The 55,962-nt window shown below is 70.9% G+C and carries 54 protein-coding genes and 2 pseudogenes; 37 read left to right on the top strand and 19 right to left on the bottom strand.

The genetic code is table 11. The features are described 5' to 3' along the window. Positions 1–1,051: 1,051 nt before the first annotated feature. Both ASF20_RS01590 and ASF20_RS01585 read left to right on the top strand, forming a co-directional pair. A complete protein-coding gene (locus tag ASF20_RS01590; protein WP_056270124.1) occupies positions 1,052–1,786 on the top strand; it encodes a Crp/Fnr family transcriptional regulator in 735 nt (244 codons plus the stop codon). 263 nt (positions 1,787–2,049) lie between these two features. After that, a complete protein-coding gene (locus ASF20_RS01585) occupies positions 2,050–2,289 on the top strand; it encodes a hypothetical protein (protein WP_056215557.1) in 240 nt (79 codons plus the stop codon). Positions 2,290–2,392: 103 nt separating this feature from the next. Here ASF20_RS01585 and ASF20_RS01580 read toward each other — a convergent pair whose 3' ends face one another. The 7 genes from ASF20_RS01580 to ASF20_RS01550 form a co-directional block, all read right to left on the bottom strand. Continuing rightward, entirely contained in the window at positions 2,393–3,391 is a 999-nt protein-coding gene (locus tag ASF20_RS01580; RefSeq protein ID WP_082501118.1) for a GDP-mannose 4,6-dehydratase, read from the bottom strand. Positions 3,392–3,519: 128 nt separating this feature from the next. Beyond that, a complete protein-coding gene (locus ASF20_RS01575) occupies positions 3,520–4,491 on the bottom strand; it encodes an endo alpha-1,4 polygalactosaminidase (protein WP_056270120.1) in 972 nt (323 codons plus the stop codon). Further along, a complete protein-coding gene (pelG, locus tag ASF20_RS01570; RefSeq protein ID WP_056270118.1) occupies positions 4,484–5,929 on the bottom strand; it encodes an exopolysaccharide Pel transporter PelG in 1,446 nt (481 codons plus the stop codon). The genes ASF20_RS01575 and pelG overlap by 8 nt, the downstream gene beginning before the upstream one ends. Continuing rightward, positions 5,917–7,488 carry a GT4 family glycosyltransferase PelF gene (pelF, locus tag ASF20_RS01565; protein ID WP_056270114.1) on the bottom strand — a complete coding sequence of 524 codons (1,572 nt, stop codon included), beginning with the start codon at positions 7,486–7,488 and terminating at the stop codon, positions 5,917–5,919. The genes pelG and pelF overlap by 13 nt, the downstream gene beginning before the upstream one ends. Beyond that, positions 7,485–8,408 carry a hypothetical protein gene (locus tag ASF20_RS23750; RefSeq protein WP_056270110.1) on the bottom strand — a complete coding sequence of 308 codons (924 nt, stop codon included), beginning with the start codon at positions 8,406–8,408 and terminating at the stop codon, positions 7,485–7,487. Before ASF20_RS23750 ends, pelF begins: the two co-directional genes overlap by 4 nt. Then, complete coding sequence (locus ASF20_RS01555; protein WP_056270109.1) at positions 8,402–9,313, bottom strand: hypothetical protein; 912 nt, start codon at positions 9,311–9,313, stop codon at positions 8,402–8,404. Before ASF20_RS01555 ends, ASF20_RS23750 begins: the two co-directional genes overlap by 7 nt. 426 nt (positions 9,314–9,739) lie before the next feature. Next, positions 9,740–10,519: a response regulator transcription factor gene (locus ASF20_RS01550; RefSeq protein WP_056215579.1), complete on the bottom strand. Its 780-nt coding sequence runs from the start codon at positions 10,517–10,519 to the stop codon at positions 9,740–9,742. Positions 10,520–11,164: 645 nt separating this feature from the next. Between ASF20_RS01550 and ASF20_RS01545 the strand changes: the two genes are divergently transcribed. The 6 genes from ASF20_RS01545 to glmS all read left to right on the top strand — a co-directional run bounded on the left by ASF20_RS01545 (position 11,165) and on the right by glmS (position 18,626). Further along, positions 11,165–12,625, top strand: a complete 1,461-nt coding sequence (locus ASF20_RS01545) for a hypothetical protein (RefSeq protein WP_056270106.1) — start codon at positions 11,165–11,167, stop codon at positions 12,623–12,625. Positions 12,626–12,705: 80 nt separating this feature from the next. Further along, entirely contained in the window at positions 12,706–14,007 is a 1,302-nt protein-coding gene (locus tag ASF20_RS01540; protein WP_056270105.1) for an SLBB domain-containing protein, read from the top strand. A gap of 355 nt (positions 14,008–14,362) precedes the next feature. Continuing rightward, positions 14,363–14,605 (top strand): hypothetical protein, encoded by a 243-nt coding sequence (locus ASF20_RS01535; RefSeq protein ID WP_156647926.1) that lies wholly within the window; start codon positions 14,363–14,365, stop codon positions 14,603–14,605. Positions 14,606–15,054: 449 nt separating this feature from the next. Next, entirely contained in the window at positions 15,055–15,831 is a 777-nt protein-coding gene (locus tag ASF20_RS01530) for a sugar phosphate nucleotidyltransferase (RefSeq protein WP_244472537.1), read from the top strand. A gap of 4 nt (positions 15,832–15,835) precedes the next feature. Next, a complete protein-coding gene (locus tag ASF20_RS01525; protein ID WP_056215598.1) occupies positions 15,836–16,765 on the top strand; it encodes an NAD-dependent epimerase/dehydratase family protein in 930 nt (309 codons plus the stop codon). A gap of 34 nt (positions 16,766–16,799) precedes the next feature. Next, complete coding sequence (gene glmS, locus ASF20_RS01520; RefSeq protein ID WP_056270099.1) at positions 16,800–18,626, top strand: glutamine--fructose-6-phosphate transaminase (isomerizing); 1,827 nt, start codon at positions 16,800–16,802, stop codon at positions 18,624–18,626. A 186-nt stretch (positions 18,627–18,812) separates the two neighbouring features. Here glmS and ASF20_RS01515 read toward each other — a convergent pair whose 3' ends face one another. The 4 genes and pseudogenes from ASF20_RS01515 to ASF20_RS01505 form a co-directional block, all read right to left on the bottom strand. Then, positions 18,813–19,070 (bottom strand): hypothetical protein, encoded by a 258-nt coding sequence (locus ASF20_RS01515; RefSeq protein ID WP_056270096.1) that lies wholly within the window; start codon positions 19,068–19,070, stop codon positions 18,813–18,815. Between the two features lie 35 nt (positions 19,071–19,105). Beyond that, positions 19,106–19,228 (bottom strand): hypothetical protein, encoded by a 123-nt coding sequence (locus tag ASF20_RS25350; protein WP_348271387.1) that lies wholly within the window; start codon positions 19,226–19,228, stop codon positions 19,106–19,108. A gap of 100 nt (positions 19,229–19,328) precedes the next feature. Beyond that, a pseudogene (locus ASF20_RS25345) lies at positions 19,329–19,628 on the bottom strand (GntR family transcriptional regulator); the annotation flags it as partial. 179 nt (positions 19,629–19,807) lie between these two features. After that, positions 19,808–20,056, bottom strand: coding sequence for a hypothetical protein (locus tag ASF20_RS01505; protein WP_056270091.1), 249 nt, complete (start codon positions 20,054–20,056; stop codon positions 19,808–19,810). A gap of 158 nt (positions 20,057–20,214) precedes the next feature. Here ASF20_RS01505 and ASF20_RS01500 point away from each other — a divergent pair, with 158 nt between their 5' ends. Together ASF20_RS01500 and ASF20_RS01495 are read left to right on the top strand one after the other, a co-directional pair. Next, a complete protein-coding gene (locus ASF20_RS01500) occupies positions 20,215–20,427 on the top strand; it encodes a hypothetical protein (protein ID WP_056215615.1) in 213 nt (70 codons plus the stop codon). Positions 20,428–20,584: 157 nt separating this feature from the next. Next, complete coding sequence (locus ASF20_RS01495; RefSeq protein WP_056270087.1) at positions 20,585–22,003, top strand: phosphatase PAP2 family protein; 1,419 nt, start codon at positions 20,585–20,587, stop codon at positions 22,001–22,003. Between the two features lie 46 nt (positions 22,004–22,049). Here the strand turns inward: ASF20_RS01495 and gcvA are convergent, their stop codons facing one another. Beyond that, the gene (gene gcvA / locus ASF20_RS01490; protein ID WP_056270083.1) at positions 22,050–22,934 is read right to left on the bottom strand and encodes a transcriptional regulator GcvA; all 885 of its coding nucleotides are present in this window, start codon (positions 22,932–22,934) and stop codon (positions 22,050–22,052) included. Between the two features lie 94 nt (positions 22,935–23,028). Here gcvA and ASF20_RS01485 point away from each other — a divergent pair, with 94 nt between their 5' ends. After that, a complete protein-coding gene (locus tag ASF20_RS01485) occupies positions 23,029–24,276 on the top strand; it encodes an MFS transporter (protein WP_082501115.1) in 1,248 nt (415 codons plus the stop codon). 47 nt (positions 24,277–24,323) lie between these two features. Here the strand turns inward: ASF20_RS01485 and ASF20_RS01480 are convergent, their stop codons facing one another. Together ASF20_RS01480 and ASF20_RS01475 are read right to left on the bottom strand one after the other, a co-directional pair. Continuing rightward, positions 24,324–24,830, bottom strand: a complete 507-nt coding sequence (locus tag ASF20_RS01480) for an ureidoglycolate lyase (RefSeq protein ID WP_056270079.1) — start codon at positions 24,828–24,830, stop codon at positions 24,324–24,326. Between the two features lie 59 nt (positions 24,831–24,889). Next, positions 24,890–25,099: pseudogene (locus ASF20_RS01475) on the bottom strand ((S)-ureidoglycine aminohydrolase); the annotation flags it as partial. 587 nt (positions 25,100–25,686) lie between these two features. Here ASF20_RS01475 and ASF20_RS01470 point away from each other — a divergent pair. The 6 genes from ASF20_RS01470 (at position 25,687) to ASF20_RS01445 (ending at position 32,364) form a co-directional block, all read left to right on the top strand. After that, entirely contained in the window at positions 25,687–26,367 is a 681-nt protein-coding gene (locus ASF20_RS01470; RefSeq protein ID WP_056270072.1) for an isochorismatase family cysteine hydrolase, read from the top strand. A gap of 86 nt (positions 26,368–26,453) precedes the next feature. Next, positions 26,454–27,467 carry a 2-oxoglutarate and iron-dependent oxygenase domain-containing protein gene (locus ASF20_RS01465; RefSeq protein ID WP_056270069.1) on the top strand — a complete coding sequence of 338 codons (1,014 nt, stop codon included), beginning with the start codon at positions 26,454–26,456 and terminating at the stop codon, positions 27,465–27,467. Positions 27,468–27,641: 174 nt separating this feature from the next. Next, the gene (locus ASF20_RS01460; RefSeq protein ID WP_056215646.1) at positions 27,642–28,727 is read left to right on the top strand and encodes a BMP family ABC transporter substrate-binding protein; all 1,086 of its coding nucleotides are present in this window, start codon (positions 27,642–27,644) and stop codon (positions 28,725–28,727) included. A 62-nt stretch (positions 28,728–28,789) separates the two neighbouring features. Further along, positions 28,790–30,304, top strand: a complete 1,515-nt coding sequence (locus tag ASF20_RS01455) for an ABC transporter ATP-binding protein (RefSeq protein ID WP_244476292.1) — start codon at positions 28,790–28,792, stop codon at positions 30,302–30,304. A 10-nt stretch (positions 30,305–30,314) separates the two neighbouring features. Continuing rightward, a complete protein-coding gene (locus ASF20_RS01450) occupies positions 30,315–31,436 on the top strand; it encodes an ABC transporter permease (protein WP_082501114.1) in 1,122 nt (373 codons plus the stop codon). After that, entirely contained in the window at positions 31,429–32,364 is a 936-nt protein-coding gene (locus tag ASF20_RS01445; RefSeq protein WP_056270062.1) for an ABC transporter permease, read from the top strand. Before ASF20_RS01450 ends, ASF20_RS01445 begins: the two co-directional genes overlap by 8 nt. A gap of 138 nt (positions 32,365–32,502) precedes the next feature. On the opposite strand, the gene ASF20_RS23745 is transcribed toward ASF20_RS01445, so the two are convergent. Both ASF20_RS23745 and ASF20_RS01440 read right to left on the bottom strand, forming a co-directional pair. Further along, entirely contained in the window at positions 32,503–32,658 is a 156-nt protein-coding gene (locus ASF20_RS23745; protein WP_156647925.1) for a hypothetical protein, read from the bottom strand. A gap of 251 nt (positions 32,659–32,909) precedes the next feature. Next, positions 32,910–33,281: a transposase gene (locus ASF20_RS01440; RefSeq protein WP_056270265.1), complete on the bottom strand. Its 372-nt coding sequence runs from the start codon at positions 33,279–33,281 to the stop codon at positions 32,910–32,912. Positions 33,282–33,531: 250 nt separating this feature from the next. On the opposite strand from ASF20_RS01440, the gene ASF20_RS01435 reads away from it, so the two are divergent. The 6 genes from ASF20_RS01435 to ASF20_RS01410 are packed head-to-tail and all read left to right on the top strand — an operon-like array spanning position 33,532 to position 39,914. After that, positions 33,532–34,758, top strand: a complete 1,227-nt coding sequence (locus ASF20_RS01435; RefSeq protein ID WP_056270059.1) for a transporter substrate-binding protein — start codon at positions 33,532–33,534, stop codon at positions 34,756–34,758. Next, positions 34,751–36,391, top strand: coding sequence for an urea ABC transporter permease subunit UrtB (gene urtB, locus ASF20_RS01430; protein WP_056270055.1), 1,641 nt, complete (start codon positions 34,751–34,753; stop codon positions 36,389–36,391). Before ASF20_RS01435 ends, urtB begins: the two co-directional genes overlap by 8 nt. Beyond that, entirely contained in the window at positions 36,388–37,503 is a 1,116-nt protein-coding gene (gene urtC, locus ASF20_RS01425; RefSeq protein ID WP_082501113.1) for an urea ABC transporter permease subunit UrtC, read from the top strand. Before urtB ends, urtC begins: the two co-directional genes overlap by 4 nt. Continuing rightward, positions 37,500–38,210: an ATP-binding cassette domain-containing protein gene (locus tag ASF20_RS01420; protein WP_056270052.1), complete on the top strand. Its 711-nt coding sequence runs from the start codon at positions 37,500–37,502 to the stop codon at positions 38,208–38,210. Before urtC ends, ASF20_RS01420 begins: the two co-directional genes overlap by 4 nt. Continuing rightward, on the top strand, positions 38,207–38,935 hold the full coding sequence (gene urtE / locus ASF20_RS01415; RefSeq protein WP_056270048.1) for an urea ABC transporter ATP-binding subunit UrtE: 729 nt from the start codon (positions 38,207–38,209) through the stop codon (positions 38,933–38,935). The genes ASF20_RS01420 and urtE overlap by 4 nt, the downstream gene beginning before the upstream one ends. A 22-nt stretch (positions 38,936–38,957) precedes the next feature. Beyond that, positions 38,958–39,914, top strand: a complete 957-nt coding sequence (locus ASF20_RS01410; protein ID WP_056270045.1) for an acetamidase/formamidase family protein — start codon at positions 38,958–38,960, stop codon at positions 39,912–39,914. An 87-nt stretch (positions 39,915–40,001) separates the two neighbouring features. Here ASF20_RS01410 and ASF20_RS01405 read toward each other — a convergent pair whose 3' ends face one another. From ASF20_RS01405 to ASF20_RS01395, 3 genes are all read right to left on the bottom strand, one after another. Beyond that, positions 40,002–41,198, bottom strand: a complete 1,197-nt coding sequence (locus ASF20_RS01405; RefSeq protein WP_056270041.1) for an FAD-dependent monooxygenase — start codon at positions 41,196–41,198, stop codon at positions 40,002–40,004. A 413-nt stretch (positions 41,199–41,611) separates the two neighbouring features. Continuing rightward, entirely contained in the window at positions 41,612–42,385 is a 774-nt protein-coding gene (locus tag ASF20_RS01400; RefSeq protein WP_244476297.1) for a trypsin-like peptidase domain-containing protein, read from the bottom strand. 145 nt (positions 42,386–42,530) lie between these two features. Next, positions 42,531–42,830 (bottom strand): hypothetical protein, encoded by a 300-nt coding sequence (locus ASF20_RS01395; protein WP_244476291.1) that lies wholly within the window; start codon positions 42,828–42,830, stop codon positions 42,531–42,533. Positions 42,831–43,213: 383 nt separating this feature from the next. Between ASF20_RS01395 and ASF20_RS01390 the strand changes: the two genes are divergently transcribed. The 14 genes from ASF20_RS01390 (at position 43,214) to ASF20_RS01325 (ending at position 55,742) form a co-directional block, all read left to right on the top strand. After that, a complete protein-coding gene (locus tag ASF20_RS01390) occupies positions 43,214–45,097 on the top strand; it encodes a methanol/ethanol family PQQ-dependent dehydrogenase (RefSeq protein ID WP_056215682.1) in 1,884 nt (627 codons plus the stop codon). Positions 45,098–45,411: 314 nt separating this feature from the next. Then, positions 45,412–46,278: a methanol oxidation system protein MoxJ gene (moxJ, locus tag ASF20_RS01385; RefSeq protein WP_056270035.1), complete on the top strand. Its 867-nt coding sequence runs from the start codon at positions 45,412–45,414 to the stop codon at positions 46,276–46,278. A gap of 164 nt (positions 46,279–46,442) precedes the next feature. Continuing rightward, on the top strand, positions 46,443–47,036 hold the full coding sequence (gene moxG, locus ASF20_RS01380; protein ID WP_056217638.1) for a cytochrome c(L), periplasmic: 594 nt from the start codon (positions 46,443–46,445) through the stop codon (positions 47,034–47,036). A 95-nt stretch (positions 47,037–47,131) separates the two neighbouring features. Continuing rightward, a complete protein-coding gene (locus ASF20_RS01375; protein WP_056270032.1) occupies positions 47,132–47,422 on the top strand; it encodes a methanol dehydrogenase [cytochrome c] subunit in 291 nt (96 codons plus the stop codon). 171 nt (positions 47,423–47,593) lie between these two features. Next, a complete protein-coding gene (locus ASF20_RS01370; RefSeq protein WP_056270259.1) occupies positions 47,594–48,625 on the top strand; it encodes a MoxR family ATPase in 1,032 nt (343 codons plus the stop codon). Then, a complete protein-coding gene (locus ASF20_RS01365; protein WP_056217650.1) occupies positions 48,622–49,476 on the top strand; it encodes a DUF58 domain-containing protein in 855 nt (284 codons plus the stop codon). Before ASF20_RS01370 ends, ASF20_RS01365 begins: the two co-directional genes overlap by 4 nt. A gap of 8 nt (positions 49,477–49,484) precedes the next feature. Next, positions 49,485–50,411, top strand: a complete 927-nt coding sequence (locus tag ASF20_RS01360) for a hypothetical protein (RefSeq protein WP_056217652.1) — start codon at positions 49,485–49,487, stop codon at positions 50,409–50,411. Further along, positions 50,408–51,463 carry a vWA domain-containing protein gene (locus ASF20_RS01355; RefSeq protein WP_056270028.1) on the top strand — a complete coding sequence of 352 codons (1,056 nt, stop codon included), beginning with the start codon at positions 50,408–50,410 and terminating at the stop codon, positions 51,461–51,463. Before ASF20_RS01360 ends, ASF20_RS01355 begins: the two co-directional genes overlap by 4 nt. After that, a complete protein-coding gene (locus ASF20_RS01350) occupies positions 51,460–52,104 on the top strand; it encodes an MxaK protein (protein WP_244476290.1) in 645 nt (214 codons plus the stop codon). Before ASF20_RS01355 ends, ASF20_RS01350 begins: the two co-directional genes overlap by 4 nt. Continuing rightward, on the top strand, positions 52,101–53,090 hold the full coding sequence (locus ASF20_RS01345) for a VWA domain-containing protein (protein WP_056270024.1): 990 nt from the start codon (positions 52,101–52,103) through the stop codon (positions 53,088–53,090). The genes ASF20_RS01350 and ASF20_RS01345 overlap by 4 nt, the downstream gene beginning before the upstream one ends. A gap of 3 nt (positions 53,091–53,093) precedes the next feature. After that, complete coding sequence (locus tag ASF20_RS01340; RefSeq protein ID WP_056217662.1) at positions 53,094–53,627, top strand: SRPBCC family protein; 534 nt, start codon at positions 53,094–53,096, stop codon at positions 53,625–53,627. After that, complete coding sequence (locus ASF20_RS01335; protein WP_056270022.1) at positions 53,624–54,598, top strand: YncE family protein; 975 nt, start codon at positions 53,624–53,626, stop codon at positions 54,596–54,598. Before ASF20_RS01340 ends, ASF20_RS01335 begins: the two co-directional genes overlap by 4 nt. An 83-nt stretch (positions 54,599–54,681) precedes the next feature. Further along, entirely contained in the window at positions 54,682–55,107 is a 426-nt protein-coding gene (locus ASF20_RS01330) for a hypothetical protein (RefSeq protein ID WP_244476289.1), read from the top strand. Further along, positions 55,104–55,742 carry a response regulator transcription factor gene (locus ASF20_RS01325; RefSeq protein WP_056270014.1) on the top strand — a complete coding sequence of 213 codons (639 nt, stop codon included), beginning with the start codon at positions 55,104–55,106 and terminating at the stop codon, positions 55,740–55,742. Before ASF20_RS01330 ends, ASF20_RS01325 begins: the two co-directional genes overlap by 4 nt. The last annotated feature ends 220 nt before the right edge of the window (positions 55,743–55,962 follow it).

Here is a 55,962-nt window from a genome sequence, read left to right as displayed (position 1 = left end):
CCTCGGGCCAGCGGACGGCGCCGGCGACGCCCCAGACGCCCGGGCCGTCGGCGACTACGGGGCCGCGCGAATCCCCCATGCAGACCTCAGCCCCGCCGCGGGCGACCGCGATGAGGAGGCCTGTCGTGGTGCGCAGCACCGGGTCGAGGCGGGTCGTCCTGAGGAAGCCGATGCCCCTGGCGCGACAGCCCCGCCCCGGTGAGGGTCAGCGCCTGGGGCACGGTGGGCCGGCCGAGCCGGAGCGGTTCGCGTCCGGGCACGGGCCGGGAGAGCCGCAGGACGGCGGTGTCGAGGGACAGGGCTGCAGGCGGGAAGACGCGGACGGCAGGTCGTCCGGGAGGGTGTCGCAGCGGGCGAGCGCCGCGACCCGGTCGGTCCGCGTGCTCGGGCGGGCCCCTTCGGACCGGACGACCGCCGAGGCGACGGAATCGTCCCGCACGCCATGGCCGGCGGTGCGGACGAGGTCCGGGGGGTGACCACGCCGGCGCAGCGGTTCGGGCCGATCGCGACCGCGTGGCGGCGGCCGACGCTCGCCCTGCCTTTTCGGGGTCTCCCGCTTCGGCTTCCCGCTCTGCCCCACGACCTCGACACGTCGCTGCCCCTGAACGACGGGCGCTGCCGGACCCCGACGGATCTCGGCCGCCACGACGCGGCCCCTCGCGCCGCCCGCAGTGCCGGAGGTTCCCGCGCCGCCGACGTTCCCGGTGCCACCCTCCGAACGCCCAAGGGGGCGGACAGAGGCCCCGGAGAGGTGAAGGCGCTGCCCGGGTGAGAATGAGCGCGCCATCGCGGGCCCTGCGATGGTTCTCGGCCGCGACACTCTTCCGAAGATCAGAGCTTCGGGTAATGCTTCGGATTCTCTACCCCTTCGCAAGCATCCTGCCCTGAATGATCGCGATATCCGGCGTCAGACCCAGCATGATCCGTCAAAAGCGACTTATTCGATCCTGATGCTGATCGGAGACGATCATACTTTTTGACTATATATTTTCGAGGATCGCTATGATCTAATATCAAATGTCGATCTTCGGTGGCGACTTCAGAGGGGCACGTGTTCGGATCTTTTATCCGCAAGTTCGAACCTCGTTTCAGTCTTTCGGATGCGGACCGGGACGCTCTCGAGCAGGCCAACGTTCACGGCCGCTTCGTCGGTCCCCGGACGGACATCGTCTCGGAGGGCGACGTTCCGGATCACCTCCACATCATTCGCAGCGGACTGGCCTGCCGCTGCAAATTCCTGCCGGACGGGACCCGGGTCATCCTCGCCTTCCTCATTCCGGGGGATGTCTGCGATCTCAACGTGCCGATCATCGGTGCGCTCGACCATTCCATCGCGACGCTCACCCTGTGCGAGGTGGCGCGGGTCCCGCACGACGTTCTGGGCCGGCTCACGGCCAGCTATCCGTCGCTGGATCACGTCCTTCGCTGCGCCGCGCTGGTCGATGAGGCGATCCTGCGCGAGTGGTTGCTCGTCGTGGGGCATCGCCCGGCCGACAGGCGGCTCGCGCATGTCTTCTGCGAACTTCTGGTGCGCTTCCAATCCGTCGGGCTGGCGACCGGGAACGGGTACGAGCTTCCCCTCACGCAGGTCGACCTGAGCGATGCGCTCGGATTGTCGCCCGTTCATGTGAACAGGACGCTCGGGAGCCTGAAGCGCCGGAGGCTGATCGCCCTCGACGGCAAGCGGGTGGCCATCCCCGATGTCGAAGCGCTCAAGGACTTCGCGATGTTCGACCCGGCCTACCTGCACCTCGCGCCCGAGGCGAACGCACCGCGTGTGGCGTAGGCCGTCGGCCCGCGATGCCGCGGCCGTTCGGAGGCATGACGCCACCGCCGGCGCCTGTTTGGAGAGGTCCAGACACCAGCGGTAGCGGCTGTCATCATGGACAGCTTGCCGACCATGATCCGCGGTCTTTCGCTTGCATTGCGATGGATCAATGCCGCCCGGCGGCGTGCTGAACAGGATTCGCGTCCGGTGATCGCGCTCCTTTAAGGCCTTCCCGCACGTACGAGCCGTCGCGGCTCTTCGGGGCCTGTGCGGAGGGATCCATGCCTCGGTACTTCTTCGACATCTACGACGGACACACCGAGCGCGACGATGTCGGCACGGAATTCGCGGGTCCGCGGGAAGCCGTCCTTCATGCCAAGCGCATCCTGCCCGAGATCGCGATCCACGAAGGTTGGGCGGACGGACATTGCCAAGCCTTCACGGTGCTGGTGACGGACGACGAGGGCCATCCGGTGTATTCGGCCGCCCTGTGTTGCATCGGAACCTGGTTGCTTCGCTGATCGCCGGTCCGGGCCCCCCGTCACGCCGGGGAAGCCCCGGCTGCGTCCGGCGCCGGCCCGGGCCGGGTTGGCGAAACGCCGCGCCAGGGACAGGGCGCCCGGGTCAGGTGACGTAACGGTCGGTGGCGTAGAAGCCGGGGTTCGAGCGGACGAAGTCGATCATCCGGCAGAGGCCGTCATCGATCGACATCCGCGGCGCCCAGCCCATGGCGCGGCGCGCCAGACCGTTGTCGGAGATCAGCTTGAGCACTTCGCTCTGCTCCGGCCGCATCCGCTGCGCCTCGGTCACGATCGGCTTGTCGACACCCATCAGTTCGAGGATGCGGTGGGCGAACCAGCCGACCGAGTAGGTCTCGCCCGTGCCGAGATTGATCGTCATCCCCTCGATGCCCGGCTGCGAGCCGGCCGCGAGGAAGCCCGCCACCGTGTCGGAGACGTAGGTCATGTCGCGCTCCGGCGTCAGGGAGCCGAGGCGGATCTCGTCCCGGGCGAAAGCCTGCGAGATGATAGTCGGGATGAAGGCGCGGGCACTTTGGCGCGGCCCGTAGGTGTTGAAGGGCCGCAGGGTCACGACCGGCAGCTCGAACGAGCGGGCATAGCTCTCGGCGAGCTTGTCGGCGGCGATCTTGGAGGCGGAATAGGGAGACTGCCCCTGGAGCGGGTGGGTCTCGTCGATCGGCGTGCGCAGGGCCGTCCCGTAGACCTCCGAGGTGCTCGTATGGACGATCCGCCCGACGGCGCTGCGGCGCCCGGCCTGGAGCACGTTCAGGGTGCCCTCGATGTTGGCGCGGACGTAGCTGCGCGGCGCCTCGTAGGAATAGGGTATCGCGATCAGGGCGCCGAGGTGCAGCACGACGTCCAGGCCCTCGAGGGTCTGGTAGATGAAGTCGCTGTCCTCGATGTTGCCGAAGGCCACCGTCATCGCGGCCCGGACCTCGGGGTCGAGGAAGTCGAGGTTGCCGACCCGGGCGCCGGAATTGTAGCGCACGATCGCCGTGACCTCGGCGCCGGCCCGCACCAGGGCGTCCACGAGGTGGCTGCCGATGAATCCGCCGGCGCCGGTCACCGCGACCCGCTTGCCCTGCCATGCTGTTCCGTCCATCTCATGCTCCCCAACGGCTTTACCGAAACACAGTTTCAAGTAGTTCAGCGCACGGTCAGGATCTGCGCAATCGACACAAACGGATTAGGAAGCTTTCAGCGGGATTTCGGGCGTGGGCCGAAGGATGCTCAGCGCTCAGCACGGGCGTGCGGCTCGCGCAGGACCCGGTCGAGCAGGATCTGCCCGACGTAGGGGCGGTGCCCGAGGGCGCGTTCACGGGTGTAGATCTCGCGAATGGTCGCGCTGTCCTCGGCGTCCCAGTAATCCAGGCTGAGGATCGGCACCGGCGGCTCCGCCTCGGCGAGGGGGCGCAGGGCCTGCCGGTGCGGGTCGAGTTCGCGGGGCTCCGTCCAGCGGTAGCCGTTCGCTGGGGCGTCGTAGGTCGTCAGCAGGCTCTCGGCGACGACCCCGTCGACCTGCCCGATGAGCTCGGGCAGCAGGGCGTAGCCGCGATTCATCAGCAGCATCCGGTCGGGATGGCGCCGGCGGATGGTTCGGACGAGGTCGATGGCGGCCGAGCGCATGCCGGCATAGCGCTCGGGGTCGGTCTGCTCGAGATGGGGCGGGGTGTCGAGGGTGTCGAAGAACAGCCCGGAGAACCCGCGCTCCAGCAGAGCCGGAATCGCGACGTCCAGGATCAGGGCACGCCAGGCGGGCCGGCGCACGTCGCACAGCACGGTGTCGGGCCAGTTCGGGTTCTCGCCGAGGAGGAGATCCGGGTCGTCGAGCTGCGCGAACAAGGGACTCGTGCGCTTGATCTCGCCGAGGCTGAGATAGCCGAGCACCTCGGTTCCGAGGTCCCGCATCGGCGTCAGGGGGCTCTTGAAGCCCGGATCGAGCACGACGAGGTCGAAGCCCTCGAATGCGGCCGGCTCCAGGTCTTCGCCGTAGAACAGCGTCCAGGCCAGATGGGGGTGGCGGAGCCGGTCGCGCGCGCGGGCCGGCCGGTCGAGGAGCAGGCCCGCGGCCCCGAGGCCGGCGAGCAGCCGCAGGACGCTTCGGCGCAAGATATTGGGGCGCAGGATGCTGGGATGCAGGATGCTGGGATGCAGGATGCTTGGACGCCCGACGCTGCGGCGTCCATCGGCGGGATCACGCATCGCTCGACCTTCTGAATCGAAAGTAGCGGCGAACCGGCCGGGCCCGTGCCTCGGCCGGCCGCAGGGACGTGTTGTTGGTGACGAAGGCATGGAAATGCAGCCAGGGCAGCTCGTGGGCGAGGAGCGTCACCGCGAGGAGGAACGTGAGGGCCGAGGCGAACAGGTTGCCGTATCCGAAGAACGGGAATCCGAGGGGCAGGAGGGCGGCGGTGAGCGTTCCGTTCAGGATGCAATACGTCGCCGAGACCGCGAGGGCGTGGCGGCGCAGGTCGAAGTAGAGCAGGAAGATGAAGCAGAAGGAGGCGCTGGTCTGGAACACCATTCCGACCAGGGCCGCCCGCAGGATGCCCATCTGGCTCGCCCGCAGTCCGAGGGGTTCGATCGCCACGTAGGAGACCAGGATGGCGATGAGGGCGACGGCCGCGAGGGCGATGAACAACCCGGACAGCTTGGCCATGACGAAGCGCGACAGGCGTGCCTGCTTTCGCGCGAGGTCGCGACGGCTGACCCCGTGGGCGAGGCTGCCGTAGAAGGCGCGGCTCAGGCGGAAGAAGTTGGTCTCCACGTGGACGAAGAACACCGCCAGGATGGGGATCGACGCGAGCTGCGCCCAGAACATCGGCGTGTCGTAGTTCGGCATAGTCCGGAAGGCGCCGCCCACCGTGGTCACGCCGACGGGCGCGGCGACCCACATGATGAGCTTGTCGACCCAGAGGCCGAGGGCGCAGGTGAGCCCGATCAGCGGCAGGTCCCAGTGCGTGCGCAGGGACCGCGCCAGCGCGGCATCGGGCACGAGCGCCACCCCGTATTCCTGCAGCAGGCGGCGGGCGAGGACGAGGTCGACGACCGTCAGCCCGATGTTGAAGGCCGTGAGGAGCCGGAGCGGCTCGCTGCTCGGGGCGATCGCGATGAGCGCGACCATGACGGCCGCACCGGCGCCGAAGGCCACGGCGACGATGACGTGGCTCCGGATCGCGCCCATGAAGGGGATCAGGAGCCAGGCCGCGCCCATCAGCAGCAGGTTCTGCAGACCGGCCACCGTATCCGGGCCGGGCAGGTCCGCCGCGAACAGGTAGAGCGGGCCGGCGACGACGAGGGCCGCGGCGGCGAAGAGGGCCTGCGCGGCGACGAACGCGTAGGTGACGCTCGTGTCGCGCTTCAGCCAGACCTGGTCCGAGACGAAGCGCGTGCAGACGAAGGCGATCGGGCCGGTGAGAATCGCCGAGATCAGGGCGTTGTAGATGATGACCGAGCGGAAGAGCGGCAGTCCGGGACAGTCGTCGGTGGGACAGGCGGCGAGATCGATGCCGCCGATCGCCAGGACCGTGAAGATCCACGGACCCGCCACCAGCAGGGCCGCGTAGACGTAGGCTCCGGCGGTGCTGGTCAGGGAGCGCCCCTGCGTCATGCGCTCGAGGGCGAAGCCTAGGCCGGCCATGGAATCCTCCCGATCTCCGCCGCCGGACCGTCATCCCGCAGGGATTGAGAGCTTCGGGGGGCTGGTGGATCGAGCGAGGCCGGGTCGAGCGACGCATAAAGCGCCTCGTAGAGCCCGACGACCCGGTCCTGATCGAACACCGTACGGATGCGCGCGCGCAGGCTCCGGCCCATGCGCGCCCGCAGGTCGCCGTCGCGCAGGAGGCGCGCGAGGGCATCGGCCGTCGCCTGCGGGTCGCAGGCGCGCACGACGAATCCGCCCGCCGTGTCGGAGTCGGGCCCGTCCGGTCCTTCGAGAATCTCGCGGCACGAGCCGACATCGGTCGTCACCGCGGGCACGCCGGCGGCTCCCGCCTCCAGGATCGACAGGGGCTGGGCCTCGCTGATGCTGGTGAGGGCGATGACGTCGGTCTGTCCGAAATAGGTCTTCACGTCCTGAACCCGGCCGAGGAACCGGACGGTGTTCTGCAGGCCGAGCTGGCGCACCAGGGCCCGGCACTCGGCCGCGTAGGCGGGATCCTCGTCCTCGGGCCCGATGATGATCGCGTCGACGTCGGGGACCTGACGGCGCAGCAGGCCGGCAGCCTCGATGAAGGTGCGGATGTCCTTGATCGGGACGAGGCGGCCGACCAGGAGGACGGTGGGGCGGCGCGGCTGCGGACCGGGCGGGATGTCGGCGAACTGGTCGAGGCGGATGCCGTTCGGGATCATGCGCAGCTTCGCCTCGGCTGCCCCGTCCTCGATCTGGTAGAGCTGGTTGGTCCGGAACTGCGTCGTGATGAGGTCGGCGACGTCATAGGTGATCCGCGCCATGGCGTTGAAGGCGTTCAGCCAGACCCGTCGCAGCTCGGGAGCCGTGCCGGTGACGTCGAACCCGCCCGCGCCGGACTCGTAGATCCAGTCGGCGACGGAGAGCTCGATCCGGCGCTCGTTGGTGTAGATGCCGTGCTCGGTCACCACGAAGGGCCGCCCCGTCAGGGCCTTGGCCCGGGCCCCGAACAGTCCCGGATAGCCTGTCGAGATGGCGTGATAGATGCGGGCCGGCGGGATCGGCGTGGTGGCGATCGCGATGAGGCTGCGGGCCAGGAAGCGCCAGGTCCAGAAGAAATCGACGAGGGGCGCCCCGGGGAGCATCTCCTCGTAGATCCGTTCGAGCGCGGTCCAGGCCGGGCGCGAATCGAGCAGGGCCCGCTGCCGGAGATCGCACCGGTCGAGCTCCCGGACGCACCGGACCCAGGCCTGCGCGCCCCCATCGGTGAGGACGGCCTGCAGGTCCCGGATCAGCGGCGCGATCGCTTCCCGCCCCCGCAGGAGCGGCAGGCGTCCCGGCGGGCAGGCGTCGATGGGCACGTCGACGATGCGCTCGACGTTCGCCGGAAGGTCGAACTTCCGGGTCCGTTCCTGGTCCGAGGTCGTGAAGGCCACGAGGCTGAAGCGCTTGTCCGGAAAGCTGCGGATGAAGCTGTCGGTCCAGGAGGAGACGCCGCCGAGGAGGTAGGGGTACCCGCCCTCCACGAGCAGGCACACGTCCGATGGGCCGGAGGCGGTCTGCGCGCTCACGGCAGGGCCTCCCGCGGGAGGGGCGGGGTCGGAGCGCCGCTCTCGGCCTCGATGGCGGCCAGCAGCGCCCGGGCGGCCGTGTTCTCCGGTTCGGCCGCCAGGGCCTGGCTCGCGGCGACGCGGGCGGCCGCCATCTCCGTGCGGGCCTGCAGGGGCTCCGTCAGGCCCGACTCGGCGTAGGCGCGGCGCGCCGCCGCGAGGGCGAGCCAGGGGCCGGCCGCGCCCGGGGCCTGGGCGACGGCCACCTCCAGGGCGATGAGGTCCCGGGTGAAGCGGGTCTGGAGCTTGGCGAGGACCGTCGAGGCCAGCACGCGCACGGAGGCGTCGCTATCCTGGAGCGCGGCGCGGATCACATGGGTCAGGCACGGATCGAAGCGCCGCCCCACGATCGCCAGCGCCTCGAACTTGGCTTCCTTCGCGCCGCCATCGAGGATGTCCGCCAGGGGCACCACACTGCTGGCCTTGCCGACCCGGAGACGCCCATCGCGCAGGTCGCTGCTGAGCCGGCCGCAATCCGTTCGCGGGTCGAGATGACCCTCCGTCTCGAGCCAGGTTCCGAAAGCCTCGGCCGGTCGCGGAGGCGCCGCGCCGCGATCGAGGAGGGCGAGGCCGATCGCCAGGAGGGTGCCGAAGGGACCGCCGATGAAGGTCCAGAGGGTGAGGTGCGCCAGCCGCGCCGCCTCGCCCGGTGCCTGAGCGTCCTGCAGGGTGCGCAGGCCGAGGATCAGGCACAGGCCGACATGCCCCGCGAGGACGACGACGGGACCCACGAGGGCATGGAGCAGCGCCGCGGCGAGGGCGAGCTCCCCGAGCGCCGTGGCGAGGGCGACCACGGTCGGGGAACGGGGGACGCGAAGGTGCGCGTCCCAGGCGGTCCGGGGCCGCGCGGCGGCGAGCGGATCCGGAACGTCGATCAGCATCGCTCCGCCCCGGCCACCAGGCTCCCCATGGCCAGCGCCAGGTCCAGCGCGCGCGGCGCGGCTTCGGCGAGGGTCTGGTTGGGCAGCAGGCCCTCGATCAGGAGCAGGCCGCGCGGGCCCGGGGCGCCGTGGGCCGGAAGGGCGACGGCGAGGACCGCGCCGTCCGGCAGTCTCCGGGCATCCGCGGCGCGATCCCGGCGCCAGAGCCGGTCCGGCGCCTGCGCGACGGCTTCGGCCAGCATGCCATCGATGGCCGGTGCGGTGTCCCGGTCGCGCGCTCCGCCCTCCGCGACCGTGGCCAGGGGGGCGAGGCCCCGGGGCGTGGCCGCGTAGACCGTGAGTCGGGAGGCTCCCACGAGCCGGCGGCCCAGCTCCGCCAGGCTCGTCGCCAGGCGGAGGCCATCCTCGGCGTCCAGGCAGGCGAAGGCCTTGCTCACGCTGCCGAGGGTGCGGGTCTCGGCGGCGAATCGGAGTTCGAGGCGACCGATCTCCGCCATGGCGGCGGAGAGGCCCCGGCCGAGGCTGTCGGCCTCGTCGAGGGCGTCGTCCCGCTGCTGGCGCAACTCGGCCGCGTGGAAGATGTGGAGGCTGCGCAACCCGCCGAGGACCAGGGCGCAGGCCAGCCACGCCGTCGGCTCGGCGACGACCTGGCGTGAGTAGGCGTAGTAATCCTGGGTCGCGAGCTGCGAGGGCAGTGCCGAGCTGTACAGCGCCAGGGTCGCCACCAGGGTGGCGAAGACGCCGCCCGCGAGGCCGTACTGCGCCGAGATCAGGATGACCGGGATCCAGAACGGCCGGGGTGTCATCCAGGCATAGCGGCTGCCGTCGAAGACCAGGTGGTCGATCAGGACCAGGAGCAGGACAAGCCCGATGGCCTCCGGGACGTAGCGCCGCCATCCCAGCAACGGGCTGGACCGATCCTGATCCGATGCGCCCCGCTCACCCGCCGCCGCAGTCGTCACCGCATGGCCCCCCCCACAGGCATCCGCGGCAGGCCATCGAAGTCGATCGCCGGCGCACCGCAAGATCCTGAAACATCTTGAAAAGAGCAGGAATTCAGCTGGGAAGAAATATCGCCTGACCTAGCGATCTTGGATTAGCGCAGGACCAATGCTGTCATCCGTCCGTGTTACCCGTCCGGCCGCCCGTCTTCCGCCCGGCCGAGGGCGCGCGCCCGGTCGGCCGGGCGCGGCTCGGATCCGGGCGGCGGACGAAGCCCCGGGTCGGACCACATCCGTCCGATCCCTTGGGGATGGCGGATGCGGGCTTCGCTCGAGCGCCGCGCCGGCTTGCCGATACGGACACCGCTTCGCGATCGAGCGGAGCCCGCATCAGGCGTTGTGCGTCACCGTCAGGGTCTGCGCGGCCTTCGCCTGATCCGCGGAGGGCCGCGCGTGGAACCAGGCGCCGCCGAGATGGGGAGCCCAGGACACCACGCCTTTGGTGTTCACCAGATAGGCGAGCTCGGTCCGGTTCTTGGCCTGGAGCTTCTTCATGATGTTGCGCACATGCACCTTCACCGTGTTGGTGCACATGTTGAGCTCATAGGCGATCACCTTGTTCGGCTTGCCGATCTGCAGGACGCCGAGCACGGCCGCCTCGCGCTCCGTCAGCCGGACCGACCCGCGTCCGCGCGCCTCCGCGGCCGGAGGCGCGGGGGGCGTGCAGACGATCCCGGACGGGACGAAGCAGCCGCCGGCCAGCACCAGGGCGATGGCGCTCTGGGCCACCTTCACGGAACTCGTCATCGGGATGAATCCGCTGAGCCCCCGTCGCATCGCCTCGGTGACCTGATGGTAATCCTCGAGTTCCGACAGAAGGACGATCGGAACGCCGGGACTGACGCTGACGAGGGTATCCAGCTCGCTCTCCATCTGGGCGATGCTGCGATGGGTCGCCGCGATCACGATGACGGAGGCCGGGGGCCGTTCCGTCGCGGCCTTCTGCCAAAGTCCGACGCTGCAGAAGCCCAGGACCTGGGGGGCGTCGGCACTTTTCTGGATCTGGGAGATCAAGCTCTCCCGGAACAGGACCCGGGGGTCGATGATGACGACCGTGGATTGTTCAGCCCTCGCAACGGAAATGCCCGATTCGATTGCGACGAGTGACATAGTCAGCCCTCCCATGCGGTCTTCGGCATGCGCCGACTCCAGCGCCACTCGTGAGATCCGAGATGTGTGCCGCGACGATTTGATTAGCTACATTGGGATTGTGCGGATTACAAGCGATTACTTAACGATCGTTTCAGTATTAATCTTTGATAGAATATCGGTAGTTTTTCGACTTCCGGAATAGGGAATTACCGGTCTCCTTCGGGATCGATCGCGGAAATCCGGCTCCGAATGCTCTGCTGAAACCTTGTGGGCGCTGGCCTCGGCGCGCGCAGGCTCCCCACTGGCGGCTGGGAGCTGTCCTCCGTGCGCCACAGGGGGAGCGGACGGTACGGTTCCCAAGCGGCAACGCTCACGGTCTCCTACGTCTGTTGACCGAGGATCGCCTGCGTCCGTCGAGCAGATCCCGATGAAAAAGGAGGTCATCCTTTAGCGAAAAAGCATTAGTTTCACCGGTTTTGGACGCATTCGCGGTATCATACAGCTTGAAAACCTTAGTTTTGAATTCTTGTGTTTTGTTTTTTACTTGCTCTCATGGCTCGCATCGGAGCTTGGGTGCGGACAACACGTCATGTTGGCCAGTCACGGCACATCGTCGATCGGTCGTCCTCGTGAACCCGGACGCGCGGGTGCGGCGGGGCGGCCATGAGGATCGGCTGGCGCTTCCTCGGTCTCTGGGCCTTTGCCGCCGCCGCGACCGCCTACGCCCTCTCGCCCGGCTCCGAGGAGCAGCTCGCGATGCTGGCGCGGGACGGGCGAACCAGCGAGGCTGCGAGCGAGTTGGCGCGGCTCCTCGCCCTGGGACGCCGGGATCCGGCCTTCCTCGCGGCGGCCGCGCGCGCCCTCGAGTCCACCGGCAACCGGGGGCTCGCGGAGGATCTCCTCGAGCGGTACCTGGTGGAGCGGCCCGGGGACGTGCAGGTCCTGGAATGGCTCGCCAATCTCTACCGGGCGTCCGACGACCGTCCGGCCGCCACCCGTACCCTGGTGACCCTGGTGGCCCTGGCCCCGACCCGGCCGCGCCTGTGGGCGCTCCTCGACCTCTACCGGGCCCAGGAGCGCCTCGACGAGGAGCGCGAATTCCTGAAGGGCATCGTCGACGAGACGCTGCTGCGGCCCGTGGACGTCGAGCGCCTGGGCATTCTCCTGTCCTGGGCCGGGGAGCGCGCGGCGGCGTTGGACGCCCTGCGCCGGGCCGACGCGCTGATGCCGGCCACGCAGGAGATCGGTCGGATCGTCCTGTTCGACCTCCTTCTCGCCGAAGGCCTGCGGGAGGAGGCCGCCGAGCGCGCCGGTCATTGGGTCGCCGATTGGCGCGACAAGCCCTGGCTCGGCGTGCACGTGGTGCGCCGGATGGCGGCGCGGGGGGACCCGGCTTCCGCCGTCGCCCTCGGCGCGCAGGTGATCGCCCTCAGCCCGGCGACGCGCTTCTACCTGGCGCGGGTGGTGGCCGAGGACGGGAGCCGGCGCATCGCCACTATGCTCCTCGAAGACTGGGCGCAGGGCGGTCCACAGCCTTCCTCCGACGCGGTGGCCGGCTACGTGGCGGCCGCCTATGCGGTGGGAGACGTCGCGGCGCTCTGGCGCAAGGCCTCGCGGATCCTCGCCGAACCCGGCTGGTACGAGGCGCAGATCGCGATCGTGGAAGCCCTGGCCCTGCGCTACGGCCTCGATGCGATCGCGCCGCTGCGGCCCCGCCTGCCCTGGGCCGCCCTGCAGCGTCAGCCCCTGTTCGCCGCGCGGCTGGCGCTGCACGAGGGCAACCCGTTCCTGGCCCGCCGCGTCCTCGAATCCGTCGATCCGGAGACCCTGACCGCTCCGGCCCGGATCGAGTGGGTGGCGCTCGTCAGCCTGATCTCCGGCGACGCGGCGGCCCTGGCGGCCCTGGGCGATCTCCTGCGCCGGGACCGGCTCCCGACCGACCTGCTCCCGGTCCAGCTGCGGCTGGCCGAGCGCCTCGGCCATGGCGGAGAGCAGCGCCTCGGCCTCGACGCCCTGCGTCGAAGCGCCCTCGCCCCGGCGACCATCGCGCGGCAGGCGCAGGCCCAGCAGGCGCAGGTTCAATCCACAGCGAAGGCCGGGCTCGACGCCCGGAGTGTGCAGTGAGCGGCGCCCCGACGACACCCCGATCACCGGGGCGAATCCCACGAACACGCCGAATCCCACGAACTCAAGGAGCCGAGGTCATGTCGAGATGCCGAGCCGTCGCCTTCGCGGTGCTCACCCTTCTGGCCGGTCGGGCGGCCCTGGCCGAGGGCGGGCCGGTCCTCCGCGCCGGGGACCGGCTCAAGATCACCTTCTATGAGACCATGGAGATCCCCAATCCGGCGCCCGGCGACAAGGGCCAGTCCGCGGGCGCCGCCGCGGTGATCCAGACCTTCTACCAGCGGGTGGACCTCTCGGGCGAATACGCCGTCGAACAGGGTGGCGCCCTCTCGCTGCCGTTCTTCGGCTTCGTCCCGGCGGCCGGAAAGCCCCTGGAGACGCTCAAGACCGACCTGATGGGCGTCTTCGAGACCGCCTTCGGCCGGCACGGCGGGGTCACGGTCGGCCTCGTGCAGCGTGCGCCCGTCTTCGTCGTGGGGTCCGTCCGCGCGCCGGGTGCCTACCCGTACGCGGGCGGCATGATCGTGCTGCAGGCGGTGGCCCTCGCGGGGGGGCGCGACAAGGATCCCGCCACCCTCTCGGGGGTGGTGGAGACCCTGCGGGAACGGGAGCGGGAGGACGGTGCCCGCACCCGGCTGAAGCGCGCGCTGGCGCGCAAGGCCGCGCTGACCACGGGACGGATGGGCACGGAGGCGCAGGAGCGGCTTCGGACCCTGGCGGGACCCGAGGAGGCGACGGCTCTCCTGGGCGCCGAAGCGAAGGTGCTGCGCCTGGAGGCGAGCCTCCAGGCCAGCGACGAGGGATCGCGCAAGGCCGCGGCGGACGCCTCCGGCACCGAGGTCGACCTCCTGCGCAAGCGCCTGGAGACCTATGGGGCCCAGATCGCGGCCCGCGGCGACCGGTTGCGCACCATGGAGGCGCTGTTCTCCCGGCAGGTGGTCGAGAGCGAGCGCGTCGCCGACGTCCGCCGCGACTTCATCGACATGGAGGGACGCCGGCGCGACTACGAAGTCGGGATCCTGCAGGCGGAGCAGCGCCAGAGGATGGCCCGCGAGGCCCTGGACCAGGGCAATGCCCGGCACCGCCTCGCCGCCGAGCGCGAGATCGCCCTGATCGATGCCGAGATCGTCTCCGCCGAACGCGCCCTGTCGACGGCCTCCGTCGTGGGCGCGACGATGAGTGCGGGCTGGGCACGCGATCCGGTCCTCGCCTATCGCATCGTGCGCAGCGGGGCTGGCGGCGCACAGGTCCTCTCCGTCACGGAGACCGACACCCTCGAGCCCGGCGACGTGCTCAAGGTCGTGATCGATCCGCGCGGAGACGAGCATCCCCGGAACGCCACGGCCGAGGCGACCCCATCCCGGGCCGACGCGGCACCCTAGCCGTCGGATCGAACGCCGGACGGTCGGCCCTGGCCGGCGGCGGATCGCGGATAGGTCGCCGGGCTTGTCGCCCGCGGCCGGCCGTAGGGCGCGAGCGCCGCCGCGCACGCGGCGGGCCAGCATCCGCACCGCGCCGAGCCGCCGGCGGAAGGTCTCGGGCCCGGCCTGCGCGATTCGCCGCTCGTCGCGGCCGTCGAGGGTGCGGCAGGCGTCCGAGAGCGCCGGGAAGCCGAGCGTCCCCGCCGATGAGACGCAGCTGTGGACCTCGAAGCGCAGGCCGTTGCGAGCCTCCTCGGTCTCGGCCTCGTGCAGGAAGCGCGTGTCCAGTTCCTCTGCGAAGGCCAGGAGGAGGCCGGTGGTGCGCGGCGCGCCGATCAGGGCGACGATCTCGTCGTACGACCATCTCGTTTTCGATGCGGCGATCGACGAGGCCGGATTCCGCGACCGCCTGGTCGGCGGGCGGCATCGCCCCCGACCCCGAGCACGGCCATTTGTCGACCATCCGGTCGAGGGCGGCCCGGTTGAACGGCTTGCCGATAGGGTTGTCCATCCCGGCCTCCCGGGACGTCCGGATCTGCTCGGGCAGGACGTTGGCTGACATGGCGATGATCGGCGCCGCCAGGCGTTCAACTTCGTTGGATGCGATCGGCGACCTGCGCGTGCGCTCGCCTAGAGCGGAGCCGTGACCGGGCAGGCCACGCATCAACCTCGTCGACGAAATTCGGTCCATGAGACTTTGCGGGAGGGACGTCCCGCCGGCACGTGGGAGCCCGGAGCGATGTCCGGGCTTCACGCTTTGGAGGGGCTCCCCCCAACTGCTCTACACCGTAGCGAAATCGGGTTAGTGCGCGCGTCCCTTGGATGCGGCCGCTAAGCCCACCATGGCGGTTGCTATGGAGTCTTAAAAATCCGTTAATCCCTACTGCGAGGACAATATTCGTCAGCCACAAATTCAATTTCAATCGGAAAATTTAGGAGGGCGCAATGCTTGAGGTCGTTCCGGACCGGGCAGATCATCATCTGAGATCTTCGGAATCCGCGCATGCGTTGCATCTCTACGACGCGGCATCCGAGCGCCTGGCGCCGCAGATCACCTCGACGCCGGCGATCAAGCAGGCGGTGGTGATGGCCGGCGGCAAGGGGACGCGGCTTCATCCCTACTCGGCGCTGTTCCCCAAGCCCCTGATGCCGCTCAACGACATGCCGGTCCTGGAGCTGCTGCTGCGCCAGATGAAATGCGCGGGCATCACCGACGTGATCCTGGCGGTGAACCACCTCAGTCACCTGCTGGAGGCGTTCTTCCGGGACGGCGAGCGTCTGGGCCTCAACATCCGCTACCGGCTGGAGGACCAGCCCCTCGGCACCGCCGGCGCCCTCGGCGCCATGCTGGACGACCTCGACGAGGCCTTCTTCGTCACCAACGGCGACCTTCTCACGACCCTCAACCTCAAGAACATGATGGCGGCCCATCGGGAGGCCGGGGCCGACATCTCGATCGGCGTGTTCGAGCGCGAGGTGAAGATCGATTTCGGCCTGATCGAGATCGACGAGCGCAGCCGCATGACGGCCTATCGCGAGAAGCCGAAGAGCACGCACTTCGTCAGCATGGGCGTCTACGCCCTGTCGCGGGAGGCGGTGCGCCAGCACCTCGTGCCCAACACCTTCCTCGACATGCCCAACCTCATCGCCCAGGTGAAGGCGGCCGGCGGCGACGTGGCCTGCTTCCACGAGGATTGCGTCTGGCTCGACATCGGGCGTCCCGACGACTTCGCCCTCGCCCAGCAGATGTTCGTCTCGGATCGCAGCCTGTTCCTGGCCTCGTGACCCGATGTCGTCGCACCAGCCGGGTGGCGGCATCCTGATCAGCGGCGCGGGGGGCTTCATCGGCCGGGCCCTCGCCACGCATCTCGACGGGCGCGGACTGCCCGTCGCGACGGTCGGCACCCGGCGGGATGTCCGGGCCGAGCACTGGACCGTGGCGCCCGGGCACTGGAGCGTCGCGACCTGGGGGAAGGCCCTCGACCACTTCCGGCCCGCCACGGTGTTCCACCTCGCCGGCGCGACGCAGGGGACGCCCGAGGGGTTGCAGGCGGTCAATCTCGGCCTGGCCCAGGCGCTCTTCGCCGCCCTGCGCCGCACCGGGCTGCGCCCGACCGTCATCCTGGCGGGAAGCGCCGCCGAATACGGCGAGGCCGTGGTCGACGGGGTTCCGGTGCGGGAAGACGCGCCCTGCGCACCGCTCACGGCCTACGGCCGGAGCAAGCTCGCCCAGACCCGGGCCGCCCTCACCTTCGCGGCCGAGACCGGAATCCGCGTGCTCGTGGCGCGGATCTTCAACCCGATCGGGCGGGGATTGCCCGGCCATCTCGCGCTGGGCGACTTTGCCCGCCAGATCGACGCGTTCGGTGCCGGCGGCGGAACCCTCGTCACCGGCGACATCGAGGTCTGCCGTGACATGCTCCTCGTCGAGGATGTCGCCTGGGCCCTCGCCGAGCTCGCCGCCAATCCGGCGGCCTCCGGGGTGGTCAACCTGTGCACCGGCGTCCCCACCCGCATCGGCGACCTCCTGGAGGGCATGATCCTGGCCTCCGGCAAGCCGATCACGATCGCCCATGACCCGGCCCGGCTGCGCCGCGGCGAGCGCCGGGTCATCGTCGGCTCGCCCGACGCCCTGGCCGCCCTCGGCGCGAAGCCGCCGCGGCGCGACCTGCGCCAAGCCGCCGGTACGATGCTGACGGCGCCCCTGCGCGCCGCCTGAGCCTGCCGTCCTTCCAGCCTTCAGGAGTCCACCCATGTGCGGAATCGTCGGAATCGTCGGCCGCGAGGCGGTTGCGGGGCCCGTGGTCGAGGCGCTGCGGCGCCTGGAGTACCGGGGTTATGATTCCGCCGGAATGGCCACCCTGGAGGCGGGCCGGCTGGAGCGGCGCCGGGCCGAGGGCAAGCTCGTCAACCTCCAGCTCAAGCTGATCCAGTCGCCGCTCACCGGCCCCATCGGGATCGGCCACACCCGGTGGGCGACCCACGGGCGGCCCAACGAGACCAACGCCCATCCGCATGCCACCGCGCGCCTGGCGGTGGTCCATAACGGCATCATCGAGAACTTCCGCACGCTCAAGCGGCGGCTGGAGGCCGACGGCGTCGCCTTCGAGACCGAAACCGACACCGAGGTCGTGGCCCAGCTGGTGAGCTGGCACATGGAGCGCGGCCTGGACCCGGTGGAGGCGGTGGCCACCACCCTGCCCCAGCTGCGCGGCGCCTTCGCCCTCGCCTTCCTCTTCGCCGGCGAGACCGACCTGCTGATCGGGGCCCGCCACGGCGCTCCCCTGGCGGTGGGGTTCGGCGCGGGCGAGACCTATCTCGGGTCGGACGCCCTGGCGCTGGCCCCGCTGACCGATTCGATCACCTACCTGGAGGACGGCGACTGGGCCGTGCTGACGCGCCAGGGGGCCGAGATCCGGGATGCCGCGGGGGCGCCGGCCACCCGGGCGCGCCAGACCATCGTGACGCAGAACTACCTGGTCGACCGCGGCAACCACCGCCACTTCATGGCCAAGGAGATCCACGAGCAGCCCGAAGTGGTGGGCCGGACCCTGGCCCATTACATCGACCTCGCGGCGAGCCGCGTCCGGCTTCCCGTGACGCTGCCCTTCGACTTCGCCGACCTGACGCGCCTGTCCATCACCGCCTGCGGCACGGCCTACTATGCCGGCCTCGTGGCCAAGTACTGGTTCGAGAGCCTGGCGCGCCTGCCGGTCGAAATCGACGTCGCCTCCGAGTTCCGCTACCGCGAGGCCCCGCTGAGCCGGGGCGAGGCCGCCCTGGTGATCTCGCAATCGGGCGAGACCGCCGACACCCTCGCCTCCCTGCGCTACGCCCGCGCCCAGGGTCAGCACATCCTGGCGGTCCTCAACGTGCCGACCTCCACCATGGCGCGGGAATCCGATGTGGTGCTGCCGACCTTCGCCGGACCCGAGATCGGGGTCGCCTCCACCAAGGCCTTCACCTGCCAGCTGACGACGCTCCTGTGCCTCGCCATCGCGGCGGGCCGGGCCCGCGGGCATCTCGACGCCGACGCGGAGCGCCGGCTCGTCGACGCGCTGATCGCCATGCCCGGCCTCCTGGCGCAGGCCCTGCGCCAGGAATCCGAGATCCAGGGCCTGGCCCAGGAGATCGCGAAGGCCCGCGACGTGCTCTATCTCGGCCGCGGCACCGCCTATCCGCTCGCCCTCGAAGGGGCCCTGAAACTGAAGGAGATCTCCTACATCCACGCCGAGGGCTACGCGGCGGGCGAGCTCAAGCACGGCCCGATCGCCCTGATCGACGAGGCGATGCCGGTCATCGTGATCGCGCCCCACGACGCGGTGTTCGAGAAGACGGTGTCGAACATGCAGGAGGTCGCCGCGCGCGGGGGACGGATCGTCCTCATCGGCGATGCCACCGGGGCGGCCGCGCACGGCCTGGATACCCTGGCGACGGTGATGATGCCGGAGGTCGAACCGGTGGTGGCTCCGATCCTCTACGCCGTCCCGATCCAGCTCCTGGCCTACCACGCGGCCGTGACCATGGGAAAGGACGTCGACCAGCCCCGCAACCTCGCCAAGTCCGTTACCGTGGAGTGACCGTCACGGGGTCGGCCCCCAGGGAAACGGCCCGTCCCGGGGCTTGCGCCGTTCTGGCATACCAGACCCGCGCCCGGCGAAGTGGTGCCGGCCGGAGGACCCGTTAGGAAGGACGGACGCTTTCCTCCCAGAGGCGAACACCTCCACCCGCCCGGCTCCGGCCGCGGCGGGTTTCTTGTGCGGGCGTCAGGATCTCGGAACCGGTTTGTCGACCTTGGGGTGGCGCGGCTTGACCCTGGCGTAACGGGTTGCGAGGGACCGTGAGCCCGCGGGCTGCAGGCGCATGTCGCCGTAATAGTCGTTTCCGCTCGGGCCGAACGATCCGCCGGTCACCACGCCGGGGGTGTCGGGCGCACCCATCAGGCGATCGAGCGGTCCGGCCGCCACGGCCGCGGCGTGGAGCGAGACGCAGAGGAGCAGGCCGGCGGCCGAGATGTAGCGCATGACCGGACCCTAATCCGCCTCCCCTGCACGGAGCCTTAACGAAGCCCTGGCGGGAAGCCGTAGAGCCGGTGCGGATCGTCGACGAAGTACTTCCGCCGCCGCTCCGGGTCCGGAACCCAGTCCGCCATCAGGTCGAGCAGGTCGCCGATGGCGGGCATCGGGCCCCAGGTCGCCACGTGCGGCCGGTTCGAGCCCCAGTAGGGAGCGATCCGGCGCGGCCTCGTTCAGGGCCCGCGCGAACGGGACCGTGTCGGCGTAGGGCGGCCCCGCCGTGGAGGTGCGGGACGCGCCCTGGAACTTCAGCCAGGCGCCGTCGCGCACGAGGTCGACGAGGGTGCGGAAGCCCGGATCCGCGAGGCCCGCGGAGGTGGGGACATGGCCCATGGAATCGCCCATGGGATCGCCCATGTGATCGATGACCACCGGCACCGGCAGGTCGCGCGCGTCGAGGAGGACCTGCAGGTGCCAGCCCATCTCGCGGGCGAGCTGCTCGTAGGCCTCGACGTCGGCGAGACCGACGCCGCCGCCGACGAGGACGTTGAGGCAAAGCGCCGTCACGCCGGCCTCCTGGAGCGCGGCGAGCGCCCGGTCGGGCAGGCCGAGGGGAATCAAGTCTTGTCCGACCTCCTGTCGATCCGCGAAGGCCTTCTCGATGACGCCCGGCCCGGAGAAGCCCGGCCGGCTCCTCCGGGCCCACCCGCGTTCAGGGCCGCCGCCGCGGCTGGAGGTTCAGGGCTTCAGTTCTGTTGCGGCGGCTGCTGAGCCCCACTCGGCTGCTTGTCTTTCTTGTTCGCCTTGCTGTGCCCGACGGCGCAGCCGGCGGCGGCGCCCATCTTTCCATGCCCGGCCATGTGTCCGGCGACGCCGCCGACGACCGCCCCCTTGATGCAGCCCTTGGCCTCCGCCTGGCCCGCGAGGGCGATGAGACCCAGGGCGAGGCCGGCCGTCCAGGCGAGACTGGTGTTCACGGATGACGCCTTGTTCATGGATGATTCCTCCGATTGCCGTGAGCGTCCAACCGGATGCGGGATCGGCGTGTTCCGGCGGGGAACGGAGACGGGACGGATCGGCGACGGCGCGAAAGGCTGTGGTCCGGGCCGGCCGCGCCCATTGCCGGCAACCGTTCGTCCGCCACATGAGGCGTATGGCCAGCGATCTTGAGCACGAACGGCATCGCCGTCCCGATGAGATTTCCCTGCCGACCCTGAACGAGGCCACCCGGCTCCGTCTCGGCCGTCAGCTGCAAGCCCTCTACGAGCCCGTCATCGACGAGCCCCTCGACCCGCGGCTCGCCGAGCTGATGGTCCAGCTCGACGCGGACCGGGACGCCTCCATCGGCCCCGGTCGATCCGCCTGACCCGTCGACCGCATCCGGCACGGTCCCGACGTCCGGCCGTCACATACAACTTCTATGACCCGATCCGAGCTTCCCGATCCCGTCCGGTCCGGGCCCGGGATTCCCGGGGCCCGGAGCCTCTGGACCGGGAGCGGCACCGGGCACCGGAGACGACACCATGGCGAAGACGCTGAGATCCTGGACGACGGCCCTGTGCCTCCTGTCGCCCCTCCCGGCCGCGGCGCAGTCGTCGCAGACCCTCGCCGCCCTGAAGGGGCTCGCGCCCGTCAGCGCCCTGGGCGCGAGCGAGACGGGACGGGCCGCCCTCGACGCCAACCTGACGGTCACGGGCGCGATTCAGGCCGGGACCGGCGCGGTGCCCTTCCTGTTGCCGCTCCGCGATCAGCGTCAGCTCGCCCTGCGCGATTCCTTCATCACCGACGGAAACGCGACGGAACTCGCCGACGGGCTCGGCAGCAGGCTCGGCGGCGTCTACCAGGCCAAGGCCCGCTACGCCGCCGACGAGACCTTCACCAACGTGGCGCCGTCCGTCGCCGACCTCCTCGGCTACACCAACCACGTCGCCAAGTCCGACTCGAACGCGGGCAAGTACTTCTTCGCGAACGCCACCACCAACGGCAAGGCGCCGGTCTCGGAGGCCGCCGCCGTCCTCCTGACGGAGCGCGGCGGCACGACGGACGTGTTCGGCAAGGCCTATGGCCGACCCGCCGGGACGCCGGGGAGCGATGCCCACGGCGATGCCCGTCCGTTCCAGACCCTGCCGAGCCTGTTCGCCTATCGCGGCACCGACTACTTCGGCCGGCCGTCCCACAGCCTGGACTGGCTGCGCGGCCCGCGCATGAACCTGCTCGACAGCCCTTCGTATCCGAGCGGGCACACCACCTACGGCTACACCGAATCCGTCGTGCTCGCGATCCTGGTGCCGGAGCGCTACCAGCAGATGATCACCCGCGCCGCCGAGTACGGCACCAACCGCATCGTCGTCGGGGCGCATTACGCCATGGATGTGCTGGGCGGACGGGCGGTCGCCCTGCACGCGGTCGCCCATCTCCTGGCCAACGATCCCGCCTATGTGGGCCAGATGCGTCGCAACCCGGCGGTGGTCGCCGAGATGGGCCGCGAGACCCACGCGGCCGTGACGATCCCCGATTATCGGGCGGCTGTCGAAGCCGCCCGCACGGACCTGACCGCCTTCCTGAAAGACGCCTGCGGCGGCACCGTCGCAGCCTGCGCGAGCGCCGATACCGGACGCTTCCGCGAGGCCGCCGCCAACGCGGCCCTCTACGACGCGACCCAGACCTACGGCCTGCCCGTCGTGCATCCGCAGCGGGTGGGCACGACGGACGATGTCGGCCGGCTCGCGCCGGAGGCCGGACACCTGCTCACGGCCGCCTTCCCGGTGCTCAGCCTCGCGGAGGCCAACGCGATCCTGACGGAGACCCAGGGACCGGGCGGCGGGTTCCTGGACGACGGATCGGCCTTCGGCATCTATGCGCGTCTCGATCTCTACGCCGCCGCCGGCAAGGCGGCCGCCCTGGCCGCCGCCAAGCAGGCCCCGTCTCCGGCCCCCCGGTGAGACCGGCGGACGGGGCTCGCCGGGGGACCGGAGACGGCCCCGGGCCTCAAGGGTCGGCCGCGGCGACCAGCCAGGCACAGAACGCGCGGACCGAGGGGTCGTCCGCGCGGGCCTCCGGCACGTAGGTGAAGTAGCTTCGGGCTGGCAGGGAGGGGCCGGCGAAGGGGCAGGTCAGCCGGCCGGCCGCGACGTCGTCGGCAATCAGCCGCTCGGGCCCCATCGCCACGCCGAGGCCGTCGAGGGCCGCCTGGAGCGTGAGGTAGAAATGCTCCAGCGTCACCGAGGCCCGCGGCTCCAGGCCCGGCACTCCGGCGGCCTCCAGCCATTGCGGCCAGACCTGGGGCAGCGTCGCCGCGTGCAGCAGCGTGTGACCCCGGAGCTGTCCCGCCTCCGTGAGCGGCAGGCGCCGCAGCAGGGTGGGACTGCAGACGGGGATGCGGCGCTCGGTGAGGAAGGGGCGCCCGATATGGCCCGTCCGCTGGTCGGGGCCACCCCGGATGGCGACGTCGAAGGGCTCGGCCAGGTTGGCCAGGGGCACGTTTGAGGTGGTCAGGCGCACCTCCACGGCGGGATTGGCGCGCTGGAACCCGGAGAGCCGCGGGATCAGCCAGCGCAGGGTGAAGGTCGCCAGCGCGTTCACGCGGAGCAGGCGTGGCCGTCCGCGCTCCACCTGTCGCGTCGTCGCGAGGGCGATGCGATCCAGGGCGGCGCCGATCTCGGCGAGGTAGCTCGCGCCCGCCTCCGTCAGGACCACGCGGCGGTTGTGCCGCTCGAAGAGGGGCTGGCCGAGCCAGGCTTCGAGCGCCTGGACGTGCCGGCTCACCGCCCCGTGGGTGACGCGCAACTCCTCGGCGGCCCGGGTGAAGCTGGCATGGCGCCCGGCGGCCTCGAAGGCCTTCAGCGCGTTCAGGGGCGGCAGGCGACGCAGCACGGGTCAGGTTTCCTCACGCGAGCGTCAGCATAAGGCGTTTGTCAGCCGCGGACGAGCGGGTGATCCTGCGTCGGCAAACCAGGATCAGTCCCGCATGTCGTCCGCACAGGACCTGAGCGCTCCGTTTCGAACGTCCGTCGTCGGCGCCCCGCCCTGCCCGGGGGCGCGGCGGACGCTGGCGGCCGTCGGCCTCAACCACGCCCTGCACGACGGCTACACGGACCTGATCTACGTGCTCCTGCCGGTCTGGCAGGCGGAGTTCGCCCTCGGCTACGCCGCCCTGGCCCTGCTGCGCAGCCTGTACAACGGTGCCCTCGCCGCCCTGCAGATGCCGTCGGCCCAGCTTGCGGCCCGGTTCGGCGCGCGGCGGGTGCTGGTGCTCGGAACCCTGCTGAGCGCCGGCGGCTATGCCCTGGCCGGCCTCTCGGGGAGCCTGGCCGGCCTCTGCCTGGCCCTGACCCTCGGGGGCATCGGCAGCAGCACCCAGCATCCCCTGGCCTCCGCGGTGATCGCCCGCGCCTACGGCCGCTCGGCCCGCGGTCCGCTCGGCACCTACAACTTCACGGGCGACCTCGGAAAGGCCAGCGTGCCGCCCCTGCTCGGCCTGCTGTTGTCGCTGATGGACTGGCGCTCGGCGCTCTGGCTCATCGCCGCCTTGGGTCTCGCGGTGGCGCTCGGCCTCCTGCGCCTGCTGCCGCGTGATCCCGCGTCACGGGACGGGGGGGCGGCCGGATCGCCGCGGGCCGCTGCGCCCGGCGGGACCGGAGGCGCCGGCTTCGGGCTGCTCGTGGCCATCGGCACCCTCGACAACGCCGCGCGCCCGGCCTTCCTCCTCTACCTGCCCTTCCTGCTTCAGGAGAAGGGCGCCGGCCTGACCCTGGTGGGCTTCGCCCTCTCGGCGGTGTTCATCGGAGGCGCCCTCGGCAAGGCCGTCTGCGGGCGGTTCGGCGAGCGCTTCGGCGTGACCCGGACCGTCATCCTGACCGAGACGGGCACGGCGCTGGCGATCCTGGCCGTGACCGTGCTCCCGCTCTGGCCGGTCCTGGCACTCCTGCCGGTCCTCGGCATCATGCTGAACGGGACCTCTTCCGTGCTCTACGGCACGGTGCCGGAGCTGGCGCCGGGGGGGCAGGTCGAGAGGGCCTTCGCGGTCTTCTACACCTGGACCCTGGGCGGCAGCGCCCTGGCGGCCCCCCTGCTCTACGGGCCGCTGGGCGATGCGGCCGGGCCCCGCGTCGCGATGCTCGCCGCCGCCGCGACGGCGCTGGCCGTCGTACCGCTCATGGTCGTCCTGTCGCCCCGCCTCGCCGCCGGCGCCTCCCCGGCCGCGGAGCCGCGCTGACGGGCGGGCGCGGTCCCGCCTTGTCCGGTCCGGGGGCTCGAGACCGCTCAGGGCGCCGGGGGCGCCTGGATCGTCCAGGGTTGGTCGAACACGTATTCCTCCAGGTTCGTGCCCAGCCCGCCGCGGTCGACCACGAGAAAGTCCTGGGGGGCGCCGACGGGGGTGAGCACCCCGTGCCACGTCCCGATGGCGTAGCAGACGCCCTGCCCCGGCGCCGTGACGAAGGCCCGCGGCCGGCCGGGGCGGCCGCCCTCGTCGGGGCAGACCACCACGAGGAACGGCGCCCCATTCAGGGGCAGGAAGGCCTGTGCGCCCAGCGGATGGCGCTCCACGAGGCTGAAGGCGAGGGGCAGGCCGTAGGGGTCGGCCTCGACGTAGCCGATCACCACGTGCCCGTCCGCGCCCGCCACATGCACCTGTGCGAGGTCGTGGAAGCGGCGGGCCTTGCCGGCATTCATCGGACGCGGCGCGACGGCGTCCTTGTCGATGACCGTGCCGAACGGGGCGAAGGCCTCCGCCGTCAGCGGCGCGGCGACGATGCGACGGTCGCTCATGGGTTTCCCCGGAGGGGTGCGAGGGATGGATGCCGGTCGACGTCCTTGTGGAGGCGGGACTGGGCGAAGGTCTCGGAGAAGCCCGAGAGGGGGCGGGCCAGCATCCAGGCCTGGGTGTGCTCCCGGAAGGGCAGGACGGAGGTGACGATGTCGCTCATCACGCCCCGGGGGATGACGGCGTAGGCCTCGGTGAACACGGCCCGGCCGGTCATCAGCGCGGTCTGGGGCGGCAGGCCGCCGCAGGGCGGGTTGTCGGGCGAGGCGGTCATCCAGAGGGCTCCGTGCCGGGCAGGTGTGACGAACTTCACCGGAGCGCGTCAAGACGCCGGGACGCGGACCACGGGCCGTGGCGTTTCGACGGTTCCGTTTCCCAGGGGATGGGAAGCCCTGCCGAGCGCGCCGCGACGGCGTCGGCCCGGGAGCCCCCTGGCGTCCGGTCACCGGACCGCTGCAGCAAGACGTTGCGGCACGACTTGCCTATTAGTCAATCAGTTTGCCTATTGCCCTAGCAATTCAAATTTTTATATTGCTTAAACTGCCAATAGGATGTCGATATTCGGGTCCAAGAAATAACTCAGCTGATTTGTTCATTGTCTCGTCGTCCGGCCTTGCGCCGCGAAACGCCGAGAAGGGTCCAGATAGAAAAATCGATGCATCCGGCGAGAGGGCAGCCAAAGGCTCACCCCTTCGTCTCCGGTGTTGCTGGGCTTCTGAGCTTGGCGGGGGGCTCTGTGCATGCCCCTTCCTCTCAATGCCCGAACATACGGTCCCGCGTTCAAGGCCGTGTGGATCGCTTGAAAAGTCTGTGTCGGAACACGGCGCCGGTCCTTCGGTGCCGGAGCGGGGAGCGGTACCCATGCGAAGCTACGTCGACGGCGAAATGCGGGATCTCGGAGCGGCTTTCGCTCCGTATTTCGATCCGAAATCCACGGCGATCGTGTCGATCGACCTGCACCGCGGCCATCTCGACGACGATCCCGCCTGCCCCTGTCCGGCACCGCGCGCCCGCGCCATCGTGCCGGCGGTCGATGCGTTTCACGACTCCGCGCGGGCGGCCGGCATCCGGATCATCCACGTCCGGAGCAAGCTGCGTCGGGGCGGAGTCGACGACGTCAACGGCCTCAAGGCGGCCTGGCGCCTCGTCTTCCCCCTGCATGTGGGCGAAATCCCGAACGCCGACGAGCATGCGATCGAGGGGACGCGCTGGAACGCGTTCGTCACCCAGGTGACGGACGACGACCTGATCGTCGAAACCAAGAAGAGGCTCTCGGCCTTCTACCCGACAGACCTCGATTTTCTTCTGCGGAACCTCGGCATCCGCACGGTTGTCTTCGACGGCTGCCTGACCGACTGCTGCGTTCTCAACTCCGCCTTCGATGCGTCGAACCTCGGCTACCACGTCGTGGTGGCCGCCGACCTCGTGGCCGGCACCAGTGCGGCGCTGGAGGACGCGGCCTTGCGCATCGTCGCGACGCATCTCGGCCTCGTCACGGAGGCCGCCGAGATCCTGGCAGCCTGGCGCGCCCGGGCGGCGTGAGGACGCGGTCGGTGGCGCCGGGGCCCGGCTTGGCACGGTCGTTGCCATGGCATGTCGGACCAGGTGGTCAAACTTTGGATGCCGCCATGCCTCTGCTTCAGGTTCCCGTCATCGATCTCAGCCCCTACCGCTCGGGTACGCCGGAGGGCAAAGCCGCCGTCGCCGCCCAGGTCGACCAGGCTTGCCGCGACATCGGCTTCCTCGTCGTCTCCGGCCACGGCATTTCGGAAGCGCTGATCGCGCGCACCCACGCGGTGTCGCGCCAGTTCTTCGACCGGCCGCATGCGGAGAAGCTCGCTGTCGACCGGCCCGCCCCGGATCAGGTCCGGGGCTACAGCGCCGTGGGCGGGGAAGGCCTGTCCTTCAGCCTGGACGAGCCGACACCGCCGGACATCAAGGAGTCGCTGTCCATCGGCCCCGTCGACGTGCCGGCGGGCGACCCCTACTACACCAGCGAAGCGGCCGGTCCGCATTTCGCGCCGAACGTCTGGCCCGCCGAGCCTGCCGATCTGAAGGAGGTCTGGAGCGCGTATTTCCGCGCCGTCGACACGCTCGCCCGTGACCTGATGCGCATCTTCGCGCTGGGACTGAAGCTCGACGAGACCCACTTCGACCCGACCATCGACAAGAACATCTCGATGATGCGCGTGCTGCGCTACCCGGCCCAGACCAGCGCGCCGCTGCCCGGTCAGCTCCGCGCCGGTGCCCATTCCGACTATAGCAGCATGACGATCCTGCGCAAGGAACTCGGTGACAAGAGCCTGCAGGTCAAGAACAAGCTCGGCGCGTGGGTCGACGTGCCGGTCATTCCCGGCACCTTCATCGTCAACATCGGCGACCTGATGCAGCAATGGACCAACGATACCTGGTCCTCGACGGTGCACCGGGTGGTCAATCCCGCGTTCGGATCGGAGGACAACGTCGACCGCCTGTCGATCGTGTTCTTCCACCAGCCGAATTACGACGCCGACGTCGCCTGCCTGCCCACCTGCCAGGACGCCGAGCATCCGGCGAAGTATGCCCCGGTGTCCTCCGGGGATCACCTGCGCGCGAAGTTCGTCAAGCAGACGACCTTCGGCAAGGTCGACAAGGCGGCCTGACGTGCTGCCCGACCGCGACGGGGACCACCCCGTCCCGCGCGACCCCGAAGGCGACGCCTTCCGGATCGACACCGTGCCGTGACCACACCCGCGCGCGCCACGCAGACGGCGGCGCGCGCACGACCTTCCCTGTGCCCGCCGATTGCGGCCGCTCATCCCGGAGAACTCGACGCCATGATCCGACCCTTCCTGAAATCGCTGCTGGCCGTAGGCCTCGCGGCCCTCCCCACCCTGCCGGCCGTGGCCGCGCCCTTCAAGCTGAAGGACGAACCCAAGGTCGCCATGGTGATCTTCGGGCAGAAGAACGACGGCGGCTGGTCGCAGGCCGCCGATGAGGCCCGCGTGAAGATGGAAGCGGCGCTGGACATGAAGATCCCGGCGGTGGACGGGGTGAAGGAGAACGCCACGGCGATCCGGCCCGTGGTCGAGCTCTTCATCAAGCGCGGCTACAACATCATCATCGGCACCGCCTTCGGCTATTCCGACACCTTCAAGGAACTGTCCGAGAAGTATCCCGACGTCGCCTTCCTTAACCTGTCGGGCACCACCAACGGGCCGAACCTCGAATCGGTCTACGGGCGCACCTACGAGAGCCAGTATCTCTGCGGCATGGCCGCGGGCGCCGTGTCAAAGACCGGCAAGCTCGGGTTCGTGGCGGCCAATCCCTTCGGCGTGGTGAACTGGACGATCAACGCCTACGAGCTCGGCGCCCGGAAGATGAACCCCAACGCCACGCTCAACGTGGTCTATACCGGCATCTGGAACGATCCGGTGAAGGAGCGCGCCGCAGCCGAGGCCCTGGTCGATCAGGGCGCCGACGTGCTCGGCCAGCACGTGGACACGCCCGCGACCCAGATCGTCGCGCAGGAGCGCGGGATCTACGGCACCGGCCACCACCGCGACATGCGGGAATTCGCCCCCAAGGCGACGATCTGCTCCTCGGTCTGGACCTGGGACAAGGCCCTGGTGCCCGAGATTCGGAAAATCATGGCCGGCACCTGGGTGCCGGCGCCCAACGGGGCCTTCATGAGCATGGCCAAGGGGGGCACCGACATCGCCTGCTGCGGCGCGGCCGTGCCTCCGGCGGCGGTCAAGGAGATCCTGGCCGAGCGCAAGGCGATCATCGAGGGCAAGCAGATCTATGCCGGCCCCCTCGACGATCGCGACGGCAAGCTGCGGGTGCCGGCCGGACAGGTCCTCAGCGATGCCGACCTCTGGAAGATGGACTGGTTCGTGAAGGGCGTGACCACCCAGAAATGACCGCGCTCCGGCCGGGTCTCGCACCCGGCCGCCCGTCCGCGACCGGCGGACCGATCAACCCCATGGACGGTGCAGCGATGGGCATGGCCCTCGAACTCCTCGGCGTCTCGAAGACCTTCGACGGTTTCCAGGCGCTCGCCAAGGCCGATTTCGCGGTGGAATCCGGCGAGGTTCACGCCCTGCTGGGCGAGAACGGCGCCGGCAAATCCACCCTGATGAACGTGGCGGCGGGGCTCTACCGGCCCGACCAGGGCCGCATCCGCGTGCGGGGCCGCGAGGTCGCGTTGACCGGCCCCGTCGAGGCTCGGCGGCTCGGGATCGGCATGGTCCACCAGCACTACAAGCTCGTCAAAGCCTTCACCGCCGTGGAGAACATCCTGCTGGCGCAGGGGGCCGCCCGCTACGGCGCCGGTCTCGCCGAGGTCGAGGCGGCGATCCGCGCGCAGAGCGAGGCGGTGGGCTTCGCCGTCGATCTCCGGCGGCCGGTCGGCAGCCTGTCGGTGGCCGAGCAGCAGCGCGTGGAGATCCTGAAGGTGCTGGTGGCCGGCGCCGGCATCCTCATCCTCGACGAGCCCACCGCCGTGCTCACCGACCGCGAGGCGGAGGCGCTGCTCACGACCATGCGGGCCCTGGCGCGCCAGGGCGCGGCCGTCGTCCTCGTCACCCACAAGCTCGGCGAGGTGCAGCGCCATGCCGACCGCGTCACCGTGATGCGCGGCGGCCGCATCGTGGCGAGTGCCGATCCGGCGAGCCTCTCGGCGGCCGAGCTCACCACCCTGGTGGTCGGCGCCACGGCGAACCCGGTGCACTGCCCCGCCACCCGGATCGAAGGCCCGGTGCTCGCGGTCGAGGGTCTCGCGGGCACCCGGTCCGACGGGCTGCAGACCCTGTACGGCCTGAACCTCACGATCCGCGCGGGGGAGATCTACGGCCTCGCCGGCGTCGGCGGGAACGGTCAGACCGAGCTCGCCGAGATCCTCATGGGGGTCCGGCGCGCCGGGACCGGTCGCATCGCGCTCGCGGGCGACGACGTCACCGGCGCCGGTCCCAAGCTGCGCCGGGCGCGGGGACTGGCCGCGATCCCGGCGGACCGGCAGGTCTACGGCCTGGCCGGCGACCTCTCGGTCGCCGAGAACTATGCGGTGGGCGGCCTGGCCTCCGGGCGCTTCGGCGGCTGGCTGCGGGTCGATCGCGCCGCGATCCGGGCCGCGACCGAGGCCGCCATCGCGGCCTTCGACATCCGGGGCGCCCGCAGCCCCCGCCAGAAGGCCGGCCTGCTTTCGGGCGGCAATGCGCAGAAGCTCGTCATCGCCCGCGAATTCGCCGGCCGGCCCCGCGTCGTCCTCGCCCACTCTCCGGCGCGCGGCCTCGACGTGCGGGCGACGGCCGACATCCACCGGCGCCTGCGCGAGGCCCGCGACGCGGGCGCGGGCGTGCTCCTGATCAGCGAGGATCTCGACGAGGTGATGCTGATGTCGGATCGGATCGGCGTGATCAGCCGGGGCCGGATCGTTCGCGAGTTCGACGCGCCCGCCGACCGGCAGGCCATCGGCGCCGCCATGGTGCACCATGCCTGAGGCTCGTCCCATGCCCCTCCTGTCCACCGCCCCCCAGCGGCCGGGCCCCAGGCTGCCCGGGCGCGGCCGCATCACGGTCGAGATCCGGCAGCACGTCCCTCGCTGGTATCAAGGCGTGGTCCTGGCCTGCGGCCTCGTCGTCGGGATGGGGCTCGCGACCGCCATCCTGGTCGCCTCCGGCGTCGGCCTCTCGGATCTCCTCCAGGAATTCGTGATCGCGATGGTGACCAGCCGGGGCAGCCTGACGGCGGTGCTGGTCCAGGCGGGCCCCCTCGCCATCGTCGGGCTCGCGGCGGCCGTCGCCTTTCGCGTCCGGTTCTGGAACATCGGCATCGAGGGGCAGATGATCCTGGGCGCCATCGCGGCCACCGCGATCGCGATCCACGACGTCGGGCCGGCCCCCGTGCGGCTCGGCCTCATGATGCTGGCGGCGGCCCTGGCCGGGATGGCCTGGGTCCTGATCCCGGCCGTGCTGAAGATCCGCATCGGACTGAACGAGGTCATCTCGACGCTGCTGCTGAACTACGTCGCGTTCAACGGGCTGCTGCAGCTGCTCTACGGACCCTGGCAGGACCCGGTGAGCAGCTTCCCCAATTCCAAGCAGTACGACCTCGCCGAGCGGCTGGGCAGTCTCGGCTGGGGGGACCTGACCTGGGCCCTGCCGCTGGCGGGCCTCCTCACCCTCCTGTGCTGGTGGCTCCTGAACGTCAGCCGCTTCGGGTTCCTCTCCCGGGTGGCCGAAGCCAATCCGCGCCTCGGCGAAGGCCAGGGCCTGCCGATGACGCGGGTGATGCTGGCCGCCGCCCTGCTCTCGGGGGCGCTGGCGGGCTTGGCCGGCTTCAGCATCTGCGCGGGCGTCGAGTACCGGCTGACCCAGTCGTTCTTCAACGGCTACGGCTTCTCCGGCATCCTCATCGCGTTCCTGGCCCGCAACAATCCCCTCGCCACCTTCGTGACCGCGGTGCTGGTCGGCGTGCTCTACGTGGCTGGGCAGAGCCTGCAGGTGTTCTACGGCATCCCCAGCGCGATGGTGCAGCTCATCCAGGCGGTGATCGTGATCGGCGTCGCCGCCTCCGACTTCTTTTTGCGGCACCGCGTGCGGTGGGTGCCGGGAAGGCGCCCCGATGTTTGATTTCCTCGTCAACTGGCTGGCCAACGTGCCGACCTTCGCGTTGCCCTACGCGCTGGCCGCGCTCGGGCTCATCATCACCGAGAAGGCGGGCGTGCTCTCCCTGGGCGCGGAGGGCTTCCTGCTCATCGGCGCCATGAGCGGCATCGGCGTTCTGCTCGGGGTCGGGGACTACCCCCTCCTCGCGCTCACCGTGGCCGCGCTCGCGGCGGCGGCGCTCTCGCTGGTCTACGCGCTCCTCGTGGTGACGCTGCGGGTCAACCAGGTCATCGGCGGCCTCGCCCTGGTCTTCCTGGCGCAGGGCATGACGGGGGTGATCGCGACGCGCGCGGGCTGGACCAGCCGGCCCGTGGACGGCCTGCACACCGTTCCCCTGGGATCGCTCGCCGACATCCCGGTGCTGGGGCCGATCCTGTTCCAGCACGATCCCCTGGTCTTCGCCACGGTGCCCCTCGTCGCCCTCGTCGCCCACGTCCTCGACCGCACGATGTTCGGGCTGCGGCTGCGGGCCGTCGGCGACGGCCCCGACGCGGCCGATGCCGCCGGCATCCGCGTCGCCCTGACCCGATACGGGGCCATCGCCCTCGGCTCGGCGCTGGTCGGCCTCGCGGGCGGCTATCTCTCGGTGGGCGTCGCCAAGATCTGGGTCGAGGGCATGAGCGGCGGGCGCGGCTGGATCGCCGTCGCCCTCGTCATCTTCGCCCGCTGGCAGCCCTGGCGGGCGCTCGGGGGCGCCCTCCTGTTCGGGGGCATCGAGGCGCTGATCCCCCGCATCGCCGCCATCGGCGTCGCCCTGCCGCAATATCTCGTCCTGATGACGCCCTACCTCGCCACCCTCGCGGTGATGATCTGGATCTGCCTGCGCCAGGACGGCCGCAGCCTGGAGCCGCGGGCCCTCGGCGTCGCCCACCTGCGCGAGGAGCGCCGCTGAGAGGGCTCGCCGCTTCCGACCCGGCCGGCCTTCCGGGACCGAGCCCGGCGCGCGGCGATCGCGGGGTGGCGGCCCCGGGGCGCCGGACAGCCCGATCCGGGACGGTGACGGGTCGACACGGGCCGGTCGTGCGCCGCCTCAGATCGCCACGCCATCGCCGCCGTGCCGCGGCTGATGGGCTGCCGTGATCGTCGTCATCAGCCGGATCAGGGTCTCCCGCTCGTGGCCCGCGAGCGGTTCGAGGGGCGCGTCGTGGGCCTGGCGCGCGGCCTCTTCCATGGGCGAGGAGGCCAACACGATCATCCGGGCGGCGATGGAGGGCGGCCTGCGGGTCGATGTCGGGCATGGCAGCCCCTTCTCCCACCGGGTCTTCGCCGCCCGCCGCCTGTTCTGCCCCCGCCACCGGGCCTGGTTCACCCCGGCCGGGCGGTGCCGTCTCGCCGGGATGGCCCGTGCGGGATCTGCCCACCGATCCCGTCCGCCACGATCGCCGTCCGCATCGGCGCGGCCCGGTAGAGCCGGCCCCGTTTCCCGTCGTTCGGGTGTCAGGTCGCGGTCCTGAGGCCGGCATAGCGTCCGACCGAGGCGTGGCCGCCCCGGAAGCCGGTCGACGGAACGGCCGATCCGAGCATCGGGGTCCCGCGTGGCGGGGGGCCATGGTCCCGCCCGGCCGACGCCGATGCGCGGAGCGCCTGCCGCAGCGCGGTGATCTCGCTCCGCAGGCGCGCGTTCTCGCGCTCGACGTCCCCGAGGCGGGTGACGCCGGCCGGCGACAGGCCGCCGAAGCGTCGGCGCCAGCGGTAGAACGTGCCGACGGAGACGTGCGCGGCCGTGCAGATGGCCGCGATGGCGGTGCCATTCGCGGCCTCCCGCAGGAGGAACGCGATCTCTTGATCGGTATGTCGGGATCGACGCATGCGCATCAGCCAATCGAGTCGGTATCCGAGGAGGCGGTCCAGCAAGAAACGCACCGCCGGCCGAGGGGCGCGGACAGACGTGCCGCGCGGTGCGGCGTGCGAATTTTGACGTTTGATCTGCAGCGGCGCACGCGTCGTGGGCGGAACGCCGTGGTTTTACGCAAGCCGCAGCCGCTCTGCAGCCTATTTGGCCTTCCTCCCCGGGCGCTCAACTCGGACAATCCGCCGGTCACGGAACGAGGCGAGAGCGATGGTCGGATTCACGAGACGCGGCTTCCTGGGAACGGCGGCGACCCTGTCCGCCCCGGCCCTCATCCGCCCGGCCTGGGCCGCCGACACGGTCAAGCTCGGGTGCCTGTTCTCGTCCTCGGGCACCATGGCGAACATCGAGGGCCGCCTGAACCACGTGGTGCGGATGGCCGCCGACGGCCTCAACGCGAAGGGCGGCGTCAACGGGCGTCGCATCGAGGTGGTGACCTCGGACCCCGCCTCCGACTGGCCGCTCTACGCGCAGATCGGCCGACAGATGCTGCAGCAGGAGAAGGTCGCCGCCCTGTTCGGCTGCTGGACCTCGGTCTCCCGCAAGTCCGTGCTGCCGGTGGTCGAGCAGAATGACGGGCTTCTGTTCTATCCGCTCCACTTCGAGGGCGACGAGAACTCGAAGAACGTCGTCTACGTGAACTCGCCCCCGGCGAGCTCGGTGCTGCCGGCGGTCGATTACCTCATGGGTGCGGAGGGCGTCGGGGCCAAGCGGTTCTTCATGGTCGGCTCGGACTACGTCTGGCCGCGGACCATCAACAAGCAGCTCAAGGCCTACTGGACCTCCAAGGGCGTGCCCGAGACCGCGTGGCGCGAGGAATACGTGCCCCTGGGCTTCTCCAACTTCCAGACCCTGGTGAACCAGATCCGCAGCTTCGCCGCCCAGCCCGGCGGCCAGCCCATCGTGGTCCTCACCGTGGTCGGCTCCTCGATTCCCGACTTCCTGCGCGAATTCGCCAATCAGGGCATCCGCGCCACCGACGTGCCGATCCTCGGCCTCGACATGGTGGAGGCGGACCTCGAGGGCCTCGACACAGCGCCCCTCGTCGGCCACCTCAACTGCTGGGCCTATCTCCAGGCCGCCAAGGCCGAGGCGAACACGACGTTCCTGTCCGAGTGGGCGGCCTACGTGAAGGCCAAGGGCGTGCCCTTCAGCGCCGACACGGTCATCGACCCCATGGTCTCGGCCTATGACAGCGTCCAGCTCTGGGCGCTCGCCGCCGCCAAGGCCGGCAGCTTCGACGTCCCGGAGGTGCGCAAGGCGTTCCCCGGCATCCGCTTCGCCGACCCGTCCGGCTACACCCTAACCATGGGCAGCGAGAACAACTACGTCGCCCGGGGCGTCTTCATCGGCTCGGTCAACGAGAAGCAGGGCTTCGACATCCTCTGGCAATCGGCCGATGCCCCCAAGCCCGTGCCGTTCAGCCCGTATGGTTGAGGGTCCGGGACGGTTCGGCCTGGTCGCCCTCCTGCTGTGGACCGCGAGCCTGGTGGCGTCGCCGGCCCTCGCGGCCGGAGCGCCCCTCGATCGGGGCGCCTTCACCACCGCCCTCTGCGGCGACGGCGCGGCACAGGGCACGGCGGTGGAGGGGGTCCTGCACGCCTCGGCGGAGGCGGAGTCCGGCGACGTCGCCTGGGCCGGCACGGTCCTGCGCGCCCTCCTCGACCGGCGTCTGACCTGCCTGGGCGGGTCCGCCCTGCTCCTCGACCGGGCCGGTGCCGCCGACGGCCGCGACGCGGCCACCGGGACGGTGCGCCCGGTCGCGGGCGGCCGCGCGCCGGTGCTCGGCCTGCGCCAGCGCGCCCTCGCGGAGACCGCCTCCGGAGCGGCGTCGCTGCTGACCGGGTCGGGCGTCGCGGCACGCCGGGCCGGCCTCGCCACCCTGGAGCGCCGGATCACCAGCGTGCCGGAAGCCCTCCTCCTGCGCGCGGCCTCCGCCGAGACGGATCCCGGCCTCAAGGTAAGCCTCGCGGCGCTCGCGCAATCCGCCGCCCTGTCCTCCGCCGATCCGGCGCGCCGCCTCGGGGCGATCCGGGCCGTCTCGGAATCGCCCTCGGGCGCCGCCCTCTCCCGCCTGTCCGCCCTCAAGGCCGATCCCGCCTACGGCAGCGATCCCGCCTTTCGCGGCACCCTCGACGCCGCCCTGGCCCGCGTCGCGCGGGCGGTGTCGATCGGGGACGGTCTGGCGGTGCTCTACAACGGCCTGAGCTTCGCCAGCATCCTGTTCATGGCGGCGGCGGGCCTGGCGATCATCTTCGGGCTGATGGGCGTCATCAACCTCGCCCAGGGCGAGTTCATCATGATCGGCGCCTACGCGACCTACGGCGTGCAGGAAGCCTTCCGGCGGCTCGCGCCGCCCGCCTGGCTCGACGCCTACCTCCTCGCCGCGATTCCCATCGCGTTCCTGGCCGCGGCGGGGGTCGGCATCGCCATCGAGGCCCTGATCCTGCGCCACCTCTACCGGCGCCCGCTGATGAGCCTGCTCGCCACCTGGGCGGTGAGTCTGCTCCTCATCAACGGGGTCCGGGTCGCGGTGGGATCGCAGAACCTGCAATTCGCGATGCCGCCCTACGTCAGCGGCGGCGTGCCCCTCTATGCCGACTTCGTGGTCACCTGGAACCGCCTGTTCGCCATCGCCTTCGCGGCCGTCACCCTGGTGCTGACCCTCGTCATCCTGAAGCGGACGCCGCTCGGGCTCGACATCCGCGCGGTGACGCAGAACCGCGACATGGCCGCCTGCCTCGGCATCCGCACCCGGCGGGTCGACCGGCTCGCCTTCGGCTTCGGCTCGGGGCTCGCCGGCCTCGCCGGCGTGGCCCTCTGCCCGATCTACAGCGTGAATCCCGGGATGGGCGCCACCTTCATCGTCGACAGCTTCATGGTGGTGGTGCTCGGCGGCGTCGGCACCGTGGTGGGCACCCTGGTCGCGGCGCTGGGCATCGGGGGCGCCAACGTCCTCATCGAGCCCCTCTACGGGGCCGTGGCCGCCAAGGTCATCGTGCTCGCCGGCATCATCCTGTTCCTGCAGCGCCGCCCCGAGGGCCTGTTCGCCGTGCGGCGTCGGCGATGAGCGGCGCCCTCGACCTGTCGCCCGGCGTGCCGGCGGCCCGACGGCTCGGCCCGAGCCTCGGGGGCGACCCGCTGCTCGCGGGCCTCGTCGGCCTCGTCCTGGCGGCGGCCCTCGCCCTCGTGCTGCTCCAGCCCGCCCCCTACCTCGTCAACCTGGTCGGGCAACTGGCGGCCTTCGCGATCCTCGCCGTCTCCCTCGACCTCGTCTGGGGCTATCTCGGCATCCTCAGCCTCGGGCACGGACTGTTCTTCGCCATCGGCGGCTACGTCTGCGCGATGCACCTCCTGGCCCATGCCTACGCGGTCACGGGCACACCCCCGGACCTGATGCAATTCATGGGTTGGAAGAGCCTGCCGGCCTACTGGACCGGGCTGACCAGCGCGCCCTACGCCCTCGCCCTGGCGCTGGGACTGGCGGCGGCCGTCGCCTTCGTGTTCGGTCTCGCCTCGTTCCGCTCGCGGGTGAACGGCGTCTACTTCTCGATCATCAGCCAGGCCCTGGTCTACGTCGCCATGCTGCTGATGTTTCGCAATGATACCGGTCTGGGCGGCAACAACGGCATGACGGGGTTCTCGCGGCTGTTCGGCTGGCCCATGGGCGCGCCCGGGGTCGTCACCGGTCTCGCCGTCGCGACGCTCCTGTGCCTCGCGGCCGTGCTCGTCGGGGCGCGGGTCCTGGTGGCGAGCCCGCTGGGGCGCCGCATGCTGGCCTGCCGGGACGACGAGGCGCGGCTGCGCACCCTCGGCTACGGCACCACGCGCCTCAAGCTCGGGATCTGGTGCCTCTCGGCCGTCATCGCGGCGCTGGCCGGCCTCCTCTACGTGCCCCAGGTCGGCATCATCAATCCACGGGTGCTCAGCCCCGACCTCTCCATCGAGATCGCGGTCTGGGTCGCCATCGGCGGGCTGGGCCGGCTCGGGGGCGCCGTGATCGGCGCGGTGGCGGTCAACGCCCTCAAGTTCTGGCTCAGCGCGGCGATGCCGGAGGCTTGGCCCTTCATCCTCTCCGGCCTCGTCCTCGTGGTGGTCCTCGGGTTGCCCAACGGCCTCCTCGACCTCGCCGCGCTCCGGCTGACGCCGACCTGGCTCCGGCGCGCGGGATCGCGGCCGTGAGCGCCCTCGTCATCGACAGCCTCACGGTCGTGTTCGGCGCCTTCCGGGCCCTGGACGGCCTCTCCCTCGCGGTCGATCCGGGCGAGGTCCGCGCGGTGATCGGCCCCAACGGGGCCGGCAAGACCACGCTGCTCGATGTGATCACGGGGATCACCCGCCCGCGTTCCGGGCGCATCCGCCTCGGCGACGGGCGCGACCTGACCCGAGCGTCGGAGGCCGAGATCGCCCGGGCGGGGGTGCGCCGCAAGTTCCAGAAGCCCAGCGTCTTCCCGGCCCTGACGGTGCGCGAGAACCTCGCCCTCGGCTGTGGCCCCGATTGTCCGGCGCGGGAGCGGCCGGTCCGTCTGGCGCGGGCCCTGGCGGAGACCGGCCTCGAAGCGCGCGCCGCCGTGCCGGCCGGCGCCCTCGCCCACGGCGAGAAGCAATGGCTCGAGATCGGCATGGTGCTGGCCTCCGAACCCCGGGTCCTCCTCCTCGACGAGCCGGTGGCGGGGCTGTCCGACGACGAGACCGCGCGCACCGCCGACCTCATCGGCGCCCTGCGCCGGCCCGACCGGGCCATCCTGGTGATCGAGCACGACATGGCCTTCGTCGAGGCGGTGGCCGACCGGGTCACGGTGCTGCACGAGGGCCGGACCCTGTTCGAGGGCGCCATGGCGGGGGCCCGCGCCGATGCCCGCGTAATCGAGGTGTTCCTCGGCCGATGACGCCAGCCCTCAACCCATCCCCCGCTCCTCCGGCCGGCCTGACGGTGTCGGGGCTCGACCAGCATTACGGCAGCGCCCAGGTGCTCCGGACCGTCGGATTCCATGTCGCGCCCGGCACCTGCCTTGCCGTGCTCGGCCGCAACGGGGCCGGCAAGACCACCCTGCTGCGCTGCCTCGCCGGCCTGATCCCGGCGACGCGGGGGACGGTCGCCCTCGATGGCGTGGACCTCACGCGGTGGTCCCCCGACCGGCGGGCGCGCTCCGGCCTCGCCCTCGTGCCGCAGGGCCGGGAGATCTTCGCCGACCTCAGCGTCGCGGAGAACCTCCGGGTCGCCGCCCGGGCGCACGGCCTGGATCGGAGCGGCGCCGTCGACGAGGCCGTCGCGCTGTTCCCGGCCCTGCGCGAGCTCTGGCACCGCCCGGGCGGCAACCTCTCCGGCGGCCAGCAGCAGCAGCTCGCCATGGCCCGGGCCCTGGCGACGCGGCCGCGCATCCTGCTCCTCGACGAACCGACCGAGGGCATCCAGCCCTCGATCGTCGCCGCCATCGAGGCCGTGATCGCGGGGCTCCAGGGCCGCATCACCGTCGTCCTGGTGGAGCAGTACCTCGCCTTCGCGATCCGCCTCGCCGACGCCTTCGTGGTTCTCTCCCGCGGCGCCGTGGTGGAGCAGGGCCTGCGCCAGGACCTGAACCACGACGCCGTTTCCCGGCACATCGCCGTCTGACCCCCCCGACCCAGGAGCCCGCATGTCGATGCATCACGAGATTCCCGCGACCCCCGAGAGCATGGTGCTGGGCTACTTCGACGCCACCCTGCCCCCCGTGCTGGAGGTGGCCTCCGGCGATACCGTGACGCTGCACTCGTTCCCGGCCGGCGGACGGGAATCGCTCCATCCCGATCCCGCCCGCGTGCCCGCGGATTACCGGCTCGCCCTCGACACCCTGGCGCAGGGGCCCGGCCCCCACTTCGTCACCGGACCCGTCCACGTGCGCGGTGCCGAGCCCGGCGACGTGCTCCAGGTCGACATCCTGGACCTGAAGGTCCGCATGGACTGGGGCTTCGTGGCGATCCTGCCGCTCCTCGGCACCCTGCCGGACGAGTTCACGGACTACGAGACCATCCACCCCGACATCGACCTCGCCCGCGGCGTCGCCGTGCTGCCCTGGGGCACGGAACTCCCCCTCGATCCGTTCTTCGGCATCTTGGGCACGGCCCCGCCCGCCGCCTGGGGGCGGGTCGGAACCCCGGTCCCGCGCGGGTTCGGCGGGAACATGGACAACAAGGAGCTCCGGGTCGGCACCACCCTGTACCTGCCTGTCTATAACCCGGGCGCCGGCTTCTACGCGGGCGACGGACACGGCGTGCAGGGCGACGGCGAGGTCTGCATCACGGCCCTGGAGACCGGCCTCACCGGCACGGTCCGCCTCACCGTGCGCAAGGATCTCGGCTACGCGTGGCCCTTCGCCGAGACGCCCACGGACCTGATGTCGATCGGCCTGCACGAGAGCCTGGACGAGGCGATGCGCCAGGCCGTGCGCGAGATGGTGCGCCACGTCTGCGACCGCACGGACCTGACCCGCAACCAGGCCTACATGCTCTGCTCGCTGGCCGGGAACCTGCGCATCACCCAGACGGTGGACGGCAACAAGGGCGTGCACATGCTGATGCCGAAGCGCGCTCTGAAGCCGAAGCGCGCGCTCTGACGTCGAAGCGCGCGTCCCGAAGGCGGCCCTGCCTCGGCCGCCAGACACCGGAGGCGCGGGCTGGAATGGGACCGTCCGGTTGGGGCCTCAACGCACCGGACGGTCGTACGCCGAGAGATCGGGCGCCTTCGGGGGACGCGCGAACAGCGTTCCCGAAGCCCGACGAACCCAGCGCGTGCTGGCCACGCGCAGGGCGCCATGGAGCAGCCGGATCCCGAGCCGGCTCTGCGGGTTCGCCAGCCGGGGCGCGATCTTCGGAACGCCCTGGCCCGCCTCGACCATCGGACGCATGGCCCGCTCGTAGGCGGCCAAGCCGGCCCGGACATCGGAGGTCCGCGACAGCTCCTGGGCGAGGACGAAGGCGCCGGTAATGGCCAGGGTGGTGCCGATGCCGGCGAGCGGCGTGGCGCACCAAGCGGCGTCCCCCGTCAGGGCGATGCGGCCCTTCGACCAACGCGGCATTCGCACTTGCCGCAGGACATCGAAGTAGAAGTCCTCGGTGGTGTCCAGGCCCGCCAGGACGCGCCGGGCCTGCCAGCCGGCATCGGCGAACCGCTCATGCAGAAAGGCCTTTTGTCGGCCGACATCCCAGGCCTGCTCGCCCGCGGGCGGCTGCTGGAGGGACAGCATCGCCCGCGTGGTGCCTTTCCGGTCGGGGCGCAGCGACACGCTCCGGCCCCCGGGCGCATTGTACCAGCGCCACAGCCGATCATCGTCGGCGACCCGCGGAACGGTGAAGTAGGCGATGGTCAGATCCATCCAGCGCGGGTCGTTCTCCCCGGGGAAGACGAGTTCGCGCGTCGCCGAGCCCACGCCCTCCGCGACCACGACGGCGTCGTACCGCTCCGTGAGGCCGCTGGCGAACGTCACGGTCGCGGCGTCGCCGTCCTCGTGGAGGCCCGTGATGCTGTCGCCGAAACGGACGCTTACGGTGTCCCGCGCCGCGTCGAACAGGAGACGCGCCAGGTCCCCGCGGAGGATCTCCATCTCGGCCGTCGGCCCGTCGCCGCCGAGGTCGTCGGTCATGAACGTCGCGACGATCCGGCCGTCGCCGTCGACCCAAGCCGTCCCCGTTTCTCCCGTGCCCTGTTCGAGGGCGGTCTCGTCCAGTCCCATCCGGCGCAACACCGCGCGGCCGACGCCACGCACGTCGATGTTCTGACCCCCGTCCCGGAACGCGGGCGCGCGCTCCACCACCGTGACCTCGTTTCCCAGACGCGCGAGCCACCAGGCGAGGGCTGAACCGGCAACGCTGGCGCCGGTGACCAGGATACGATGGGTCATAAATCCTTCCGGGCGCGGAAAACGGCCGCGACCTCCGCCTATATGCGTCGCCGTCTGGCAGCGGACCAGGGCACGTCCAGCCCATCCGGTCATCGAGCGGACCGGCGGGTCCCAACCCCGCCGTGGGTGGCCAAACCGGGGCGTCTCGAACGCGGTCGTTCGGCGATGGGCGTCGTCTGGGTCGGAGCGCCTCTCGGTTCCGTATCGGGCCTTGCGTCGCGTGCCTCAATGGCCGGTGCGGTGGGATACGCGGCCGGGAACCGGGTGGCGGTCGAGCGAAGCGCGGTATGGAACCCCGGGGGCATGGAACCCCGGGGGCATGGAAACCCGGGGGCATGGCGGTGCGGGAAGAAATCGGTGCCGGCGCGGAACGCGACCCCAACGGCCGCCGCGCCCTCCGCTCCGCCCGCCGGTCAGCGGACCGTCGGATCGGCGGCGAGGCGCGCCCGGATGGCATCCGTGAGCCCGCCCTCGAACAGCAGGGCCGAGCCGTAATGGTACTCGATGTCGAAGGCCCGGCGCGAGTTCATGGACAGGGAGGCGCTGTGCAGGGCGAGGAGGCGGCCCTCGGCGTCGAACAGGCCCGAACCGGAGCCGCCATAGCCGTTGTTGCAATCGTGCCGGACGCGCCGGATCGCGTCCTCGCTCGGCGGGTCGATCCGGTGGATCGTGCAGGGCTCGAGGCTGCTCTGGCCGGGATAGTTCGCGTGGCCGCCGGGGGAGACCATGACGACCGGGACCGGCACGGACCCGGTCGGCAGGTCGGGGAAGGCCGGCACCGGCTGCGGGCGCACGCCCTCGGCCGGCTCCGCCAGCTCGACCAGGGCCCAGTCGTCCGTGATGTGGAGCGACATCGCCCCCGGCACGGTGCCGAGGCGCAGGGTCCCCGGGGCGAAGGCGTAGTTCCGGCCCCCGATCTGGAAGAAGCAGTCGGCGACGTCGCGCGTGGGCTCCAGGTGCCGGCTGCGGAAGTTGTGGGCGTTCAGGACCACGAGGCGCGGGCTGCCGATCAGCCAGGCGGCGGCCGCCTTCCGGGGAATGCCGTCCGACCGGCAGTAGAGCACGCCGGCGCCGGGATAGCGGGCGTAGTCCGCCCCCGCCAGTTCGCGCCGGTCGTCCTGCGGATAGAGCGCCGCCCATCGCTGCGGACCCTCCGCCCGACCCGCACCGCTCCCGCCGAGGTGCAGGAGCCCGGCGCCCACGAGCCCGGCACCGGCGAGCGCGAGGCGCCAGAGCGCCCTGCCCCCTGGGACCCGGGTCCGCGTGAGTCTGGCCCGACCCGACCGCACCGGTCCGCCGCTCCCCTGACCTAAGGGTACCTGGCCCAAGCGCCTACTCGTCGGCGGTCTGGTGGACGGAGACGCAGATCTTCACCGCCTGCTCCAGCTTGGTCTCGCGCGGATTGCCGATGTTGGCCGTCTCTTCGAGGCAGCGGACGAAGTAGTCCCGGTCGAGCTGGGGCGAGAGGCTCGAGAACGCCTTGCCCATCCGGGTCGCGAAATCGACCCGGTCGGCGGTCGGGGTGCGCGACCAGATCGCCACCGGATCGTCGAGCGTCAGGCGCGCGGCCTCGGCGGTCGACGCCGCGCCGACAGCACAACATAATAATATACTAAGACGGCGGATCATCATCGCAAGTCTCTCTCTGGGCGCCCAAGCCTACCGCTGGGCGGCACCATCATTCCACTGGGGAGGCCGTGTCAATTGTCTTGCCGAAATTCATCGGATTGCCGGATCAAAGCTTTCTCAATACCGGATTTCAACCGAATGATTGCCGATTGATCCCGATAAAAAAGTGCCAACTGGCCGCAGACAGCGGGAAAGACAAATGCTTTTATGAATAGCCAGCCGATCAGTAATAAAACTTTCATAAGAAGCTCTATATCTCAAGATAGTCTTATGAATGCGACGGGCTCCTGGGATCAATACAGGAGCTTGTCCTGATCCGGCGAAATCAAAGGCTGTGCCGGACCGGACGGTCGACGGATGCGGCCATCAGGGTAGGAGACGTTGGGATGAACAGGTTTCTGGCTTCGGTCTCGGTGATGGCGCTGGGCGCCCTGGCGCCGATGGGTCTGCCGAGCATGGCCGCCGCGAACGACAAGCTCGTCGAGATGGCGAAGGACGACGCCAACTGGGTGATGCCCGGCAAGAACTACGACTCCGACAATTACAGCCCGCTCAAGCAGATCAACACCAGCAACGTGAAGGACCTGAAGGTGTCCTGGACGTTCTCCACCGGCCTGCTCAACGGCCACGAGGGCGCCCCGGTGGTGGTGGACGGGAAGATGTACGTCCACACCTCCTTCCCCAACAACACCTTCGCGCTGGGCCTCGACGATCCGGGCAGGATCCTCTGGCAGGACAAGCCCAAGCAGAACCCGGCCGCCCGCGCGGTGGCCTGCTGCGATCTCGTGAACCGCGGCCTCGCCTACTGGCCCGGCGACGGCAAGACCCCGGCGCTCATCCTCAAGACGCTCCTCGACGGCAACGTCATGGCCCTCAACGCCGAGACCGGCGAGACGGTCTGGAAGGTCGAGAACTCCGACATCAAGGTCGGCTCGACGCTGACGATCGCGCCCTACGTGGTCAAGGACAAGGTCATCATCGGCTCCTCCGGCGCCGAGCTCGGCGTGCGCGGCTACCTCACCGCCTACGACGTGAAGACCGGCGCCCAGGTCTGGCGCGCCTACGCCACCGGCCCGGACAAGGACCTGCTGCTGGCCGACGACTTCAACATCCGCAACGCCCATTACGGCCAGAAGGGGCTCGGCACCTCCACCTGGGAGGGCGATGCCTGGAAGATCGGCGGCGGCACGAACTGGGGCTGGTACGCCTACGATCCCGGCACCAACCTGATCTACTTCGGCACCGGCAACCCGGCGCCGTGGAACGAGACCATGCGTCCGGGCGACAACAAGTGGACGATGACGATCTTCGGCCGCGACGTCGACACGGGCGAGGCCAAGTTCGGCTACCAGAAGACCCCGCACGACGAGTGGGACTACGCGGGCGTCAACGTGATGATGCTCTCCAACCAGAAGGACAAGGACGGCAAGGACCGCAAGCTCCTGACCCATCCGGACCGGAACGGCATCGTCTACACCCTGGACCGCACGGACGGTTCGCTGGTCTCGGCCAACAAGATCGACGACACCGTCAACGTCTTCAAGTCGGTGGACCTGAAGACCGGCCAGCCGGTGCGCGACCCGGAATACGGCACCCGGATGGACCATCTCGGCAAGGACATCTGTCCCTCGGCGATGGGCTACCACAACCAGGGCCACGATTCCTACGATCCGGAGCGCAAGGCGTTCTTCATGGGCATCAACCACATCTGCATGGATTGGGAGCCCTTCATGCTGCCCTACCGCGCGGGTCAGTTCTTCGTCGGCGCGACGCTGAACATGTATCCGGGTCCGAAGGGAGACCGGCAGAACTACGAGGGCCTCGGCCAGATCAAGAGCTACAACGCCATCACGGGCGCGTTCCAGTGGGAGAAGATGGAGCGCTTCGCGGTCTGGGGCGGCACGACGGCCACCGCCGGCGGGCTGGTGTTCTACGGAACCCTCGACGGCTACATCAAGGCGCGCAACTCGGACACCGGAGACCTCCTCTGGAAGTTCAAGATGCCCTCCGGCGCCATCGGCTACCCGATCACCTACACCCACAAGGGTGAGCAGTACGTGGCGATCTACTACGGCGTCGGCGGCTGGCCGGGCGTCGGCCTGGTCTTCGACCTGCAGGACCCGACCGCCGGCCTCGGCGCGGTGGGCGCCTTCAAGAAGCTCGCCAACTACACCCAGATGGGCGGCGGCGTGATGGTGTTCTCGCTGGGCGGCAAGGGCCCCTACGACGACCCGAACGTCGGCGAGTACCAGACGGCGGCCGCGAAGTAGGCGGCACGACGAGGCCGCGCCCGCAGCGTGCGCGTGTCCCCCTCCCCCCTGTGGGGAGGGGTCAGGGGTGGGGGTGGCTCCGCTGGCCTTCGTCCGTCGCGGGGCCTCCGGCCACCCCCACCGCCAACGCCTCCCCGCGCGAGTTGGGTGATCGCATCCGCGATCTGCCTGTCGGCGGCTCTGGATTCCGGGCTCGCCGACGGCGACCCGGAATGACGGTGTGCCTCATCTGTGATCGCCCTGCCGCAACGGGCCGGGGAGCCGCGTCCCGGTCCCACAAGACTCCGACCAACGAGAACAACGGAAACGCTCCCATGTCCTTCGCCACAGGATGCTCCTTCGCCGCAGGATGCCTGTCCGCTGCGGTTCTTCTCGCCCTCGGCGGGGCCGCGCTCGCGCAAGGCGACACGAAATCCGCCCCCGACGACAGGACTCTGCGGGTCTGCGCCGCGAACCAGCCGCCGCTCTCGCTGAAGGACGGCAGCGGCCTCGAGAACCGCATCGCCGCGGCGATCGCCGACGCCATGGGGCGCAAGGCCGAGTTCGTCTGGTCGGACAAGGCGGCGATCTACCTGGTGCGCGACAGCCTCGACAAGAAGCTCTGCGACGTGGTCGTGGGCCTCGACAGCGACGACCAGCGCGTGCTGACCACGAAGCCCTATTACCGAAGCGGCTACGTGTTCGTGACCCGCGCCGACCGCGACCTCGACGTGAAGTCCTGGGCCGACCCGCGGCTCAAGACCGTCGACCACATGGTGGTCGGCTTCGGCACGCCCGGCGAGGTCATGCTGAAGGATATCGGCCGCTACGAGGAGGACATGGCCTACCTCTACTCGCTGGTGAACTTCCGCGCCGCCCGCAACACCTACACGCAGATCGATCCGGCCCGGATGATCAGCGAGGTCGCCACCGGCAAGGCCGACGTGGCGGTCGCTTTCGGCCCGGACGTCGCCCGCTACGTGAAGGACTCGGCCCAGCCCCTGCGCATGACCCTGGTGCCCGACGACACCACCCGCAGCGACGGCCGCAAGATGCCGCAGAGCTTCGACCAGTCCATGGGCGTGCGCCGGGACGACACCGCCCTGAAGGCCGCCCTCGATGCGGCCATCGTCAAGGCGAAGCCGAAGATCGAGGCGATCCTGAAGCAGGACGGCGTGCCCCTGGTCCCCGTCACCAACTGATCCGGTTCCGCCCCGCGCGGCCCCGGTCCGACATCCCCGCTTCCGAGGCGGAGCCCGACGCGGGCGCGCCGGGCTCCGCCCCAAACCCCTCGCCGGCGCCCCGATGGGCGCCCGGTCCAGCCCCGCCCGGCCGGTCAGCCGTCCGGCGTCATCAGGTCGAATTCATGCGTGATTCCCATGGCATCCTGGCCATCTGTTTCAGCCTCGCCGCCGTCCTCGGTGGCGTCGCCGCCCTGGCGCAGCCCGCCGCCGGCCCCCAGACCGGCTTCGTCTTCCGCAACACGGTCACGGGCGAGCAGCTCGACGTCGCCGAAGGCAAGGCGGGCGGCCGCGACACCCCGGCGGTGAAGCAGTTCTTCCAGACGGGCAAGAACAGCTACATCGACGACAAGTCCTGCCTGCGCAACGGAGAGTCCCTCTTCGCGACCTCGTGTTCCGGCTGTCACGGCCACCTGGCCGAGGGCAAGCTCGGGCCGGGCCTCAACGACAACTACTGGACCTATCCCTCGAACACCGAGGACACCGGCCTGTTCGCCACGATCTTCGGCGGCGCCAACGGCATGATGGGCCCGCACAACGAGAACCTGACCCCCGACGAGATGCTCCAGGTCATCGCCTGGATCCGGCACCTCTATACCGGTCCGGTCCAGGACGCCGTCTGGCTCAACGACGCGCAGAAGAAGAATTACACGCCCTACAAGCAGGGCGAGACCTTCCCCAAGGACGTCAAGGGCCAGTGCCCGCCGCTGGAAGACTGACGCCCGAGGAAGTCACGGCGCCATCCGTGAGGCACCACCGCGCGCGAGCCGCGACGCCGATCCACAGACAAGAACGATCAACAGAGGAGACGACCATGCGGACTTTCATCACAGCCCTGGCGATCGGTGCGGGCGCGCTGCTCGCGGCTCCGGCGATGGCCTATGACGGCACCAAGTGCAAGGCGGCCGGCAATTGCTGGGAGCCGAAGCCCGGCTTCCCCGAGAAGATCGCCGGCACGAAGTACGACCCGAAGCACGACCCCAAGGAACTCAACAAGCAGTCCGAGTCGATCAGGGCGATGGAAGAGCGCAACAAGAAGCGCATCGAGGCCGCCAAGAAGACCGGCAAGTTCGAGTACGACGTCACCAAGCTGTCGTCGAACTGATCCCGTCGTCCTGATCCTGGCGGATCGGGGTCGCCCGCCGCGCGGCGGGCGCGCCCCGATGGCGCCGCGACCCGGCGGGGCGACCTCCGGACGCTCCGTCCCGGGTCGCGGCCGTCGGTGGCGCCGGGCCTTCCGGTCCCCCGGGTCTCCGTTTCCTCAAGGCTGAGCATGATGAACCAGGTCCGCTCCGGCGATGCGATGCTCACCGACTGGCGCGCGGCGGCCACCCGCTTCGAGGCGACGGTGGGCGCGGCCGTGCTCGGACAGGCCCGGGCGATCCGGCTCCTCACCATCGCGCTCTTCGCCCGCGGCCACGTGCTGCTGGAGGGCGATGTCGGCGTCGGCAAGACGACCCTGCTGCGCGCCGTGGCGCGGGCGGTCGGCGGCGCCTACGCGCGCGTCGAGGGCACCGTCGACATGATGCCCACCGACCTCGTCTACCACACCTACCTCGCCGAGGACGGCCGCCCCCGGGTCGAGCCGGGCCCGGTGCTGCGGCAATCCGAGGACCTGTCGATCTTCTTCTTCAACGAGATCAACCGGGCCCGGCCCCAGGTCCACGCCCTGCTCCTGCGCCTGATGGCCGAGCGCACGCTCACGGCCTTCGACCGCGAGTATCGGTTTCCCAACCTGCAGGTCTTCGCCGACCGCAACCGGGTCGAGCGGGAGGAGACCTTCGAGCTGCCCGCCGCCGCCCGCGACCGCTTCCTCATGGAGATCGGGCTGGAGGCGCCCCAGGACGCCGCGAGCCGGCGCGCCCTGGTCTTCGATCCCCGCTTCCACGACACCGACGCGCTGATCGCCGGCCTCGACGGCGGCGTCCTCGACCACGCCGCCCTCCCGGGCATCGCCGCCGCGATCCAGCACGGCATCCAGGCGAGCCCGGCCATCGAGGCTTACGTGATCGGGCTCTGGGCCGCGCTGGTGCGGCCGGGGGAGGCCGGCATCCGCCTGCCCGGCCTCGACATGGAGGCCCTGGTCCAGGGCGGGGCCTCCCCCCGCGGCGTCGCCTTCCTGGTCCGCGCCGCCCGCGTCCGCGCCTGGCTGGAGGGCCGCGACTGGATGGTGCCGGAGGACGTCCGGGCGGTCTTCCCCGAGGTCATGGCCCACCGGGTCTTCCTGGAGCCGATCTACGAACTGCGCCGGGCCGCCATCATGCCCGACCTCTGCCGGGCCGTGTTCGAGACCGTGCCGGCGCCATGACGGAGACGGCGCAACCCGACATCGTCTATCGCCCGCGCGGGCGCCTGCCCGGGACCCGCCCCGGCGCCCATCGCGGCCGCGAGGCCGGCGGCCTCGGCACGTTCCGCGATCAGGTGCCGTTCCTGCGGATGCCCGATGCCCGGCGCATCGACGTCCGCGCCACCCTGCGCGACCCCTTCGAGGGCACCGTCGTGCGCCGCTTCGAGGCGCGGACCCCGATCGAGGTCTGGGCGCTCCTCGACCTCTCGGCCTCCATGCGCTTTGCCGGAGCGGCCGACCGCATGGCCCTGGCCTGCGCCTTCTGCACCGGCCTCGCCGCCTCGGCCACCCGGATCGGCGATCCCTTCGGCCTCATCGGCTGCGACGAGGACCTGCGGGACGACGTGTTCCTGGCGCCCAGCCGCGCGCCCACCCGGGCCGCCGAGGTGGCGCGGCGCCTCGCGGCCGCCGCCTGTTCCGGCCGGGGCGCCGGAGGCATGGCGGCGGCGGCCCGCCGCCTCGCCGGGCGCCCGAAGATCGTGTTCCTGCTCTCCGACTTCCGCTGGCCGGAGGCGCAGATCGCCGAGGTCTTCGCGGCCCTGAGCCGGCACGACCTCGTCCCGGTGCTCCTCGGCGACGCCGCCGAGGCGGAGGGCCTGCCGGACTGGGGGCTGCTCGAACTCGACGATCTCGAAGGCGCCGGGCGCCGGCTGGTCTTCATGCGCCCCGCCCTGCGCCGGCGCTGGATCGCCCGCGAGGCCGCCCGGATCGAGACCCTCCGGCGCCTCGCGACGGCTCATGGCCGCCCGCCCTTCCGCCTCGCCGGCCGCTTCGATCCCGACGCGGTCAGCCGCCACCTCCTCGGCGCCTGAGGCGGCTCATGCGCATCCGCTTCCTCGCCCCCCTCCTCGCCGGCCTCCTCCTGTCGGGCCCGGCCGGGGCCCAGGTCCGCTCCGTCGAGATCCGCACGCCGCGCCCCTTCGGGTACTTCCTCGGGGACCTCGTCCGGGCCGAGGTCGACCTCGTGGTCGAGCCGGGCTTCCGGCTCCAGGCCGCGTCGCTGCCGCAGCCGGGGGCGCTCACCTACTGGCTCGACCTGCGCGACCTCGACGCGACCGCGTCGGTATACGGCGACGCCCGGCGCGTGCGCCTCGCCCTCACCTACCAGACCTTCTACGCCGCCCTCGATGCCCGGGCCCTGGAGATTCCGGGCTTCACCGTCACCTTCGTGAGCGAGAGCGATCACGGCGCCACCACCGTGAAGGCCGAGGTGCCGGCCTGGTCGTTCAACGTCTCGCCGCTGCGCGAAGTCCAGCCGCCCGCCCGGGACGACCCCCGCGACTACATGCGCCCCGACGGGCAGGTCGGCCCCGGCGATCCGCGGCCCCTGCTCCTCGGTGCCGCCGGCTCGGCCAGCCTCGCCCTCCTGGCGCTGGCGGGCCTCGCCCGGGACCGGAGCTGGTGGCCGTTCCGGGCCCGGCGCGGCCGTCCCTTCGGCCGCGCGGCCCGTCGGATCCGCGCCCTGGCGCGCCGACCGGACCCGATGCTCCACCACCGCGACGCGCTGCTGGCGCTCCACGACGCCCTCGACACGGTGGCCGGCCGCCGGCTGTTCGCCGACGATCGCGGTGATTTCCTGAAGACCCACCCGGCCTACGCGACCGAGGGGCCGGACCTCGCCCGGTTCTTCGAGGCGTCCCGCCGGACCTTCTTCGGGCCCGGCCCGGAGGACGGCCTCGCCGTGCTCGACCTCCCCGCCCTCGCCGCCCTCGCGCGGCGCCTCGCCCACGCGGAGCGCGCCGCATGATCGATGCACTCGCCCGCCTCTCCGCCGACCATCCGGCCCTGCTCTGGCTCCTGCCCCTCGCCCTGCTGCCGCTCCTGGCCTCGGCCCAGCGCAGGGTTCCCGTGGCCGCCATCGCGGCGGCCCCGGCCGACGGCCCGTCGCGGGCGATCGGCGCCCTCCTGCGCACCGCCGGGATCGTCGCCATCGCGGGCCTGATCCTGGCCCTGGCCGGCCCCTACCGTCGGGGCGAGACCCTGACGCGCACCGGGATCGGCGCCCAGGTCTCGATCCTGATCGACCGCTCCGGCAGCATGAACGAGACCTTCGCCGGGCGGCAGCCCTCCGGCCTCGAGGAATCGAAGGCCGCCGCCTCCCGGCGGCTGCTCGCCGCCTTCGTGGGGAGTCGGGCGCACGATCAGTTCGCCGTCACGGCCTTCTCGACGGCCCCCATGCTGGTGGTCCCCATGACCGACCGGCATGCGGCGGTCCGGGCCGCCATCGCGGCGATCGACCGGCCCGGCCTCGACTACACCAACATCGCGCGGGGCCTCGCCATGGGTCTGGCCCAGTTCGGGCCCGCGAGCCCCACCACGTCCCGAGCGCTCCTCCTCGTCTCGGACGGAGCGGCCGTGATCGATCCGCGCGTGCAGGACACCCTGCGCGCCGCGTTCACCCGCCTGCGGCCGAACCTGTACTGGCTCTTCCTGCGCACGAAGGGCTCCCCCTCCATCGCCGACCGGCCGGCGGGTGAGGACACCCCGCAGGCGGCGCCCGAGCGCCACCTCGACCTGTTCTTCCGGAGCTTGCGGACACCCTACCGCGCCTTCGAGGCCGAGGGAGCGGAGGCGGTGGCCGAGGCGATCGCCCAGATCGAGCGGCTGGAGCGCGATCCGATCCCCTACACCGAGCAGCGCCCGCGCCGGGACCTCGCCGGGCTCGCCTATGCCGCCAGCCTTGTCGGGCTCGTGATCCTCGTCGCGGCCAAGCTCGGAGAGGCGGATCTGTCCCGGAGCGGCCTCTCGGCCGCCCGGTCCCGGGCCACCGCGTCCGACCCCGCGAGGCGCGCCGCATGACGACAACCGTGATCCGGCCCGGGCGTACGGCGCCCCGTTCGGCCACCGACCGAGCCCGGTCGCGTGGCACGGGCCTGCGCGTGGGATGGCGGCGGGCCCGGCCGCGCCTCCTCATCCTGTTGCCGATCCTGCTCCTCGGCGCCGCCCTGGGCTGTGCCTCCGGCGCCTGGCGGATCGCCCGCGACACTGCCACGATCCAGGCTCTCGCCGCGGGCCGGGACGTCGCGGTTCCGGTCGATGCCGCTCCGTCCCTCCTGCTCGCCCGCGTCCAGCACCTCGCCCGGCGCGGCGCCGTGGAGGCGATCGAGCCGCTGATCGCGGCACTCGAAGCGCAGGGCGCGCGCGACCGGGCCGCCCGCGCCCGCTTCGCCCTGGCCAACGCCCATCTGCGACAGGCCTTCGACCACCTGGAGCGCGGCGACCTCGACCCGGCCGGACCCCGCATCACCCTGGCGCGCCAGGAGTACCGGCGCGCGCTCCAGGGCCGTCCGGACTACTGGGATGCCAAGTTCAACCTCGACGTGGCGTCACGCCTGTTGCGCGACTTTCCCGACTTCGATCGCAAATCCGGCGATGCCCTCGCGGCGGAGCCGAAGACGATCTGGACCGACATTCCCGGCCAGCCGCGGGGCGAGCCGTGACGCCCCGCGGCCTGATCCTGCGGAACCTGTCGGACGGGCGCCTGCGCCTCCTCGCCGGGGCCCTCGGGCTGGTGGCGCTGGCCCTCGTGATGCGCCCGTTCCCGCTCACCCGCCACGGCGTCGCCATCCTGGCGATCGTCGACATCACCGGCAGCATGAACGTCCGCGACTACGTCGGCGCCGACGGGATGCCGGCGAGCCGTCTCGACACCGCGAAGGCGGCTTTGCGCGACCTCGTCGCCGGCCTGCCCTGCGGATCGCGGGTCGCTTTGGGCCTCTTCACGGAGCGACGGCCCTTCCTCCTGTTCACCCCCATCGAGACCTGCGCGGGCTTCGCGCCCATCGATGGGGCGCTGGCGGCCCTCGACTGGCGCATGGCCTGGGAAGGCGACAGCCGGATCTCCGCCGGGCTGTTCCGCAGCCTCGCCATGGCGGAGGAACTGGGCACCGACCTCGTGTTCATCACCGACGGGCAGGAGGCCCCGCCCCTGCCGAGCCGTGGCGGACCGTCTTTCGAGGGCAGGCCCGGTGCCGTGCGGGGCCTCATCGTGGGGGCCGGGGCACCTGGCCTGTCGCCGATTCCGCGCTACGACGACCGGGGACGCGAGACCGGCTTCTACGCCGCGGGCGACGTCCAGCAGGAGAACCGCTTCGGACCGCCCCCGGCCGATGCCGAGCACTTCGAGGGCTATAACCCGCGCAACGCGCCCTTCGGCGCGGCCGCCGCCCGTGGCACCGAGCACCTGTCCTCGGTGCGCGAAGCCTACCTACGCACCCTCGCCGGCGAGACCGGCCTCACCTACACCCCTCTCGAAGGATCGGCCCGGCTCGGCGCGGCGCTCGAGGGCGCCGCGACGCCACGCCCGGTCCCGGGCCGCTTCGACCCACGCCCCATACTCGGCGCGTCTGCGCTGCTGCTCCTGCTCGCGACCTTCCTCGCACCCCTGCTCCGCGCCCGCGGAATCCCGACTTGGAAAAAGGCCTGATCGATGCGTCTCGGTGTTCCCGCCCTCGTCCTGATCCTCCTCTCCGGGGCGGCCCTCGCCCACGGCCCGACGCCGCAGAAGGTCGACCAGAGCATCGTCATCGCGGCCAAGCCCGATGCCGTCTGGAAGGTGGTCGGCGAGTTCGCCGGTATCGGGACCTGGCACCCGGATGTCGCCAGAAGCGAGGGCAGCGGCGGCAACGCGTCCGGGGGGCAGCGGAAGGTCACGCTCAAGGCGGGGGGTACCCTGAACGAGGGACTCGACGAGATGAACGCCGCCGGGCGGAGCTATTCGTACCGCCTGTCCGACCCCGACCTGAAGGCGCTTCCGGTCTCGTCCTACTCGGCGACCCTCACGGTCTCCCCCGAGGGCGATGGCGCGAGGGTCGAGTGGTTCGGTCGATTCTATCGGGGGGATACCGGCAACGAGCCGCCGGACGACCTCAGCGACGAGGCCGGCCGCACCGCCATGAATCGCTACTTCGCGGAGGGTCTCAAAGGCCTGAAGGCGAAGGTCGAGGGGAAAGCCGCGCCATGACGGGCGGCCCGGTGACCGGACGCTTCGTCCTGGCCGCGCTGCTCGTCGGACTCGGACCGGCCCTCGGACCCGGCCCCGGTGCGGCCGCCGCGCGGACCGTGTACGTGGCGAGCCAGGGGGCCGGGACCCTGGTCGGCCTGGCGGCCGATGCGACGGCGGCCGGCGCGTCCCTCCCGGTCGGGCGCAGCCCCGCCCAGGTCGTGGCTGGTCCCGAAGGGCGGCTCTATCTCACCCATCCCGATACGGGGACCATCACGGTGGTCGGTAGCGCCGACGGATCGATCCGGCAGACCTATTCGGTACCCGGTCAGCCGTTCGGGATCGCGACCTCTCCCGACGGTGCGCACCTCTATGTCGGGGACTGGGCGGGCCACCGGGTGATGCGCCTGTCCGCCAGGACCGGCGCCCTCGAGGGGGCGGTGGCCGTCGGCCGCGAACCGGCCGGCCTCGTCCTCGACCGGAACGGAACGCTCTACGTGGCCGACCGGGAGAGCCGACAGGTCAGCGTCGTCGACGCCCGGACCATGACGCGGATAGCAACGATCGCGGTGGGGACGGGGCCCTTCGCCCTGGCGCTGAACCCGGCCCGGGACCGTCTCTACGTTGCCAACGTGCGCAGCGGCGACGTGAGCGTCATCGACACGGTCGCGCGCCGGGTCGTCGCAACCTTCACGGTGGGTGGCATGCCCTACGGGGTCGCCGTGAGTCCGGATGGCGGCCGGATCTACGTCACCGACCAGCGCGGCGGCAATCTCGTCGTTCTCGATGCGGACGACGGCGCGCTGCGCGCGACCGTGCCGGTTGGCCGCTATCCGGAGGGCGTCGCGATCACCGGGCAACAGGCCTACGTCGCCAACTGGTTCTCGGATTCCGTCTCCGTCGTCGACCTCCGGAGCCTTCGCGAGACGGTCCGTATCGCCGTGCCCGACGGCCCCCGCAGCCTCGCGGTCGTGCCCGAGGACGAGCGATGAGGTTCCGCACCGCGCCGGCGCTCGCTCTCCTTCTGGTTCTGGGGGCCTGCGATGGCGGCGAGCCCGCTCAGGACACGGCCGTCGTGGCCACGAAGTCCGATGCCGAGGTCCCGACATGGCTCTCGCCGACGGACGGGATGGAGCCGGCGGTTTGGCTTGCGCGGCGCGAACCCGGCCAGCCCGTGGCGCGCGCCGCCGCGCGCAGCGATCACCTGCGCCAGAGCCTCTCTCGGGCGAAAGAGATCTTCATCGAAGATCCGCGCATGATCGCCAATCGAACGGTACAGCTCGGACAGATGCTGGCCGAGGCCGGCGAGCCCGAGAGCTACACCGATCTCCTCGAGGGCCTCGAAGGCGCGGCCTCCCCGACCCATCGCAAGCAGCTCTACGGCGAGCTGTGCCAGCATTACTACAACAGCCGGCAGCAGGGGCTGGACCGCGCGCAGGCCCTTGCCCGCCTCACCGAACGCTATGCCGCGCAGCCTGCCGCGCCGGATGTCGCCCCATGACATCCGGCGCGACGAGCATCCTCATCGCGGACGACCACCCGGTGATCCTGAGGGGGTTCCGGACCCTCATGGAGGATGCTGGGATGACGGCGATCCACGAGGCGACGACCATCGTGGAGGCCTATCGGGCCTTCTACCGGCAACGCCCGGGCATGGTCATTGCCGATCTCACGTTCGGCGATCAGGGCTTGAGCGGGCTCTCCTTGATCCAGCGCATCCGGACCCTGGAGCGCAAGACCCGGATTCTCGCCTTCAGCATGCACGACGATCCGACGATCATCGCGCGTGCTCTGGCGAACGGAGCGACCGGCTATGTACTCAAGGATGCGCCGGCCACGGCGTTCCTCGCGGCTTTCGACCAGGTCCGCCGCGGAAAAAGCTACCTCGATCACGACATCGCCCTGCGTGTGGCCATGCTCAACGCGACCAGCGAACGGTCGTCGACCGTGAATTTCTCGGAGCGGGAACGACAGGTCCTCTCGCTGATCAAGGACGGAAACTCCTATCAAGCCATCGCTGAAAAGTTGTCAATGAAGTACAAGACCGTTGTAAACGTCATCTCGACGATTCGACGAAAATCGGGAACCCATAGTCTTGCCGAGCTGATCAATTTCTCGATGTCGATCGATATTTGAGTCTCATCGGACAACAATCGTCGTTCAGGCCGACGAACGGTCGACGGGCCCGCGGAGCTCGCAGTCGCGCAGGCCCGGCCCCGATCCGCTGACCTCCGGGGCGCCGGCCTCCCCGAGGCCGAGGACACGGGCAACGAGGCGTCCGTCGCCGGTGCCCTGGTGCGTGATCGGCCCCCACGCGGTGGTCCAAGGGTAAAGTTAGTGCGCGGTAGGCCGCTTC

It is taken from the genome of Methylobacterium sp. Leaf88 (assembly GCF_001422795.1).
GTDB lineage: Bacteria > Pseudomonadota > Alphaproteobacteria > Rhizobiales > Beijerinckiaceae > Methylobacterium.
The sequence above is the reverse complement of the archived record's forward strand: the minus strand, read 5'-3'. Positions and strand labels throughout refer to the sequence as shown.

Coding starts and splice junctions, on each gene's coding strand:
- ASF20_RS23750 (WP_056270110.1), bottom strand. CDS start 8,408: ATGCTGATCGACGTTCCGGATCCGCTCGCCGCCGCGCGGCCCCGGACC.
- ASF20_RS01450 (WP_082501114.1), top strand. CDS start 30,315: ATGCCCCTCCTGTCCACCGCCCCCCAGCGGCCGGGCCCCAGGCTGCCC.
- urtE (WP_056270048.1), top strand. CDS start 38,207: ATGACGCCAGCCCTCAACCCATCCCCCGCTCCTCCGGCCGGCCTGACG.
- ASF20_RS01335 (WP_056270022.1), top strand. CDS start 53,624: ATGACGGGCGGCCCGGTGACCGGACGCTTCGTCCTGGCCGCGCTGCTC.
- ASF20_RS01470 (WP_056270072.1), top strand. CDS start 25,687: ATGCGAAGCTACGTCGACGGCGAAATGCGGGATCTCGGAGCGGCTTTC.
- ASF20_RS01395 (WP_244476291.1), bottom strand. CDS start 42,830: ATGATGATCCGCCGTCTTAGTATATTATTATGTTGTGCTGTCGGCGCG.
- ASF20_RS01495 (WP_056270087.1), top strand. CDS start 20,585: ATGGCGAAGACGCTGAGATCCTGGACGACGGCCCTGTGCCTCCTGTCG.
- ASF20_RS01355 (WP_056270028.1), top strand. CDS start 50,408: ATGATCGATGCACTCGCCCGCCTCTCCGCCGACCATCCGGCCCTGCTC.
- ASF20_RS01580 (WP_082501118.1), bottom strand. CDS start 3,391: ATGGACGGAACAGCATGGCAGGGCAAGCGGGTCGCGGTGACCGGCGCC.
- moxJ (WP_056270035.1), top strand. CDS start 45,412: ATGTCCTTCGCCACAGGATGCTCCTTCGCCGCAGGATGCCTGTCCGCT.
- ASF20_RS01340 (WP_056217662.1), top strand. CDS start 53,094: ATGCGTCTCGGTGTTCCCGCCCTCGTCCTGATCCTCCTCTCCGGGGCG.
- ASF20_RS25350 (WP_348271387.1), bottom strand. CDS start 19,228: ATGCCCGCCATCGGCGACCTGCTCGACCTGATGGCGGACTGGGTTCCG.
- ASF20_RS01585 (WP_056215557.1), top strand. CDS start 2,050: ATGCCTCGGTACTTCTTCGACATCTACGACGGACACACCGAGCGCGAC.
- ASF20_RS01540 (WP_056270105.1), top strand. CDS start 12,706: ATGTCGAGATGCCGAGCCGTCGCCTTCGCGGTGCTCACCCTTCTGGCC.
- ASF20_RS01550 (WP_056215579.1), bottom strand. CDS start 10,519: ATGTCACTCGTCGCAATCGAATCGGGCATTTCCGTTGCGAGGGCTGAA.
- ASF20_RS01435 (WP_056270059.1), top strand. CDS start 33,532: ATGGTCGGATTCACGAGACGCGGCTTCCTGGGAACGGCGGCGACCCTG.
- ASF20_RS01375 (WP_056270032.1), top strand. CDS start 47,132: ATGCGGACTTTCATCACAGCCCTGGCGATCGGTGCGGGCGCGCTGCTC.
- moxG (WP_056217638.1), top strand. CDS start 46,443: ATGCGTGATTCCCATGGCATCCTGGCCATCTGTTTCAGCCTCGCCGCC.
- ASF20_RS01440 (WP_056270265.1), bottom strand. CDS start 33,281: ATGCGTCGATCCCGACATACCGATCAAGAGATCGCGTTCCTCCTGCGG.
- ASF20_RS01465 (WP_056270069.1), top strand. CDS start 26,454: ATGCCTCTGCTTCAGGTTCCCGTCATCGATCTCAGCCCCTACCGCTCG.
- ASF20_RS01455 (WP_244476292.1), top strand. CDS start 28,790: ATGGACGGTGCAGCGATGGGCATGGCCCTCGAACTCCTCGGCGTCTCG.
- ASF20_RS01515 (WP_056270096.1), bottom strand. CDS start 19,070: ATGCGCTACATCTCGGCCGCCGGCCTGCTCCTCTGCGTCTCGCTCCAC.
- urtB (WP_056270055.1), top strand. CDS start 34,751: ATGGTTGAGGGTCCGGGACGGTTCGGCCTGGTCGCCCTCCTGCTGTGG.
- ASF20_RS01445 (WP_056270062.1), top strand. CDS start 31,429: ATGTTTGATTTCCTCGTCAACTGGCTGGCCAACGTGCCGACCTTCGCG.
- ASF20_RS01505 (WP_056270091.1), bottom strand. CDS start 20,056: ATGAACAAGGCGTCATCCGTGAACACCAGTCTCGCCTGGACGGCCGGC.
- ASF20_RS01575 (WP_056270120.1), bottom strand. CDS start 4,491: ATGCGTGATCCCGCCGATGGACGCCGCAGCGTCGGGCGTCCAAGCATC.
- ASF20_RS01500 (WP_056215615.1), top strand. CDS start 20,215: ATGGCCAGCGATCTTGAGCACGAACGGCATCGCCGTCCCGATGAGATT.
- ASF20_RS01365 (WP_056217650.1), top strand. CDS start 48,622: ATGACGGAGACGGCGCAACCCGACATCGTCTATCGCCCGCGCGGGCGC.
- ASF20_RS01370 (WP_056270259.1), top strand. CDS start 47,594: ATGAACCAGGTCCGCTCCGGCGATGCGATGCTCACCGACTGGCGCGCG.
- ASF20_RS01390 (WP_056215682.1), top strand. CDS start 43,214: ATGAACAGGTTTCTGGCTTCGGTCTCGGTGATGGCGCTGGGCGCCCTG.
- ASF20_RS01480 (WP_056270079.1), bottom strand. CDS start 24,830: ATGAGCGACCGTCGCATCGTCGCCGCGCCGCTGACGGCGGAGGCCTTC.
- ASF20_RS01460 (WP_056215646.1), top strand. CDS start 27,642: ATGATCCGACCCTTCCTGAAATCGCTGCTGGCCGTAGGCCTCGCGGCC.
- ASF20_RS01410 (WP_056270045.1), top strand. CDS start 38,958: ATGTCGATGCATCACGAGATTCCCGCGACCCCCGAGAGCATGGTGCTG.
- urtC (WP_082501113.1), top strand. CDS start 36,388: ATGAGCGGCGCCCTCGACCTGTCGCCCGGCGTGCCGGCGGCCCGACGG.
- glmS (WP_056270099.1), top strand. CDS start 16,800: ATGTGCGGAATCGTCGGAATCGTCGGCCGCGAGGCGGTTGCGGGGCCC.
- ASF20_RS01405 (WP_056270041.1), bottom strand. CDS start 41,198: ATGACCCATCGTATCCTGGTCACCGGCGCCAGCGTTGCCGGTTCAGCC.
- ASF20_RS01360 (WP_056217652.1), top strand. CDS start 49,485: ATGCGCATCCGCTTCCTCGCCCCCCTCCTCGCCGGCCTCCTCCTGTCG.
- pelG (WP_056270118.1), bottom strand. CDS start 5,929: ATGGCCGGCCTAGGCTTCGCCCTCGAGCGCATGACGCAGGGGCGCTCC.
- ASF20_RS01325 (WP_056270014.1), top strand. CDS start 55,104: ATGACATCCGGCGCGACGAGCATCCTCATCGCGGACGACCACCCGGTG.
- ASF20_RS01545 (WP_056270106.1), top strand. CDS start 11,165: ATGAGGATCGGCTGGCGCTTCCTCGGTCTCTGGGCCTTTGCCGCCGCC.
- ASF20_RS01525 (WP_056215598.1), top strand. CDS start 15,836: ATGTCGTCGCACCAGCCGGGTGGCGGCATCCTGATCAGCGGCGCGGGG.
- ASF20_RS01350 (WP_244476290.1), top strand. CDS start 51,460: ATGACGACAACCGTGATCCGGCCCGGGCGTACGGCGCCCCGTTCGGCC.
- ASF20_RS01485 (WP_082501115.1), top strand. CDS start 23,029: ATGTCGTCCGCACAGGACCTGAGCGCTCCGTTTCGAACGTCCGTCGTC.